The following is a 51,740-nucleotide window of genomic DNA, read 5'->3' on the forward strand; positions in this document are numbered from 1 at the left end:
TGACGACTATGCAGCTTGGGTAAAAACTTTAGACTATGTAGACGTCACTGATGCAGAATTAGATAATGCCATGTATTTAGCTGCCGAAAAGCAATATTTAGACAACAATACAGATGGAGCTATTCGCCAGTTTAATAAGTATTTAAATGAATTTCCAAACGGAATTCACGCTTTAAAATCACATTTCTATATTGCTGAATTGTATTCTAAAAACGAGTTGTCAGAAAATGCTCGTCCGCATTATGACTATGTTGTCAATAAACCTAAAAGTGAGTTTACAGAGCAAGCCATAGTGAAATTATCTGAAACACATCTCAATGCCTCAAACTGGGATTTAGCAATTCCACTTTTGAAACGATTAGAAGTAGAAGCAGATTATCCTCAAAACATAACTTATGCACATTCTAATTTAATGAATGCCTATTACCAAACTGAAGCTTATAATGAGGCTGTAATTTATGCTGAAAAAACACTGTTAAATTCTAAGTTAGATAACAAAGTAAAAAGTGATGCTCAAATTATTATAGCACGTTCTGCAATAAAAACTGGTGATGAAGATAAAGCTAAAACTGCTTATGCAAAAGTTGAAACAATTGCCAATGGTATTATAGCTGCTGAAGCGCTATACTACAATGCCTATTTTAAAAATAAAGAAGGTAAACACGAAGCTTCAAATACAGTGGTACAAAAATTAGCACAAGATTATAGTAGTTATAAATATTACAGTGCAAAAGGTTTGGTGTTAATGGCAAAAAACTTTTATGCCTTAGGAGACGCATTTCAGGCGACTTATATTTTGGAAAGTGTGATTACTAATTTTTCAGAATTTGACGATGTTGTCACTGAAGCACAAACCGAATTAAATACAATAAAAACTGAAGAAGCTAAAACGAATGCTTCAGTAGAAACGGAACAAAACTAAAAGTATGACTTTCAGATTTAAACATATAATTTTATTCATTCTTAGCTTAAATGTTGTTGTGTCTATGGCTCAAGAACAGGAAAATGATTCCATTGACGCAGGAACTGTAAATGTTGTAAAACCATATACACCTAAAATTTCTGATGCTTTTAAAATTAAAGAAACACCAAGTTTAAACGATTCTACAACAGCAAAGAAAAAGGAGATTAAATACAATATTTTTTCTATTCCTGTAGCGTCAACGTTTACACCAGCAAAAGGAAAAGCAGCTACTGTTGATAAGGAAAAGCCTGTAAGGTTATACGATAATTATGCGTCTTTAGGTGTTGGTACTTATACAACAATATTAGGAGAAGTTTATCTTAATCATGAACTAAGCAATAGCGAACGTGTTGGTGGTTATTTTAGTCATCATTCTTCGGCTGGTGATATTGATGGTGTTGAGTTTGATAATCACTTTTCTGAAACAGGTTTAAATGTACATTATAGTCAAAAGCAAAGTGATTATTCGTGGAAAGTAAATGGAGGTTTTCAACTGCAAACCTTTAACTGGTATGGATTACCAGATCAGGATATCGATAAATTTGACGTAGATCATTCGTTCTATTCAGCTAACATTGGAGGTCATATTAATTTTGAAGATGCTATTATTAATAAAGGAAGTGTTTTGTACAGAAGATTTGGCGATAATCAAGATTCTGGCGAAAACCGATTTGTTTTAGCATCAGAGTTTGATGTTCTTGTTAGTGACGAGCTTATTAGTACCGAAGTTACTATAGATTATATTGGTGGTGCTTTTGATAGGAGTTACTTTGTTGATGAAGAACTAAAATACGGTAACTTTAATATTGGTATTGCACCAAGTTACCAAATGATACAAGACGATTTAACCGTGAATTTAGGAGCGAAATTGGTATATCTTAATGATACTGAAGCTAGTGAAAATAAGTTGTTTGTATATCCAAATATAACTGCAAGTTATAGACTAGTTGATGAACTAATGATTGCTTATGGAGGAATTGAAGGTGGTTTGATTCAAAATTCATACTACGACTTTGCACAAGCAAATCCCTTTGTGTCACCAACATTATTTATTGTACCAACAGATCAAACTTATAATGCATCAATCGGACTTAAAGGAAAATTGTCAAATACTTTAAGTTATAACATTAGTGGACATTATTTAGCGGATAATAACAGAGCTTTGTTTAAAACAAATCCAGGTCTAGGTATCGCTGAAGAAAAGTATCAACTTGGAAATTCTTTAGAAGTTGTTTACGATGATGTGAGTACGTTTTCAATTGCTGGAGAATTAAATGTAGATGTCAATCGAAACTTTACACTAGGAATGAAAGCTGAGTATTTTGCGTATAACACAGATGATGAAGCCGAAGCTTGGAACTTGCCAGACATTGAAGCTTCTCTGTTTTTAGATTATCAAATTAGTAAGCATTGGTTTGCAGGAGCGAACTTGTTTTTTGTAGGCGAACGTAAAGATTTGTTTGCAATTGAACAAAGTTTCTTACCAGTAGATCCACCTAAGACGATTACTTTAGATAGTTTCTTCGACCTCAATGCTCATGTTGGTTATAAAATCAATAATCAACTATCAGCTTTTGCAAAAGTAAATAATATAGCAAATCAAGATTACCAACGTTGGATGAATTATCCTGTTCAAGGCATTCAATTTTTAGCTGGAGCAACATATCAGTTTGATTTTTAAATAAGAATTTGTGTCATCCTGAACTTGATTCAGGACCTCATCAATATTTTAAAGATTTATAAAAGCATTCGTTCTGTTTTAGGTGGAATGCTTTTTGTATTTTTATAAGCCTAATATATAACCATGAAAAAACTAGCCATCCTTTTCCTTTTAACCATTTGCCTTTCATGTTCTAATGAGAAACAATCTGTTGATACAATAGTCGTTAACGCGAATGTTTATACAGTAGATAATCAGTTTAGTAAAGCGGAAGCCTTTGCGATTAAAGATGGAAATTTTGTTGAGGTTGGAACAACTTCAGACATTCAATCTAAATATACTTCAGAAGATATTAAAGACCTAAAAGGTAAAACCATTGTGCCTGGACTTATTGATGCGCATTGCCATTTTTTAGGATTGGGTTTTAATCAACAAGCCGTTAATTTGGTTGGTACTAAAAGTTTTGAAGAGGTCATGAAACGCGTTTTAGATTTTCAAAATGAGCGTCACCAAAACTATATTTTAGGTCGTGGTTGGGATCAAAACGATTGGGAAGATAAAACGTTTCCGAATAAAAATTTACTCGATAAGTTATTTCCCAACACACCAATTGCTTTAACTCGAATCGATGGTCACGCAATGTTATGCAATCAAGCAGCTCTAGATTTAGGACAGGTTACTGCGAATACAAAAATTGAAGGCGGAGAAGTTGTGGTTAAAAACGGAAAACTGACAGGTGTTTTAATTGATAATGCCGAATCTTTAGTTATGAAGCATTGGCCAAAACCGACTCGAAACGATAAAGTAAATGCTTTGTTAGAAGCTCAAAAGCTGTGTTTTGATTTAGGTTTAACAACTGTAGATGATGCTGGATTAAATCAAGAAGATATTGAAATAATTGATAGTCTTCATATATCTGGTGATTTAAAAATGAGAGTCTATGCTATGGTGTCTTATTCTGAAGATAATGTGGATTATTACTTAAACAAAGGCATTATTAAAACCGATAGATTACATGTACGCTCGTTTAAGTTTTACGCAGATGGCGCTTTAGGATCTCGAGGAGCTATGCTACGTGAACCTTATAGTGACAAGCCTAATCATTTGGGATTGTTAGTGACCGATTTAGAAACGTTTAATAAAAATGCCGAACGCATTGCAAATTCAGACTATCAAATGAACACGCATGCTATTGGTGATTCGGCTAATCATGTGGTTTTGCAAACTTATAATAAAGTGTTATCTGGTAAAACTGATAGACGTTGGCGAGTTGAGCATGCACAAGTGGTTTCTCAAGAGGATTTTAAGTTATATAAAAATGTAATGCCATCTATTCAGCCAACGCATGCTACTAGTGATATGTATTGGGCAAAAGATCGCTTAGGAACTGAACGCATTAAAGGTGCTTATGCCTACAAGCAATTGTTAAATGCCTACGGAAAAGTGGCTTTAGGAACCGATTTTCCAGTAGAACATGTCAGTCCGTTTTTAACCTTTTATGCTTCAGTAGCTCGCCAAGACTTAGAGCAATATCCAGAAGATGGATTTCAAAAAGAAAACGGATTAACTAGAGAGGAAACCTTAAAAGGAATGACCATTTGGGCTGCTTATTCTAATTTTGAAGAACATGAAAAAGGGAGTATTGAAGCTGGTAAATTTGCAGATTTTATAGTGTTAGATAGAGATATCATGACCATTAATCAAAACGACATTCCAAATATAAAAGTAGAGCAAACTTATGTTAATGGTGAGGTTCAGTAATTTTTGCCAAATAATCAAAGTGCTCACCTTCCATTACTTTTTCGCAATGCAATCCAACAGATGTACAAGCGAGTTGTAGACGTTCAAAATCAAGATAGAGCCATTTCATTGGAGCTTCATTTTCGCCTTTATAACTTAAAAAATAATCGAGTTCACCATAATAATTGGCATTGGTGTCAATCCAAAGTCCACCATCGTCATCTTCGTACATGTATTGAATATCTGAAGAATCAATAAGTATTTGTCCGTTTGGTTTTAAAAGTGATTTTAAATGCTTCAGATATATAGATGTTTGAGATAATTCTTGAAAAATTCCAGTCCCATTCATCAATAAAAGAATAGTATCAAATGCTTCAGTTTCATCTAGAAGTGCTTTCAATTCAACATGGTTTACACCTCTAGCTTTTGAGACTTCAATAGCACCTTCAGAAATGTCGATGGCTTTAACTTTAAAATTGTTTTTTTGAAGGTGTAAACTATGACTTCCAGAACCACAACCAACATCAAGAACGATTCCTTTAGCTAGGTGTAACGCTTTTTGTTCTAGTTTAGGCATTTCAGAAAACGAACGAAATAAATACGGAAGTGGTAGCACATCATCACTAGAAATGTTGGTTGACGTTACTAGGTCTTCGGTATAATTTTTATTGTAATAATCACGTAATGCGTTTCCGAATATATCTTTCATCGAGTTGTCATTCCGCACTTGATGCGGAATCTATTTAATTAATTGCATTGCCTTGAAAGGCAAGTTCAGTATTTTTGTGATATGCAAGACTTTATTAACAATCTTCCAAAGCTCGCCAAAGATAAGCATAAGGAAAACAAAACCTTCTTCACAAAGCTTAAAAAAAAGCCTCCTAAACAATTAGATTATATCATGCAGGATTTGCATGAAGCTGAATTTGAGCAAACCAATTGTTTAGAGTGTGCCAATTGCTGTAAAACAACTGGACCACTATTTACACCAAAAGACATAGAGCGTATAGCAAAGCATTTTAAAATGAAGCAGCAACAGTTTATAGATGCTTACTTGCGATTAGATGAAGACAATGATTATGTGTTGCAATCGGTTCCTTGTACATTTTTAGGAGCTGATAATTATTGTTCAATTTATGAGGTAAGACCCAAAGCATGTAGAGAGTTTCCGCATACAGATCGAAAGAAATTTCAGCAAATCTCTAACTTAACATTAAAAAATGTAGCGATTTGTCCTGCAGCTTATAACATTGTTGAAGCTATGAAAGAACGTATTAAAAAGTAAACTTTAGTTTTATACTAGTGTATATGAAAACTAAATTTTCTTTAGTAAATTTGAAGAAAGCCTATTTAATTATAAAAAATTATCTCTAAACATTTTGGAAACTATCATTAACTATTTTGAAACAATTCCTTCTCTTCATAGAAGTTTGATTTTAGTTGGTGGACTTACATTGTTTTGGCTGTTAGAAGGTGTATTCCCTCTAGTAAGCTTTAAATACAAAAAATGGCAACATGCTATTCCAAATATCTTTTTTACATTAACGACTGTTATCATTAATTTCGGAATGGCATTTTTGTTATTAGGAAGTGCAGATTGGGTAAAAGAGCATCAATTCGGAATAATTAATTGGATTCCTAATGTACCACTTTGGGCTTATGTTGTATTAGGTGTGTTGCTTTTAGATTTTATAGGTGCATATTTGGCGCATTACGTCGAACATAAAATCAAACCACTGTGGATGATACATTTGGTGCATCATACAGATCATAATGTTGATACTACAACAGCTAATAGACATCATCCACTTGAAAGCATTATCAGGTTTGTATTCACACTTATTGGTGTATTTATTGTTGGAACTCCAATAGCAATTGTGTTTTTATACCAATCCTTATCATTGATAGCAACTCAGTTTAGTCATGCTAATATTAAATTGCCTAATAAGATAGATGACCTTTTGAGTTATATTATTGTATCTCCAAATATGCATAAAGTGCACCATCATTATAGATTGCCTTATACAGATAGTAATTATGGAAATATCTTTTCAATTTGGGATAGACTTTTCGGAACCTATATGAAACTTGATCCTGAATGTATTGTATATGGTGTAGATACCTTTCCTGATGAAGAATCTAATGGAAAAATTGGAACGCTCTTAAAACAACCATTTCATAAATATCGAAGACCTACAATTACAGACGAGTTAGACTAAAATAATACATTTTAAAATCGATTAAGTGTTTATTTTTAGGGGTTTACGAATAATTGTGAAGCCTTTTGTTTTTCTGAAAAGGTGTAGTTCATCCCTTTTTTTTATCTCTTTTTTTCATTCATCGACTCTTTTTTAACATTCATCCTAAATCTTGTTTTCGAAGTTTTTCTCAACCTACATTTGAATATAATTAAGAACAATCTCTTATTTATATAAAGTGCCCATAGTTTATATAAAATCCCTCTTTGAGATTTTTATTTTAAATTTTTTAGTTAACCTTTAAATGACCCCAATCATGAACAAGATTACTATAATTGGCATGCCAATTCACGACCTCATTGGTCTCGTATTATTTGCATTATTTTTTGGCAGTAATGTTTCTGCACAAGAGACTTATACTACGATTAGAAAAAATGTGAATCCTTTAGCTTACAACCTAAATCACGATTTATCTAGTACTCAAGATTCGTTGCTTTTAGAAAACAAATTTTTGTTTAAAAGAGTTCGTTTTATTAGTGATCAAGCCGAAAAAGTATTCGATTTTAAACCTGCTGTAAAAAAGGCTAAAATCCCTTTAGATGAATTACCACTAGGGAATTATACAGTTATGTTTTACCAAGCAGATAAAATTATTGTATTTCAAATTGATAGAATTTTACCTTTCGATATAACTCACGGTTTAGAGTCTGATGCTATTGCATTAAATGATGATGAAGTCTTATCAGAAGATATTAATGCTCTTAATTCGGCAGACTTTAATAGAGTTGAGATTGACGAGGTTAAAGGGCTGAAAATGGATTATGATACAGTTAGTTTTGATGTTGCAGCTAATGATCCTGATTTAGATTTAGAGAATGATATGGATCATTACATGAAAAGTTATAACATTTCAGATATTGGTAGAGATAATGTTCAAACGAGAGCAGATTACAGACGAAATAATCTAAGACCTAACGGAAAGCCTTATAATGACTAGATTATTACTTTAATTGTAAGAATTTATCCTTACTTCGGTTTTATTTGCCGTTTGTAGATTATTTTGTGACCAAACAGCAAAAGAGTACTAGTTTTAATCTTAGGGATTATAATTAAGCTATTAGTTCATTGTTGACGTTAACAGCGTTTGTCTATGAAAACAGTTTATATTATAATCTTTTTTACTTTTTTAAGTATTCCTTTAAACCAATTGCAAGCTCAAAATGATTTTGCCATTTTAGAAAAGAATGTCAACGTTAGAGCAAAAGGATTGATTCAAAAATTAAATGCTTCAAAAGACACACTAATACTTCAAAGTGATACTTTTATTAATAAAGTATATGCTGTTAATATGAATTACAAAAGAGAAGTTGATTTAGCTGTGCGACGTAAATCAGTTGAAATTCCTTTAAAGAATCTAAGTAAAGGAAAGCATGTATTTGTAGCTGTACAATCTCCTGTTCGAATTGTATTTGTTGTTAAAATCTTAAGAGATAATTCTGTTTTGCTAGCTATGGAAGAGGATAAGTTACACTCTAATGAATAAATTAGTTATAAATTAAATATTTTGCTCTCATCGATTTAAATTCCAAAAGACCCTTAGCCCAAGATGCTCTTATGTCTTTTTCTGAAACACCATTCTCAATCTGTTCCTGTAATTTAGTAGTTCCAGCTAGTGTTGTAAAATAATCAATAAAGAACTCGTGTTTGTCTTTAGTGTTTTGATATGCTTTAATTAAATAATCCAGATGAATTCTATTCAATCTATTTTTATTTCTTAAATCTTCACCATAACATACCTTACCTTTATGTTTAGGATGTTTTGCACCTTCATTAGCTTGTGGTACAAATTCAAACGTATATTCTGTGTTATTTAAAAACGGACTACCATAAATTTGAAATTGACTATCTGTTCCTCTTCCAGCACTTACATTCGTACCTTCAAAAAAACATAAGCTAGGATATAAATTTATAGCTACATCATTAGGTAAATTAGGCGAAGGTTTTATAGGTAAACTATAAGTGTATTCACGTTTGTAATTAGACATAGGTATAACTTTTAACTCACATTGAATACCGTTTTCTAACCAACCTTCTCCATTAATCATTTGTGCATATTCGCCAATAGTCATACCATGAACTACAGGAATAGGATGCATACCAACAAACCCTTTGTGTTTCATTTCTAAAATTGGTCCATCAATATAATGTCCATTTGGGTTTGGTCTGTCTAAAACCATTACAGGAATGTTGGCTTCAGCACAAGCTTCCATAACATAATGTAAAGAAGAAATATAGGTGTAAAAACGAGCACCAACATCTTGTATGTCAAACACAACAATATCTAAATTGGCTAATTGAGTTTTAGATGGCTTTTTGTTTTTTCCGTAAATAGAAACAATAGGGACACCTGTTTTGGTGTCTACTCCATCTTTTAAAAGTTCACCAGCATCAGCTTTACCTCTAAAACCATGTTCTGGTGCAAAAACTTTTTTAACATTAACTTTTAAGCTAAGTAATGAATCAACAATATGTGTATAAAAGGTGTTGTCAGATTTGAAAACAACACTGGTTTGATTAGCAACAATACCAACACGTTTCTCTTGTAATAAAGGCAAATACGCATTCATTTGATTAGCACCAATACCAATAGGCGCATCATTAGTTTGTTGGTCATGTTGAGTTTGTTGAGGTGTCATGTTATTTTGTGCAGAATCTTCTCTTGTTTTATTTCCGCAAGAAATCAGTACTAAAACAAGTGCAATAATAATTGGGAAAACCCTATTTTTGAATATCGATAAACGCATTTTTTAATTTTGAATTACGAGTTTTTTATAGCTAAACGCATTATAGGCAGTAAAGCGTATAAAAGTAGTGTTTCGGCTCCAATAATAAAAATTGGAATCACTGCCATTGCTGTTGGTATTATAGTCATGCTTGTAGCTATTGCTACTGGTCTCGGACTTCAAAAAAAAGTGCGTGAAAAGGTAATTGCTTTTAATGGACATTTGACTATTATTAACTACGATGGTAATATCTCTAACGAATCTGTGTTGCCTGTCTCTACTCAACAAGATTTTTATCCAAATTTCAATACAGTCGAAGGTGTTAAACACATTCAGGCTGTGGCAACAAAATTTGGCGTAATACGAACCGAAACCGATTTTGAAGGTGTTGTTTTAAAAGGTGTCGGACACGAGTATGATTGGTCGTATCTCAAAGATTTTTTAGTAGAAGGTCATTTACCAAACTATTCAAATGATTTAAATAACGATGTTGTTATTTCTAGTTATTTGGCTAATCGACTACAGTTTAAAGTTGGAGATTCCTTTCAAATGGTGTTTGGAAAAGAACATATTGATGAGCTTCCATTTATCAGGCAGTTTAAAATTGTAGGTGTTTTTAGTTCTGGGTTTCAGGATATTGATAAAACCTTTATGATAGGAGATTTGAGACATGTACAACGTTTTAACCGATGGAAAGATAATCAAGTAGGTAATTTTGAAGTGTTTTTAGAAGATTATAGTCAGTTAAATGAAATGGATACCAAAATTAGAGCTGCAACACCTTCAAACTTAAACACACAAACCATAGAAGAGAAATATTATACGACGTTTGAATGGATTAAAATTTTTGACAACAATACCTATGGAATCATAGCAATCATGATCATTGTAGCTGGAATCAACATGATTACAGCACTTTTAGTTCTAATTCTTGAACGTACTCAAATGATAGGAATTCTAAAAGCACTAGGTAGTTCTAACTGGAGCATCCGAAAAATATTTCTGTACAACGCAACTTATTTGATTTGTCTAGGCTTGTTTTGGGGAAACATCATAGGTTTAATCTTACTCTTCCTTCAGCAACAATTTAGCCTTCTAAAATTTCCAGATCCAGAGCAATATTATGTCTCGATAATTCCAGTTCATATCAGTTTTGATTATATTGTTTTACTTAACATTGGTACTTTTATTGCCTGTTTTTTAATGCTAATGATTCCGTCCATAATCATCACTAAAATTTCGCCAGTTAAAGCCATTCGTTTTGAATGATTTTGGCGTTACCTTATCAGGTCGTGCTTTCGCAAGTCGCTCTTTTAACAAAGGAGCTCCAACAAATGCTCAATCGCTAACGCTATATAATTGTAACTAAAAAGTAAAATCACTTTTAACTTTCTACTTTTCATGTAAATTTGCAAGGCAAAACAAAAATTATGGATTACGCAGAAAACATATTAGGAACCATTGGTAATACACCTTTGGTCAAATTAAATAAGCTCACAGCCGAATTACCATGTTTAGTATTATCAAAATACGAAACCTTTAATCCAGGTAATTCTGTTAAAGATCGTATGGCATTAAAAATGATAGAAGATGCCGAAGCAGATGGTCGCTTAAAACCTGGAGGAACCATCATTGAAGGAACTTCTGGTAATACAGGAATGGGATTGGCTTTAGCTGCTATTGTAAAAGGTTACAAATGTATTTTTGTAATGGCAGACAAACAAAGTAAAGAAAAAGTAGATATAATGCGAGCTGTTGGAGCCGAAGTAATTGTATGTCCAACAGCCGTTGAACCAGATGATCCACGTAGTTACTATTCGGTTTCAAAACGTTTAGGAGAAGAAACACCTAATTCATGGTATGTAAATCAATATGACAATCCAAGTAATGCTAAAGCACATTACGAAAGTACTGGCCCAGAAATCTGGAAACAAACCGATGGAAAAATTACACATTTTGTTGTTGGAGTAGGAACAGGTGGAACTATTTCTGGTGTTGGAAAATATTTAAAAGAGCAAAATCCGAATATAAAAATTTGGGGAGTTGATACTTACGGAAGCGTATTCAAAAAATATCATGAAACTGGAGAATTTGATGAGAATGAAATTTATCCTTACGTTACAGAAGGTATTGGAGAAGATATACTTCCTGAAAATGTAGATTTTTCTATCATCGACGGATTTACAAAAGTAACCGATAAAGATGCCTGTGTGTATACCCAAAGACTAGCAAAAGAGGAAGGCATGTTTTTAGGAAATTCTGCTGGATCTGCTATTAAAGGTGTGTTGCAATTAAAAGAGCATTTTACAAAAGACGATGTGGTTGTGGTGTTGTTTCACGATCATGGAAGTCGTTATGTTGGTAAAATGTTTAATAACGACTGGATGAAAAAAATGGGCTATTTAGATTAATAAATATATTACAATAGCAATACGATAAAGGCCTGAATTTTGTTCAGGCTTTTTTGTGCTTTCCAATGAGAAAATGAAGTTGTTAATTTAAGATTTCTTATTTTTAATAATATACTTTTCAATCTAATAAAATTCAAAAAGTACAAAGCATCTAAAGCTATACAATCTTTAACACAATAGGCATTTAAATCTTCAAGTCAATTAAAATAGTTGTGAATTGAATGAAGCGTTTTTTATCTGCATTCAAATGTAAACTTGGTATTCTCCTCATTATTTTTACTTTTATATAATGAGAGAAAATTTTCTTCATTATTTGTGGAAGTATCAAAAGTTTGATGTTCGTCAATTAAAAACTGTACAGGATGAGTTGATTAATATAGTATCTGTTGGAAGTCATAATCACAACTCTGGTCCAGATTTTTTTAATGCAAAACTTAGAATAGGAGCACAGCTTTGGGCAGGAAACGTTGAAATTCATATCAAGTCTAGTGATTGGTATGTGCATCATCATGAGCAAGACATCGCTTATGATAATGTTATTTTACATGTGGTTTATGAACACGATGCAAATGTCTTCAGAAAAGATAATTCTACCATTCCAACGCTTGAGTTAAAGCATTATATAAATGCTAAGATATTGCATAAATACTACGATTTATTTTCAAACACATCTAAATGGATCAATTGTGAAAAGGATTTTTCAAAAACCGAAGATTTTACTTTAAACCATTGGTTAGAGCGTTTATATTTTGAACGCTTAGAGCAAAAATCAAAAGCCATTGAAGACTTGCTAAAAACATCAAAAAACAACTGGGAAGCTGTATTGTTTATTTTACTGACTAAAAATTTCGGACTAAAAGTTAATGCAGAAGCTTTTTTTAGTTTAGCTAAATCCATAGATTTTTCAGTCATTCGAAAATCTCAACCCAAATTATTAGCATTAGAAGCATTGCTATTTGGACAAGCAGGATTGTTAGAAAAAGACATAGAGGATTCCTATTATTTAAAACTAAAAAACGAGTATGCATTTTTAAAGCAAAAATTTCAGTTGTCTAATGATTATGTAACGCCTTTGCAGTTCTTTAGATTGAGACCATCAAATTTCCCAACCATTCGTTTGTCTCAATTGGCAAATTTATATCATAAAGAATCAAATTTGTTTTCTAAAATTTTAAGTAGTTCTACTCTTGAAGATTTTTATACGCTTTTTGAAGTAGCTGCTTCAGCATATTGGAAAACACATTATACATTTAATAATACTTCTAAAACCAGAGACAAAGTGTTAACCAAATCGTTTGCTGATTTGTTGTTAATTAACACCATCATACCTGTTAAATTTTGTTATGCCAAACAAAAAGGAGAAAATGATAATCAGCAAATAATAGATATCATAAGAGCTATAAAGCCTGAAAAGAATACAATTGTTAATGGGTTTAATAATCTTAAAAATGTGACTAATTCAGCCTTAGAGTCTCAAGCGTTTGTACAATTAAAAACCGAATATTGTAATAAACATCAATGTTTAAAATGTGCCATTGGAAATTCACTTTTAAACAAATAAACTTTTAATGTTTTAAACTAAAGCCTAAATTGCAACTATAATAGTTTTAGTTAGATGAATTTTTTCTACAAAATGTTGTATTATTTTCAAAAGCGTGGCTACTACGTTTGTCAGCGTATCGCAGACCGTTTGGGAATTCGAGCAAAAGTTGTGCGTACATCGTTTATGTATTTAACCTTTGTAACCTTAGGCTTTGGCTTTGCTTTATATTTATTTTTTGCATTTTGGATTAAAATAAAAGACATCGTATATACCAAACGATCTTCCGTATTTGATTTATAATTTATGAATCCATTAATAAAGTTTTTTAGAACTAAGATTTACACAGCAGTGTTTTTACTGTTATTGCTTTTGGCAATTGGTGTTATTGGGTTTAAAGTCATGTCTGATTATTCTTGGGTTGATGCACTCTATATGACAGTTATAACCATTACTACTGTTGGCTTTGGAGAGGTTCAGCCCTTAGATGATAACACAAAAATATTTACCATTTTTTTAATTTTGGCTAGTGTCATTATTTTAGGATATGCAATTACAGTAATTACAGAATATATTTTGAGTAAAAATGATTTGGAAGAATTAAAACAAAAAGAAATGCAAAAGAAAATAGACAGTTTTAAAAACCATATCATTATATGTGGTTATGGTAGAAATGGAAAACAGGCAGCAAGAAAGCTAAATGCATACAACAAGCCCTTTGTAATTATTGAAAAAAATAAAGAGATTATTGAAAAATATCAAGAAGAGAATTTACCATTTGTTTTTGGAAATGCTAATGAAGACGAAACTTTAATTGAAGCTGGAGTAGAACGTGCAAGTACACTTATTTCAGCATTACCAAATGATGCCGATAATTTGTTTGTGGTGCTTTCAGCAAGACAAATCAATCGTAAAATGAATATTATAAGTAGAGCGTCTCAAGAAACATCATATGAAAAGTTAAAATTGGCTGGTGCAAACAATGTCATTTTACCAGATAGAATTGGTGGAGATCATATGGCTTCTTTAGTAGTAGTTCCAGATTTAGTTGAGTTTATAGATAATTTAGGAATTGTTGGTGAACGTAATATCAATATAGAAGAAGTAATGGTTGATAAGCTTTACAATACAACTCAAGTTAAAACAATAAAAGATTTAGACCTTAGAAGAAAAACGGGCTGTACAGTTATTGGTTTTAAAAATGGAAAAGGAGAGTATTTGGTTAATCCTGAAGCAGATACAAAATTAATATCAGGTTCTAAGATTATTGTTTTAGGACGTCCTGAGCAAATTGAAAAACTAAATTCTCTTTACGATATCAAGTAGTAAGGCTTTCATTTTAACAAGGGATGCTTTATAAAATCATTTTTTTTTAGCATCTTGTAACCTTTATTATAACTAACTAATTTAAATAATTCTCAATATGAAGAAATTTCTTCTTTCCACTTTTGCAATAATGTTACCGTTTTTAACTTTTGCTCAAGAAACGACTTCTGAAAAAATCGATCGTGTTTTTAAAGATTATACAGGATGGTTTGTTGATGGTGTTTTTTACGAAATTCCATTTTCTGAAGAGTATAAAATTCCTTGGGTTCTTATTGTACTAGTTGGAGGTGCATTATTCTTTACTTTTTATTTTAAATTCATTAATGTCACAGGATTTAGAACTGCTATAAAAGTAGTTAGAGGTCAGTACGAGGATATTGAGAAACATGGGGCAGATACACTTTATGGAGATCAAACTCCAAATGAAACTGAAGATATTATTGAAACTATTAGAGATGAAGGTGCTGATGGTGAGGTGTCTCACTTTCAGGCACTTACTGCGGCATTGTCTGCAACCGTTGGATTAGGTAATATTGCAGGAGTTGCAGTGGCATTATCAATTGGTGGACCTGGAGCAACTTTCTGGATGATTTTTGCTGGACTATTAGGTATGGCATCGAAGTTTGCCGAATGTACACTTGGTGTGAAATATAGAGATGTTGGCGAAGATGGTACAGTTTATGGCGGACCAATGTATTACCTTACAAAAGGTCTTAAATCTAAAGGTATGGGAGGCTTCGGAAAAGTGTTGGCAGTGTTATTTGCCATTTTTGTAATTGGTGGATCTTTTGGTGGAGGAAATATGTTTCAAGCTAATCAAGCTGCAGCTCAATTCGTCAAATTATTTGAATTAGAAGGCGGAAATGCTGGTTTGTATTTTGGAATTGTAATGGCTATTCTCGTAGCAATCGTAATTATTGGAGGTATTAAGCGTATTGCGAAAGTTACTGAAAAAGTAGTGCCTTTTATGGCTGGAATATATGTGTTAGCTGCATTGGTAATTCTTGGAGCAAATTTCACTCTTATCGATGATGCATTTGCGTTAATTTATGAAGGTGCATTTTCTGGTTTGGGAATAGCTGGTGGTTTAGTCGGAGTTATGATTCAAGGTATTCGTCGTGGTGCATTTTCTAATGAAGCGGGAGTTGGTTCTGCTGCTATTGCGCACTCTGCTGTAAGAACAAAATATCCTGCAAGCGAAGGTATTGTTGCACTTTTAGAACCATTTGTAGATACCGTTGTGATTTGTACAATGACTGCATTGGTAATCGTAATTACTAATTTTGATGGTTCATTCATGGAATATGGAACTAAGATTAATGAAGGTGTTGAGATTACAGCTCAAGCATTTGATTCAGTAATTCCTCATTTTTCGATTATACTAACTATTGCTGTTATCTTATTTGCATTCTCAACAATGATTTCTTGGTCTTATTATGGCATGCAAGGTTGGGTGTTTCTCTTTGGTAGAGGAAAAACGTCAGATTTAGTGTATAAAATCTTATTTTTAATCTTCGTTGTCATAGGAGCTTCAATAAGTTTAGGTGCTGTAATTGACTTCTCTGATGCCATGATTTTTGCAATGGTTGTGCCTAACATTATTGGTGTGATTTTGTTATCTCCTGTGATTAAAAAGGAATTGAATAAGTACTTTAAGGCTATTGAGGTGAAAAATGAAGCTATAGATGAAGGTGCTGAAGACTTGAATCAACATTTATAAGACAATACTAACTATGAAACATATAAAATCTCACTTCACGTTTACTAAACAGCAACGAAGTGGGATTTTTGTGTTATTACTACTCATACTTATTCTTCAAAGTATATACTTTTTTGTCGATTTTTCTTCGGAAGAATTTCAAGTCAATCCAAATGAACTGGCACAGTTTCAAGCTGAAGTCGATTCGTTAAAACATATAGAAATTCAAAATAATAAACCGAAAATTTATCCGTTCAATCCAAATTTTATTACAGATTATAAAGGCTATACTCTCGGAATGAGTTCTCAAGAAATTGACAGGTTGTTAGCCTTCAGAAAACAAAACAAATGGATCAATTCTGTGAAAGATTTTCAAACCGTTACTAAGGTTTCAGATTCATTATTAGCAACAATGTCTCCGTATTTTAAATTTCCAGATTGGGTAACAAATCCGAAGCCTAATTTTAAATCAAAGTATAACTATTCAGAAACAAATAATAAACCCAAAACATTCAATCAAAAGTCGGATTTAAATTCTGTCACAGCCGAACAATTAAAACAAATACATGGTATAGGAGAAAAGTTATCAGAACGCATTATAGCTTACCGAACAAAAATTGGTGGTAGCTTTATTGCAGATGTTCAGCTTCAAGAGGTTTATGGGCTTTCGCCTGAAGTTATCAAACGAACTTTAAATGAGTTTACAGTTAAAAATGTCAAGCCTGTTACAAAGTTAAATCTTAATACAGCTTCAATTGATGAGTTGGTTACTATTCAGTATATAGATTATGAAATTGCTCATCATATTATTGAAGAACGTACGCTTAGAGAGGGTTTTAAATCCTTAGATGAATTAACAAAAGTTAAAGACTTTCCGGTCAAAAAAATTGAGATAATTAAATTATATTTGACACTCAATTTAGATTAAAAAAATAAATACAATGAATAGTAGGTACTTCACTGAAGAACACGAATTGTTTAGACAAAGTTTAAAAGATTTTTTACAAAAAGAAGTCGTTCCTCATATTGAAAAATGGGAAGAAACAGGTCATATAGAACGTTTTATTTGGGAGAAATTTGGCGAAATGGGTTTCTTCGGAATTGCATATCCTGAAGAATATGGTGGTATGAACTTAGATTTATTCTATACTGTAATTTTACTTGAAGAACTTCAGAAAATAAATTCTGGTGGATTTGCAGCTGCGATTTGGGCACATACCTATTTAGCAATGACGCATGTTAATAAAGAAGGCGATCATGCCATTAAGCAAAAATATTTAGCACCTAGTATTACTGGAGAAAAAATTGGATGTCTTTGTATTACAGAGCCTTTTGGCGGAAGCGATGTTGCTGGTATGAGAACAACTGCTGTAAAAAAAGGAGATACCTATGTAATTAATGGCTCTAAAACATTTATCACAAATGGTGTGTATAGTGACTATCTGGTTGTAGCAGCTAAAACTAATCCAGAGCTTGGTAATAAAGGCATTAGTATTTTTATTATGGATAGAGATACGCCTGGAATTTCTGCAACTAAATTAGATAAATTAGGTTGGAGAGCTTCAGATACTGGAGAAATTGCATTTGATAATGTTGTGATTCCTGCGTCTAATTTAATGGGAGAAGAAAATAAAGGATTTCCATACATTATGCAGCACTTTGCTTTAGAACGTTTGATAATGGGAATTAATGCACATGCTAGAGCTGAATTTGCTTTAGAATATACACTGAATTATATGAGTGAGCGTGAAGCCTTCGGAAAAAAAATTGATAGGTTTCAAGCACTTCGACACAAAATAGCAGATCGTTATACTGAAATGGAAATTTGTAAAGAATTCAATTACTCTGTAGCTCGAAGATTAGATCAAGGTGAATATGTTGTGAAGGAAGCCACCATGTCTAAACTTCAATGTACAAAAATGGCAGATGAGGTGATGTACGATTGCCTACAATTTTTAGGAGGTTATGGTTATATGGAAGAGTATCCTCTAGCGAGACTACTTCGTGATAGTCGATTAGGACCAATTGGTGGAGGAACTTCTGAAATCTTGAGAGAGATTATCGCAAAAATGGTAATTGATAAAAAGGATTATAAACCAGCAACCTAATTTGAAATTATAGAACTACAATGAAGCTTACATTAAAAAACCAATTATTACTTTACTGTTTATGTGTATTTTGTGCAGTTTCATTCTCACAAACCGAACTTAAAAATAAGGTTGTCGATTTTACTACACTAATGCCTATTGAAAGTGCTAGTGTTTATATAAAAAACACAACAATTGGAACGGTAACTAATCAAGATGGAAAATTTGTATTACAAGTTCCTAAGGAATTAGAAAACGATACACTTGTCATTTCTTCTATTGGTTATAAGAGTTTTAAAATACCTGTTAATGAATTTGATAATTCTGAAGAAGTATATCTTGATGAAGATATTGCAGCTTTAGATGAAATTGTTCTCATTGCCGAAAACCGTCCAACTACTGGAAACGAGATTATTTTAAAAGCCATTGAAAAATTACCAGAAAACCTTCCAGATTCAGCATATATTCAAAAAGGGTTTTTAAGACATAAAGAGCGCAACGCAAAAGAGTTTAAATGGCTTATTGAAAGCGCAATTACGGTTTACGATTCTGGATATTCGGCAGCTTCAAAAGAACATCTAAAAATTAATGTCGATCAGGTTCGTAAAAGTTATGACCTTCGTGATGTCGATAGTATTTTTTCATATTATTCGTATCTAAAACGCTATGAAAATTATAGAAAGCTAAAAGCTAAAAACCTAAGAAGAGATACTATTAAAACGTCGTCTTTAGTTAAAGCTATTAAATGGAATGATACTCGAGTTAACGGACTCGAAAACTTGTTTAAAGGAAAATTGAATTTAGTAAGAAACGCAAATACTGCTAAAGCTCTTTTTGGAGAGCATATTTTAGATCAGCATCAATTTAAGCTAGATACCGTTTTAGTAGATAATGATCGAAAAATTTATAAGATTCAAATTTCCGATAGTAAAGATTTTGTTGGTCTTGATACTGAAGGAATTTTTAATGAAGGCTACAAAGCTCAAGGTTGGGTTTATGTGTATTGGGATAATTATGCTATTAAAAAAATTGAATATGAACTTGTAGCAGCTTCAGATGCTCAAAAGAGTAGAAGTAAAACATTGTTCGGAACGCAAACAAATCATAAGTTAATCATGACTTATATGGAGTACAATGATAAGATGTATCCAAATTACATTTATTATGAAACACCTAAATTGGTCAATGTAGGATTAAAAACTAAAGCAAAACTAACTGAAGAAGAGAAAGCCAGATATTATAATGAAGAACGCTTTTATTACACAGTTCAGGAAATTTTATTTTCAGATATAATTGAAGACGATCAAGTAATAGCAGAAGCTTTACAGAAAAAATGGGATTCTGATATATTTTCTCCTAAACCATACGATAAAACTTTCTGGAAAAACTATAACATTTTATTAGAAAGTGAAGAAGACGAACAACTTATAAAAGACTTAAGTAAACGCGCGTCTTTATTCAAACAATAAATAAAATTATTTTTTGTTTTGATATCTTAAATTCCTTCCTATATTTGCAGCCTTAAAAATTCTAAAAGAGAGGAGGTTAAGACACTATGTTAAGAATACCAGTTAAAGAAGGAGAAAATATAGAGAGAGCGTTAAAACGTTACAAGCGTAAGTTTGTAAGAACAACGATAAAAAATCAGTTGCAAGAACGTAAGCAATTTACAAAACCTTCAGTAGCAAGAAGAGCACAAATACAAAAGGCACAATATGTTCAAAGTCTAAGAGATCAAGAGAGTATTTAGTTGTGTTTAAAACGATAATAAATCCCATTAGAAATAATGGGATTTTTTTGTTTCTTACTAAAATGTAATTTAATCTTTGTATTTTAGAGCTTACACAAAAGTCTATAGATGTTATTGCAATCATTTACTGATTACTTATTGCTTGAAAAAAACTATTCTCAGTTAACACTCAAGGCTTATCTAAAAGATATTTCAGATTTTTCAGATTTTATATCTTCAGAATATGATTCTAAAACAATTACCAATACAAACTATCAACAAATTAGGAGTTGGATTGTGTTGTTGGTAGATAAAGGAATTTCAAATCGAAGCATTAATCGAAAAATATCTTCTCTAAATACGTATTATAAATTTCTTTTAAAAACAGAAGAGATTGAAATTAATCCACTATCAAAGCATAAAGCATTAAAAACAAGTAAAAAAATTCAAGTTCCATTTTCAGAACAAGAAATTAAAATAGTGCTTCAAGAATTAAATTTTGCAACAGATTTTGAAGGCTTACGAAACCGATTAATGATTGAGCTTTTTTATGCCACTGGAATAAGACGTATAGAATTAGTACAGCTTAAACTTAGTGATGTCGATATTGCAAATAAAACCTTAAAAGTATTAGGAAAAAGAAATAAAGAACGATTTATTCCTTTGATACCTTCTGTGGTAGATACATTTATATCTTATGTTGAAGCAAGAAATAAGCTTAATGCAATTCAAGATGAATCGTATTTGTTTTTAACAAAAAAAGGGGTTAAAATTTATGAAACACTTGTTTACAGAATTATAAATGATTACTTTAGTATTGCATCAACGAAAGTAAAGCGAAGTCCGCACATACTAAGGCACTCATTTGCAACTCATTTGCTTAATCAAGGTGCAAACCTAAATGCTGTAAAAGAACTTCTTGGTCATTCAAGTTTAGCAGCAACACAAGTCTATACTCATAATAGTATAGCTGAATTAAAAAAGGTGTATTCAAAAGCACATCCAAGAAGTAAAAAATAATATTGTCTAACCAATAAAAGATTGAACATGAAGGTAAACACACAATCCGTAAATTTTAACGCAGACAAAAAATTAATTGATTTCATTCAAAAACGAATGAATAAATTAGACCAATTTTATGATAAAGTAATAGATTCTGATGTCTATTTAAAAGTTGAAAACACTAGTGATAAAGAAAATAAAATATTCGAAGCTAGAGTAAATGTACCAGGAGATAGCTTTGTGGTAAAGAAGCAATGTAAAACATTTGAAGAAGGAACAGATGTAGCTATTTCGTCGCTTGAAAGGCAGTTAAAAAAGCGAAAAGAAAAATTAAGAGCACATATGTGATAAATTTTTTTCAAAAAATGTTTTGATTAAAAAAATAAATCTTTACATTTGCAGTCCGTTAGAAATAGCGGGCTTTTTTTATAACAAAAAAGTTGTATAAAAGCCGATGTAGCTCAGCTGGCTAGAGCAGCTGATTTGTAATCAGCAGGTCGTGGGTTCGAGTCCCTCCATCGGCTCTAAAAAATCTAAAATTACCATAGTTGATTTTAGTAAAAGTTCTTTAAAATTGGGGAGATACTCAAGCGGCCAACGAGGGCAGACTGTAAATCTGCTGACTATGTCTTCGCAGGTTCGAATCCTGCTCTCCCCACATTTTTTATTGATACCTTCAGTTGGTAAAACAATTGTAAAATTATGCGAGAGTAGCTCAGTTGGTAGAGCGTCAGCCTTCCAAGCTGAATGTCGCCGGTTCGAACCCGGTCTCTCGCTCTAAATATTTCTGCGAAGGCAGAAGTCTCGTTGTTAGGTGAGACGTCAAACACTTTACGCCGGTGTAGCTCAGGGGTAGAGCGTTTCCTTGGTAAGGAAGAGGTCACGAGTTCAAATCTCGTCATTGGCTCTTTTTTAGTTATAGAATAAATTGAACACTAATATAAATTAAGATTAAATAAATTAAACATGGCAAAGGCAACTTTCGATCGTTCAAAACCACACCTTAATATAGGTACAATTGGACACGTAGATCACGGTAAAACAACTTTAACTGCTGCTATTACTAAAGTATTAGCTGATGCAGGTTTATCTGAGGCAAGAGATTTCGATACTATCGATAATGCTCCTGAGGAGAAAGAAAGAGGGATTACAATTAATACATCACACGTAGAGTATCAAACAGGAAATCGTCATTACGCTCACGTTGACTGTCCAGGTCACGCCGATTACGTAAAAAACATGGTTACTGGTGCTGCTCAAATGGATGGTGCTATTTTAGTTGTAGCTGCTACTGATGGTCCAATGCCACAAACTCGTGAGCATATCCTTTTAGGACGTCAAGTAGGTATTCCTCGTATTGTTGTATTCATGAATAAAGTGGATATGGTTGATGATGATGAGTTATTGGAATTAGTTGAAATGGAAATTAGAGATTTATTGTCTTTCTATGAGTATGATGGGGATAATGGTCCTGTAATTGCTGGTTCTGCTTTAGGTGCTCTTAATGGAGAGCAAAAATGGGTAGATACAGTAATGGAGTTAATGGAAGCTGTTGATAACTGGATTGAAGAGCCTGTTCGTGATATGGATAAGCCATTCTTAATGCCTATTGAAGATGTATTCTCAATTACTGGTCGTGGAACTGTTGCTACAGGTCGTATTGAAACAGGTGTTGCAAATACAGGTGATCCAGTTGAAATTATCGGTATGGGTGCTGAGAAATTAACATCTACTATTACTGGTATTGAAATGTTTCGTCAAATTCTTGATAGAGGTGAAGCTGGAGATAATGCAGGTATCTTATTGAGAGGTATTGAAAAGACTCAAATCTCAAGAGGTATGGTAATTACTAAGCCAGGTTCTGTAACTCCTCACCAAAAATTCAAAGCTGAGGTTTATATCCTTAAAAAAGAAGAAGGTGGACGTCATACGCCATTCCATAATAATTACCGTCCACAGTTCTATGTGCGTACAACTGACGTAACTGGAAACATTGCGCTTCCTGATGGAGTTGAAATGGTAATGCCTGGAGATAACCTTACTATTACTGTTGATTTAATTCAACCAATTGCAATGAACGTTGGTTTACGTTTTGCAATCCGTGAAGGTGGTAGAACAGTTGGTGCAGGTCAGGTTACTGAGATATTAGACTAAAATAAATATCATATTAAATATGAGTTAAGGTGTTCGTCAAAGACGAATGCCTTGATTTATATTTACGGGTTTAGCTCAGTTGGTAGAGCACTGGTCTCCAAAACCAGGTGTCGGGAGTTCGAGTCTCTCAACCCGTGCAAATGAATGAAATGCGACTAGATTTGTTATAATTTTAATGAAGTAGTCTCTCAATAAGTTTACACTGAGCGAAGTCGAAGTGTGCAAATAGAAAATCAAATGGCAGGAATAGTAAATTATATTAAGGAATCTTTTGAAGAATTAAAAAATAATGTGACTTGGCCTTCATGGTCTGAAGCTCAAAGCTTGACTGTTTTAGTGGCTGTGTTTTCAATTATTTTTTCACTAGCTATTTGGGGAGTTGATACTGTTTTCAGTAAGGTTATCAAGGCTTATTTTGACTTGATTTAACTAAACTAACTATAAAAGAAAAGAAAGATGTCTGAGACAAGTGTAAATAAAAAATGGTATGTAGTTAGAGCTGTTAGTGGTCAAGAAAATAAAATTAAGACTTATATTGAAAATGAGATTTCTCGATTAGGACTTGAAGATTTTGTTGATCAAGTATTAGTTCCAACTGAAAAGGTTATTCAAATCCGTAACGGAAAAAAAATTAATAAAGAGCGTGTTTATTTCCCTGGTTATATAATGATTCAGGCAAATTTAAGTGGTGAGATTCCACATATTATAAAGTCTATAACAAATGTTATTGGGTTTTTAGGAGAAACTAAAGGAGGAGATCCAGTTCCATTAAGACAATCTGAAGTTAATCGTATGCTAGGTAAAGTAGATGAATTAACTGTTGATACAGATGTAAATGTAGCCATTCCTTTTACTTTAGGTGAAACTGTAAAAGTTATTGATGGTCCATTCAATGGGTTTGATGGAACTATCGAAAAGGTTAATGAAGAAAAGCGTAAACTTGAAGTAATGGTTAAAATTTTCGGAAGAAAAACACCTTTAGAATTAAGTTATATGCAAGTTGAAAAAGTATAATAATTGTTACAATATAGATAGATATGTCTTTTAGCTTCCAAATTAAAGGATGTACAAAACTAAATTTAGTAAAATGGCAAAAGAATTAGGTAAAGTAGTTAAATTACAAGTTCGGGGAGGTGCAGCGAATCCGTCGCCACCGGTTGGACCCGCTTTAGGTGCTGCTGGAGTTAATATCATGGAATTTTGTAAGCAATTCAACGCTAGAACTCAGGATAAACCTGGTAAAGTTCTTCCAGTTGTTATTTCTGTTTACAAAGACAAGTCTTTTGATTTCGTGATCAAAACACCTCCTGCAGCAGTACAATTATTAGAAGCGGCCAAAGTAAAGAAAGGATCTGGAGAACCGAACAGAAAGAAAGTTGCAAAAGTAACGTGGGATCAAGTCAAAGCAATCGCAGAAGATAAAATGCAAGATTTAAACGCATTTGAAATTGAATCTGCAATGAAAATGGTTGCTGGTACTGCAAGATCTATGGGAATCACAGTTAAAGGTGGTGAAGCACCTAACTAAAAATTTTTGAAATGGCAAGAATAACAAAAAAGAGAAAAGAGGCTATAGCTAAAGTAGAGAAGAATAAATTATATTCTCTTCAAGAAGCTTCAGCACTATTAAAAGAGATTACCTATACAAAATTTGATGCATCAGTTGATTTAGCTGTTAGACTTGGAGTTGACCCTCGTAAAGCAAATCAAATGGTGAGAGGAGTAGTATCACTTCCTCACGGTACAGGTAAAGATATGAAAGTTCTAGCATTAGTGACTCCTGATAAAGAGGAAGAAGCTAAAGCTGCTGGAGCTGATTATGTTGGGCTTGATGAATATCTAGATAAAATTAAAGGTGGTTGGACAGACGTTGACGTTATTGTTACTATGCCTGCTATCATGGGTAAATTAGGTCCTTTAGGTAGAGTATTAGGTCCAAGAGGTTTAATGCCAAACCCAAAAACAGGAACAGTAACTATGGATGTTGCAAAAGCAGTATCTGAAGTTAAAGCTGGTAAAATAGATTTTAAAGTTGATAAAACAGGAATTGTACACGCTCCTATAGGTAAGGCATCTTTTAGTGCTGATAAACTTCAGGATAACGCAATGGAGTTATTGACTACTTTAAATAAGTTAAAACCAACAGCTGCTAAAGGTGTATATATGAAGAGCATCTTCATGTCAAGTACAATGAGCCCAAGTATTGCTGTAGATCCAAAAATAGGTTAAGTAGTTAAATCTTTAGTATTATGACAAGAGAAGAAAAATCACAAGTAATTGAAGAGTTAACTGCTCAGTTAGCAGATAATGCAAACATTTATCTAGCCGATATATCTGGATTGAATGCAGGTAACACTTCAGACTTACGTCGTGCTTGTTTTAAAGCAAACGTAACATTAAATGTAGTAAAAAATACATTGTTAACTAAAGCTATGGAAGCATCTGATAAAGATTTCGGAGAACTTCCAACAGTTTTAAAAGGTAATACCTCAGTAATGTATTCTGAAACTGGTAACGCTCCAGCCAAAGTAATTAAAAACTTCCGTAAAAAATCAGAGAAACCTTTATTAAAAGGAGCCTTTATTGAGGAAGCAATTTACATTGGTGATGATCAATTAGATACACTTGTAGACATCAAGTCTAGAGAAGAATTGATTGGAGAAATTGTAACGTTATTACAATCGCCAGCTAAGAATGTTATTTCAGCACTTAAATCAGGTGGTGGAACATTAGCAGGTATCATCAAAACATTATCCGAAAAAGAAGGATAATCAAGTAAGTACGCACTTAAACAAATTATATTATTAAAATTATTAAAAACGGTAGAAATGGCAGATTTAAAAGATTTCGCAGAACAATTAGTTAATTTAACAGTAAAAGAAGTTAATGAATTAGCTACAATATTAAAAGACGAATATGGTATCGAGCCAGCAGCAGCTGCAGTAGCAGTAGCAGCAGGCGGAGCAGCAGCAGGCGGAGACGCAGCTGAAGAAAAATCAGAATTCGACGTAATCCTTAAAGCAGCAGGTGGTTCTAAATTAGCTGTTGTAAAATTAGTTAAAGAATTAACTGGTTTAGGATTAAAAGAAGCTAAAGGTTTAGTAGATGAAGCACCAAGTGCTATCAAAGAAGGTGTTGCTAAAGATGAAGCTGAAGCTCTAAAATCTCAGTTAGAGGAAGCAGGAGCAGAAGTTGAGCTTAAGTAAGCTTGACAAACCTACAAATTATGGTTTAGGTCTTCCGAACTAGTCGGAATGACCTAAACCCTTTTGTGTATTAAATAGGTACACAAAAAAACAAATATTTTTTTAATCAAAATCTCGTTCATCGATGTTAGCAAATACAGCTGAAAGATTAAATTTCTCTTCCATAGTAAATAGAACTGAATATCCAGATTTCTTGGATATTCAAATTAAATCCTTTCAGGATTTTTTCCAGTTAGAGACAAAATCAGAAGAAAGAGGCAATGAAGGGCTCTACAACACCTTCATGGAAAATTTTCCTATTACAGATACGCGTAACCAATTCGTATTAGAATTTTTAGATTATTTTATTGATCCACCACGTTATACGATTGAAGAATGTATCGAAAGAGGACTGACTTACAGTGTGCCACTAAAAGCACGTTTAAAACTGTACTGTACAGATCCAGAGCATGAAGACTTTGAAACCATTGTTCAAGATGTGTATCTTGGAACAATTCCTTATATGACACCTAGTGGAACGTTTTGTATCAATGGTGCAGAACGTGTTGTTGTATCTCAATTACACAGATCTCCAGGTGTATTCTTTAGCCAATCATTTCACGCAAATGGTACTAAGTTATATTCTGCAAGAGTGATTCCTTTTAAAGGATCTTGGATAGAATTTGCTACAGATATCAATCAGGTAATGTATGCGTATATTGATAGAAAGAAAAAATTACCTGTTACAACATTATTCAGAGCTATCGGTTTTGAACGTGATAAAGACATTTTAGAGATTTTTGACCTTGCTGAAGAGGTTAAAGTGTCAAAATCTGGACTTAAAAAAGTTGTAGGTCGTAAACTTGCTGCTCGTGTGTTAAACACTTGGCATGAAGATTTCGTAGATGAAGATACTGGAGAGGTTGTATCTATCGAACGTAACGAAATTGTTTTAGATCGTGACACAGTTATTGATAAAGACAATATTGAAGAAATCCTTGAGGCTGGTGTAAAAACTATTTTATTACACAAAGAAACGTCTCAACAAGGAGATTACGCAATTATCCATAATACATTACAAAAGGATCCAACAAACTCTGAAAAAGAAGCTGTTGAACATATCTATCGTCAATTACGTAATGCTGAGCCACCAGATGAGGAAACAGCACGTGGTATTATTGATAAATTATTCTTTTCAGACCAACGTTACTCTTTAGGAGAAGTAGGTCGTTATAGAATGAACAAAAAGTTACAGTTAGATATTGGCATGGATAAGCAAGTGCTTACCAAAGAAGATATCATTACTATTATTAAATATTTAATCGAACTTATCAATTCAAAAGCAGAGATTGATGATATTGATCACTTATCAAACCGTCGTGTACGTACAGTTGGTGAGCAGTTATCATCTCAGTTTGGTGTTGGTTTAGCTCGTATGGCTCGTACCATTCGTGAGCGTATGAATGTTCGTGATAATGAAGTGTTTACTCCAATTGATTTAATTAATGCCAAGACTTTATCGTCTGTTATTAATTCTTTCTTCGGAACAAATCAGTTATCTCAATTTATGGATCAAACCAATCCATTAGCCGAGATTACTCACAAGCGTCGTTTATCAGCTTTAGGACCTGGAGGTTTATCTAGAGAAAGAGCAGGTTTCGAGGTTCGTGATGTTCACTATACTCACTACGGAAGATTATGTCCTATTGAAACTCCTGAAGGACCAAACATTGGATTAATTTCTTCTTTATCTGTATATGCGAAAGTGAATTCTATGGGATTCATAGAAACGCCTTATAGAAAAGCCGATGCTGGTGTTGTTGATATTAAAAATACACCAACATATTTAAGTGCAGAAGAAGAGGAAGACATGTTAATCGCTCAGGCAAATATTAGAGTAGATGATGATGGTAAGATTTTAGAAGATAAAATTATTGCACGTCAAGAAGGTGATTTCCCTGTAATGGATCCAAAAGACATCCATTATACAGATGTTGCTCCTAATCAAATTGCTTCTATTTCAGCATCATTAATTCCGTTCTTAGAGCATGATGATGCAAACCGTGCCTTAATGGGTTCTAACATGATGCGTCAAGCAGTACCTTTATTGCGTCCTCAAGCTCCTATTGTAGGAACAGGACTAGAACGTCAAGTAGCTTCAGATTCTAGAGTATTAATTAATGCTGAAGGAAATGGAGTTGTAGAGTATGTTGATGCAAACGAAATCACAATCAAGTACGAACGTACTAATGAAGAAGCAATGGTAAGTTTTGATAGTGATACCAAAACATATCCATTAGTGAAGTTTAGAAAAACCAACCAAGGTACGTCTATTAACTTAAAACCAATCGTTGAGAAAGGTGATAAAGTGAAGAAAGGACAAGTACTTTGTCAAGGTTATGCTACTGAAAATGGAGAATTAGCTTTAGGTCGTAATATGAAAGTGGCATTTATGCCATGGAAAGGTTACAACTTTGAGGATGCGATTGTAATTTCAGAAAAAGTAGTTCGTGACGATATATTTACATCGATTCATATTGATGAATATTCATTAGAAGTTAGAGATACTAAATTAGGTAACGAAGAATTAACTAATGATATTCCTAACGTTTCTGAAGAGGCTACAAAAGACCTTGATGAAAACGGTATGATTAGAATTGGAGCAGAGATTAAACCTGGTGATATCCTAATCGGAAAAATTACACCAAAAGGTGAATCTGATCCAACTCCTGAAGAAAAATTATTACGTGCCATCTTTGGTGATAAGGCAGGTGATGTTAAAGATGCGTCTTTAAAGGCATCTCCTTCTTTACATGGTGTCGTTATTGAGAAAAAATTATTCTCAAGAGCGATAAAAGATAAGCGTAAAAGAGCTAAAGATAAAGAAGATATTGAAGCATTAGAGAATATCTATTACAAGAAGTTTGATGATTTACAGGCTGTTTTAGTCGAAAAATTATTCGCGCTTGTTAATGGTAAAACTGCTCAAGGTATCTACAATGACTTAGGTGAAGAAATTATTCCTAAAGGAAAGAAATATACGCTTAAAATGTTAAATGCTGTTGATGATTATACGCATTTAACATCTGGAACTTGGACAACCGATAATCACTTAAATTCATTAGTTGCAGATTTAATTCACAACTATAAGATTAAAGAAAACGATCTTCAAGGATCATTACGTCGTGAGAAGTTTACAATTTCTGTTGGTGATGAATTACCTGCTGGTATTATCAAATTAGCTAAAGTTTATGTTGCTAAAAAACGTAAACTTAAAGTTGGTGATAAAATGGCAGGTCGTCACGGAAACAAAGGTATTGTAGCACGTATTGTTCGTCAAGAAGACATGCCATTCTTAGAAGATGGAACTCCGGTTGATATCGTATTAAATCCACTTGGTGTACCATCACGTATGAACATTGGTCAGATATACGAAACGGTTCTTGGTTGGGCTGGACAAAAATTAGGTCGTAAATATGCAACACCAATTTTTGATGGTGCAACTCTAGATCAAATCAATGAGTTTACAGACGAAGCTGGTGTGCCAAGATTCGGTCATACTCATTTATATGATGGTGGAACTGGTGATCGTTTCGATCAACCAGCAACCGTTGGTGTAATTTATATGATTAAACTAGGTCATATGATTGACGATAAGATGCACGCACGTTCTATTGGTCCTTACTCATTGATTACGCAACAACCTCTTGGTGGTAAAGCACAGTTTGGTGGTCAGCGTTTTGGTGAGATGGAAGTTTGGGCACTTGAAGCTTATGGAGCATCAAGTACACTACGTGAAATCTTAACAGTAAAGTCTGATGACGTGATAGGTAGAGCTAAAACTTACGAAGCTATCGTAAAAGGAGAGCCAATGCCAGAACCAGGATTACCTGAATCTTTTAACGTACTTATGCACGAATTAAAAGGATTAGGATTAGATATTAGATTAGAAGAATAAAAAAATAGTAAGCAGTCAACAGTATACAGTTTTTACTGTGTACTGAAGACTGAAGACTGAAGACTATAAAGTTATTATGGCAAGAAGACAAGATAAGAATACAGTACAGAGATTTAACAAAATTTCTATCGGTTTAGCATCTCCAGAATCTGTTTTAGCAGCATCTCGTGGTGAAGTTTTAAAACCTGAAACTATTAATTATCGAACACATAAACCTGAACGTGATGGTTTATTCTGTGAGCGTATTTTTGGTCCTGTTAAGGATTTCGAATGTGCTTGTGGTAAATATAAAAGAATACGCTACAAAGGTATTGTTTGTGACCGTTGTGGTGTTGAAGTTACTGAAAAGAAAGTACGTCGTGATCGCGTAGGACACATCAACCTTGTGGTTCCTGTTGCTCATATTTGGTACTTCCGTTCGTTACCTAATAAAATAGGATACTTACTTGGTTTACCATCTAAGCGTTTAGATATGATTATCTATTACGAACGCTATGTAGTGATTCAACCTGGTGAAGCAATGAATGCTGAAGGAGAACCTCTACAAAAAATGGATTTCCTTACGGAAGAAGAGTACCTAAATATCATGGAAACGCTTCCTAAAGAAAATCAGTATTTAGAAGATACAGATCCTAATAAGTTTATCGCTAAAATGGGAGCAGAATGCTTAATCGACCTTTTAGCTAGAATTGATTTAGATGATTTATCTTTTGAGCTACGTCATAAAGCAAATACTGAAACCTCTAAACAACGTAAGACTGAAGCGTTAAAACGTTTACAAGTTGTTGAAGCGTTTAGAGATTCAAACTTAAATAGAGAGAATAAGCCAGAATGGATGATCATGAAGGCTATTCCAATCATTCCACCAGAATTAAGACCATTAGTACCTCTTGATGGTGGACGTTTTGCAACTTCAGATTTAAATGACCTTTACCGTCGTGTTATAATTCGTAACAATCGTTTAAAGCGTTTAGTTGAAATCAAAGCACCTGAAGTAATCTTACGTAACGAGAAACGTATGTTACAAGAATCGGTAGATTCATTATTTGATAATACGCGTAAAGCTTCAGCTGTAAAAACAGATTCTAACAGACCATTAAAATCGTTATCAGATTCTTTAAAAGGTAAGCAAGGACGTTTCCGTCAGAACTTACTTGGTAAGCGTGTTGATTATTCTGCACGTTCTGTAATTGTTGTTGGACCAGAATTAAAATTATACGAATGTGGATTGCCAAAAGATATGGCAGCAGAACTATACAAACCTTTTATCATTAGAAAATTAATTGAAAGAGGAATTGTAAAAACTGTAAAATCTGCAAAGAAAATTATAGATAGAAAAGAACCTGTAGTTTGGGATATTTTAGAAAATGTTTTAAAAGGACATCCAGTACTTTTAAATCGTGCTCCTACATTACATAGATTGGGTATTCAAGCTTTTCAACCAAAATTAATTGAAGGAAAAGCAATTCAGTTACACCCATTAGTATGTACGGCTTTTAATGCCGATTTTGATGGTGACCAGATGGCTGTGCATTTACCTTTAGGTCCAGAAGCAATTTTAGAAGCACAATTATTGATGCTTGCATCACATAATATTCTAAACCCAGCAAATGGTGCTCCAGTTACTGTACCTTCTCAGGATATGGTTCTTGGACTGTATTACATGACGAAGTTGCGTAAAACAGACAAAGATGTTACAATTAAAGGCGAAGGCTTAACATTTTATTCTCCTGAAGAAGTTACAATTGCTTACAATGAGAAAAAAGTTGACTTAAACGCTGGTATTAAAGTAAGAACTCAAGATTTTAATGAGGAAGGAGAGTTAACAACTCAAATCATTGAAACTACTGTTGGTCGTGTACTTTTTAATGAAAAAGTACCATCAGAAGCAGGTTATATTAATGAGGTATTAACAAAGAAATCTTTGAGAGATATTATTCATGGAATTCTTAAAAAGACAAGTGTACCAGTAACAGCTGCATTCTTAGACGAAATTAAAACTTTAGGTTATAAGTTTGCTTTTCAAGGTGGACTATCATTCAGTTTAGGTGATATTATTATTCCACCTGAAAAACAAGGTATGATTGACAAAGCTAATGGCTTAGTTGATGGTATCATGAATAACTATAACATGGGATTAATAACGAATAACGAACGTTATAACCAAGTTATTGATATCTGGACATCTACAAATGCAGAATTAACTGAGTTATCGATGAAGCGTATCCGTGAGGATCAACAAGGGTTCAACTCAGTATTTATGATGCTTGATTCTGGAGCTCGTGGATCTAAAGAACAGATTCGTCAGTTAACAGGTATGCGTGGATTAATGGCGAAACCTAAAAAATCGACTGCAGGTGGAGGATCGATTATTGAGAATCCAATTCTTGCTAATTTTAAGGAAGGACTTTCAATTTTAGATTACTTTATTTCAACTCACGGTGCACGTAAAGGTCTTGCCGATACTGCACTTAAAACTGCCGATGCTGGTTACTTAACACGTCGTTTGGTTGATGTATCTCAAGATGTTATCATTTATAGTGAAGATTGTGGAACATTAAGAGGTATTGAGGTTAGACCTTTAAAGAAAAACGAAGAAGTTATAGAAACTCTTGAAGCTAGAATTGTTGGTCGTACATCATTAAATGATGTTTATGATCCAGTTTCTGAAGAACTTTTAGTTGGCGCAGGAGAACATATTGATGATGCTATTGCTAAACGTATTGGTGAGTCTCCATTGGATGCTATAGAAGTGCGTTCTGCATTAACTTGTGAAGCTAAAAAAGGTGTTTGCTCTAAATGTTATGGTCGTAATTTAGCGACAGGTAAAATGGTACAACGAGGAGAAGCTGTTGGTGTCGTTGCGGCACAGTCAATTGGTGAACCAGGTACACAGCTTACTTTACGTACATTCCACGTTGGTGGTGTAGCAGGTAACATTTCTGAAGAAAATAAATTAGTAGTTAAGTTTGATGGTGTTGCTGAAATCGAAGATCTAAAAACGGTTAAAACTAAAGATAATGAAGGTAAAGAGGTAGATGTAGTTATCTCTAGAACTTCAGAATTGAAACTAGTTGATGCTAAAACAGGAATTACTTTAAGTACTAATAATATTCCTTATGGATCATACATTTATGTGAAACCAGGTAGTAAGGTTAAAAAAGGAGATGTCGTTTGCCAATGGGATCCATACAATGGTGTAATTATTTCAGAATTTGCTGGTAAAGTTAAATTTGAAAACATTGAGCAAGGTGTCACTTATCAAGTAGAAATTGATGAACAAACTGGTTATCAGGAAAAAGTAATTTCTGAATCTAGAAACAAGAAATTAATTCCTACGCTTATTATCGAAGATGCTAAAGGTGAAGCGATACGTTCATACAACTTACCAGTTGGAGCACATTTAATGATTGATGATGGTGAGAAAATTAAGGTTGGTAAAATCTTAGTTAAGATACCTCGTAAGTCAGCTAAAGCAGGTGATATTACTGGTGGTTTACCTCGTGTAACAGAATTATTCGAAGCACGTAACCCTTCAAATCCTGCTGTTGTAAGTGAGATTGATGGTGTGGTGTCTTTTGGTAAAATTAAGCGTGGTAATCGTGAAATTATTATCGAATCTAAATTAGGTGAGATTAAGAAATACTTAGTGAAATTATCTAATCAAATTCTTGTACAAGAAAACGATTATGTAAAAGCTGGTATGCCATTATCTGATGGTTCTATTACACCTAATGATATCTTAAATATAAAAGGACCTTCAGCGGTTCAGCAATATTTAGTGAACGAAGTTCAAGAAGTATATCGTTTACAAGGTGTGAAGATTAATGATAAACATTTCGAGGTTGTTGTAAGACAAATGATGCGTAAGGTTAAAATCATTGATTCTGGTGATACTATTTTCTTAGAAGATCAACTGGCTCATAAAGCAGATTTTATTGAAGAAAATGATAAGATTTTCGGAATGAAAGTTGTTGAAGACGCTGGTGATTCTGAAACACTTAAACCAGGACAAATTTTATCTGCTAGAGAGTTGAGAGATGAGAACTCAATACTACGTAGAGAGGATAAAGCATTGGCTGTTGCAAGAGATGCGAAGCCAGCAACTGCTACACCTATTTTACAAGGTATTACTAGAGCGTCATTACAGACGAAGTCATTTATCTCTGCAGCATCGTTCCAAGAAACTACTAAAGTTCTTAATGAAGCAGCAGTAAATGCTAAAGTAGATACGCTTGAAGGTTTAAAAGAAAATGTAATCGTTGGTCATAGAATTCCTGCAGGAACAGGTGTTAGAAAGTTTGATAACATTATTGTAGGTTCTAAAGAAGAATTCAATGAGATGATGAAAGCAAAAGAAGAGATGAACTACAACTAATACAGTTGTCATTCCTGCGAAGGCAGGAATTTAATAAAAATAAAAGCCTTCACACATTAATTTGTTTGAAGGCTTTTTAATAAATACGTTTAAATAAAAGCAATAAAATATTATGGCAGAAGACAATAAAAACAAAAAGCCAGGAATCAATATAGAATTAGATGAAAAGATAGCCGAAGGAACCTATTCTAATTTGGCCATTATTAATCACTCAGTTTCTGAATTTGTAATTGATTTTGTAAGTATCATGCCTGGAACACCTAAGAGTAAAGTAAAATCTAGAATTATATTAACACCACAACATGCTAAGCGACTTTTAAAAGCTCTTGGTGATAATGTTCATCGTTTTGAAAAGGCTCATGGTGAAATCAAAGATTACGAACAACCTCCAATTCCATTGAATTTTGGACCAACAGGACAAGCATAAAAAAAAGAATTGTGAATAGGTTGGTCGAACTGTAATTTAGAATAACCTCCAATTCCATTGAATTGGGCAAGCGTAATAATACAAATCCCATTACAACTAAAAGTGTAATGGGATTTTTGGTTCAGTATCGTTAAGCGACTTCTTTTTGTTTGATATGAAACTTTAATGCACCTGAAGGGCATTTTTTTACTTGTTCAATAATTTTATCTGTCGATTCGCCTTCCAAATCTATCCAAGGAATAACTGATTGTCGAAATACATTTGAAAGTTCTTTAGCACAACGCTCAGCATTAATACATTGGCAAGGATTGTAAGTAACAGTAATGCTGTCATTACTGTAAACGTGAGGTACAGTTTTCATAAGTAGGTCGATTTTGGGGTTAAATCTAATTTTAAATGTAGATACTAAAATGGACGAACATTAAAATAATCGTTTAAATGTATAAAAAACACGATTAAATGTATAATTTATTCTTAATTATCGATGAAATACATGCTTTTTCAGTTAAACTCTGAAGTGTTATCGTTTTTAAGCTAATATTTATTTTGTAATTATAAACTCACACCTTCTATTTACTGCGTGTTCATTTTCAGTGCAATTATCACCACAATTAACTAATAATTGACTTTCTCCATATCCAATGGCTACTAATCTTGATGATTCTATACCATTGGCTATTAAATATTCAAGAGATGATTGTGCTCTGTTATTAGAAAGTTTTAAGTTGTACTCAACAGAGCTTCTGTTATCTGTATGAGCGCCTAATTGTACTTCCATTCTAGGATATTTTTTCATTAAGGCTACAAGTACATCTAGAGTTCGAGCTGCTTGTGGTTTTATATTCCATTTATCTAAATCAAAATAGATATTTTCTAGTTCGATGTATACATATCCATCTTCTTTTTCTACAATGATTTCTTCAGCATCATCATATGATTCTAATTCTAATTCTATATTAAGTTCAATTCTTCCAGAATCATCTGTGTTAAAGTCTTTATTAGTTGGTATGTATAAAGGTTTAAAACCTTCAATAATATATGTAGTATTTGGTTTTGTTCTAAAACTGTAAGTTCCATCATCTGAAACTACAACAGAATCAATAGCAACTTTATGTTCATTAAAAAGTGTTATTAATGTGCCAGGCAATAATTCTTGAGAATTTTTGTCTTTAACTGTGCCTTCAACAATAAAGGTTCTTAAGTTTTTTTCACGCTCAAAAACATATAAATCATCTTTGCCATCTCTATTTGAAGACAGAAATCCAGTATTATTTTTTGAGTCAACTACAAAAGCAAAATCATCTAAATTGGTATTAATCGTTTCTCCTAAATTTAGAGGTGTATGCCAATTATTGTAATCTTTTTCAACCATAAAAATATCTAAGCCACCAAGTCCTTGATGTCCATCAGAAGAAAAATATAGAAAGCCTTTATCGCTATAATAAGGGAAATGTTCTCTATGATTTGTGTTTATTTTAGAACCTAGGTTAATTGGTTTTCCGAAGCCATCCTCTAGTATATCAACATAATAGATATCGAAAGATCCGAAACCGTTTGGCATGTCACTTGAAAAATAGAGTCTGCCATTAGCTTCATCTAAACTGGGATGTTGTGTAGAATAGTAATCACTACTAAATGGAAGTTCTTCTGCTTCAGACCAAGAATCATCTATTCGTGTGCTTTTGAAAAGTTTAACAGTTGCTACTTTTTCTCCATTAACTTCATAGCGTTTATTATTTGTTCTCGAAAAATACATAGTGTTACCATCTTTAGATATAATAGCTCCACTCTCATGAGTATTTGAGTTAATAATTTTATCTAAAGGCTCTATATTGATAAGTGATTTGTCTTCAGTCAATTGAGCTTTAAATAGATCTAGATAAGACATTTCATTCCAAGTATAATGCTTGGTGTTATTATTTCTAGATGATGAAAAAACGTAATCGTCTCCAAAATAATTCATTCCAAAATCTCCTGGAAAACTGCCATGCTTTATTTTTTCAACCGTGTATACATAAGGAACACCATTTATTAAGGAAGTGATAAAATCATTAGTGTTTATTGTTTTTGAATACAACTTACTCATTACAGAATCTGCTTTTTCTATGCTATTAGAACCGTAAAGAGCATGTGCATATCTAAAACTAACAGCCTTTGAAAATTCATATTCGGCTTCTTTTTTTGCTCTTGAATACGCTACAGTTGCTTGCTCCATTTGACCATTGTAATAATAACAATCACCAAGTTTTATTAACGATTCTTGATCTGATGCAAACTCTTCGTATAAGGATGCTGCTTTTACATAGGCATGCTCTAAATACAATCTGTTTGCCTTATTTAGCTTAGTGTTTTGACTAAAGGCGAGTTGTGTAAAACATAATATGCAAAGCAGTCTAAAATACATAGTGTTTAAGTTTAAAAGAACCTTGGAGATTTATCATATCCTTTTTCTGATTTGAAAAGATCAAATAATAACATCACTTCATGTGTACCTGAGTTAAAACGTCCTAAGTTACTTACAGTATAATCATAAGCATATCCAACTCGTATGGCTTTCGATATTTTTAAATTGAATAGTCCACTAATACCATCATTTATTCTATAAGCTAAACCAAATTCGATTTTATCATTTAATAGAACATTTGAGGTTATGTCTAATGTTAAAGGAGCTCCAATTACAGCTTTAGCCATAAATGCAGGTTTTAATTTTAACTTATCATTGATATTGAAAACATAGCCTCCAGTTGTAAAAAAATGTAAGGCTTCAGAACCTTCGGCAACAATTCCACTATCATCTTCTAAATGTTTAGATTGCAACATGTTTGGTACCGAAAACCCGAAATAAAATTTTTCAGTAAAGTAGAAAGCTCCAGCTCCTATATTTGGAAAAACTCTACTTAAATTTTCAGCAAATGCTGGATCTGGTAAAGGATCTGAATATACAAATCCGTTAAAATCTGTAGAGAAAAACGAAAGACCTGCTTTAACGCCTAAAGATAGTTTTGCAGATTCGCTAACAGGGAAAACATATGTAATATCAATAAATAAATTAGTGTCTTTAACAACATCACCAATTTGATCGTGAACTATAGAAATTCCTCCTTCTAACTTTTCGGTTATGGTAGAATGAGCAAAAAAAGATCCAGTACTTGGAGCTCCAACAGCTCCAACCCATTGTGATCTATAGATCAAGCCAAAATTAATATGGTCAGAGTTATCAGTTGCATACGCAGGATTAATAACATTCATATTATACATGTACTGTGTATATTGAGCATCTTGTTGGCCAAACAGATTTGCTGAAATCATCAAAGTGATGATTGTAAGAAGCGATATTTGATTTTTTATATGCATCATTATCTGCTTAAGTAAACTCTACCTTGTTTGTCGTTAGTTAGTCCATCATTAAATTCTAAAATGTAGAAATATACACCTACAGGTAGATTACCACCACCTAGTCGAGAAACAGTAGTCGTTCCATTCCATTTAGGAGTATTAATATTACCTTCATAGAGTTTGTTGCCATTTCTATTATAAATGGTTAACTTAAAATTTGGATAATTTTCTTCAAGGTTTTTTATTACGAACGTGTCATTAATACCATCTCCATTAGGCGAAAAACCATCAGGAATAATTATGTCTTCGTCACAAGATTCAATATTCACAATAACTTCTAATCTATTGATACTTGAACAACCATTATCTATTGTGATTGATGCAAAATAACTTACACCATCTTGAAGTAGTTCATTGTTGTCTAATAACATGCCATCAATTGCAGCATTATACCATTGTATATTTCCATTTGTGGTAATGTTATTTGATAAGTCTTGTATTGTAGCATTATCTTCAGTACAAAATAAATTTCCGTTGTCTGTGAGTTCAGGTGTGACAGCTTCTAAAATTTCAAAGCTATAAGAGGTTAAATTACTTAAATCTGCTTGACAATTTGTTACTGGATTAAAAAAGTCGATTAAACTAAACTCATAAATTCCAGGAATTAAAAAACTATTATTAGGAATTAAGAAAGACGTATTTCCATTGGTGACAGTTATCATAACATTATCACTAATATTATTACTTGGTCCAGTTATATTATAACTTAATGAATATAAACCATCTAAAAGTAAATTAAGGTCAGAAAACATTACATTAACATCTTGACCTAAGCAAGTATTAGGTATGCTTATGTTGATATTATTTATATTGGGATTTTCGTTAATTGTTACGACAACTTCTGAAGAGTCATTTAAATTACATTCAGGTTGGTTTACAGTATAAGTGTAAATACCTGGAAGATCTATTGAAGGATCAAAAATACCAGTTCCACTATTAAGTGCAGGTGACCAAGTGCCACCAAAATTAGGATTACCATCAAGACTATCAAAAAGATCAACAGAGTTCGTACTGTCCTCACAAAGATTCAATATACCATCAATACCAGCTGAAGGTGGTAAAATTAGTGAAACTATAATATCAGCTGAGACATCTTCACAAATTGTGTTATTGCTTGAAACAGTATAAGTGTAAACACCAGGAGCATCGATGTTGGGATCAAAAACACCAGTTCCACTATTAAGCGCAGGCGACCAAGTTCCACCAGAGTCAGGTGTTCCACCAAGACTATCAAAGAGGTTATAAATAGTTGTGTCATCTTCGCAAATATCAAGTGTACCATTTGTACCAGCAAAAGGCGGATTTGTTAAGTTTACGACTATTGAAGCTGAATCGTCATTGCATATAGAATTATTACTTATTACAGTATAGGTATAAACACCTTCTGGATCTATTGAAGGATCAAACACACCAGTTCCACTATTAAGCGCAGGCGACCAAGTTCCACCAACGTCAGGTGTTCCTCCAAGGCTATCAAAAAGGTCTACTATTTCATTGTCTCCTTGACAAAGATTGATTAAGTTGTCTTCTCCTGCATTAGGAGCCGAAATTATGTTTATAATAATAGCCGTAGAATCGTCAGAACACGCAGGATTTGTACTAGTTACAGTATAGGTGTAAACACCAGGAGCATCGATGTTTGGATCAAACACACCAGTTCCACTATTAAGCGCAGGCGACCAAGTTCCACCAGCATCGGGATTACCACTTAGACTATCAAAAAGGTTAATAGAATTCGATTCATTTTCACATAAATCGACAGTGCCACCAACACCAGCCATAGGAGCTGTAATAAACGTTACAGTAACATTCGCAGAATCATCAGAACACTCAGGATTCGTACTAGTTACAGTATAGGTGTAAACACCAGGAGCATCGATGTTTGGATCAAACACACCAGTTCCACTATTAAGCGCAGGCGACCAAGTTCCACCAACATCAGGTGTTCCACCAAGACTATCAAAGAGGTCAATTAAATTCGATTCATTTTCACATAAATCTACAGAGCCATCAGCACCAGCAATAGGAGTTGTAATGAACGTTACAGTAACATTTGCAGAGTCATCAGAACACGCAGGATTTGTACTAGCTACAGTATAGGTATAAACACCAGGAGCATCGATGTTGGGATCAAACACACCAGTTCCACTATTAAGCGCAGGCGACCAAGTTCCACCAGCATCAGGTGTGCCTCCAAGACTATCAAAGAGATTAATAGAATTCGATTCGTTTTCACATAAATCTATAGTGCCATCAGTGCCAGCCATAGGAGCTGTTATGAATGTTACAGTAACATTCGCAGAATCATCAGAACACTCAGGATTAGCACTAGCTACAGTATAGGTATAAACACCAGGAGCATCGATGTTGGGATCAAACACACCAGTTCCACTATTAAGCGCAGGTGACCAAGTTCCACCAGCATCAGGTGTGCCTCCAAGACTATCAAAGAGATTAATAGAATTCGATTCGTTTTCACATAAATCTATAGTGCCATCAGTACCAGCCATAGGAGCTGTAATGAATGTTACAGTAACATTTGCAGAATCATCAGAACATGCAGGATTAGCGCTAGCTACAGTATAGGTATAAACACCAGGAGCATCGATGTTAGGATCAAACACACCAGTTCCACTATTAAGCGTAGGCGACCAAGTTCCAACAGCCTCAGGATTACCACCAAGACTATCAAAGAGGTTAATGGAATTCGATTCATTTTCACATAAATCTATAGTGCCATCAGTACCAGCCATAGGAGCTGTAATGAATGTTACAGTGACATTTGCAGAATCATCCTCACAAATAGGATTCGTACTAGCTACAGTATAGGTATAAACACCAGGAGCATCGATGTTGGGATCAAACACACCAGTTCCACTATTAAGCGCAGGCGACCAAGTTCCACCAGCATCAGGTGTTCCTCCAAGACTATCAAAGAGATTAATAGAATTCGACTCGTTTTCACATAAATCTATAGTGCCATCAGTACCAGCCATAGGAGCTGTAATGAATGTTACAGTGACATTTGCAGAATCATCAGAACACGCAGGATTAGCGCTAGTTACAGTATAGGTGTAAACACCAGGAGCATCGATGTTGGGATCAAACACACCAGTTCCACTATTAAGCGCAGGCGACCAAGTTCCACCAGCCTCAGGATTACCACCAAGACTATCAAAGAGGTTAATAGAATTCGATTCATTTTCACATAAATCTATAGTACCATCAGTACCAGCCACAGGAGGTGTAATAAAAGTTACAGTAACATTTGCAGAATCATCAGAACATGCAGGATTAGCGCTAGCTACAGTATAGGTGTAAACACCAGGAGCATCGATGTTAGGATCAAACACACCAGTTCCACTATTAAGCGCAGGCGACCAAGTTCCACCAGCCTCAGGTGTTCCACCAAGACTATCAAAGAGGTTAATAGAATTCGATTCATTTTCACATAAATCTATAGTACCATCAGTACCAGCCATAGGAGCTGTAATGAATGTTACAGTAACATTTGCAGAATCATCTTCACAAATAGGATTCATACTAGCTACAGTATAGGTATAAACACCAGGAGCATCGATGTTAGGATCAAACACACCAGTTCCACTATTAAGCGCAGGTGACCAAGTTCCACCAGCATCAGGTGTTCCACCAAGACTATCAAAGAGGTTAATAGAATTCGACTCGTTTTCACATAAATCTATAGTGCCATCAGTACCAGCCATAGGAGCTGTAATGAATGTTACAGTAACATTTGCAGAATCATCAGAACATGCAGGATTAGCGCTAGTTACAGTATAGGTATAAACACCTTCTGGGTCTATTGAAGGATCAAACACACCAGTTCCACTATTAAGCGCAGGCGACCAAGTTCCATCAGCCTCAGGGTTACCACCAAGACTACCAAAGAGGTCAATTAAATTCGACTCATTTTCACATAAATCTATAGTGCCATCAGTACCAGCCATAGGAGCTGTAATGAATGTTACAGTGACATTTGCAGAATCATCCTCACAAATAGGATTAGCACTAGCTACAGTATAGGTGTAAACACCAGGAGCATCGATGTTAGGATCAAACACACCAGTTCCACTATTAAGCGCAGGCGACCAAGTTCCACCAGTATCAGGTGTTCCTCCAAGGCTATCGAATAAGTTAATAGAATTCGATTCATTTTCACATAAATCTATAGTACCATTAGTACCAGCCATAGGAGCTGTAATGAATGTTACAGTGACATTTGCAGAATCATCAGAACACGCAGGATTAGCGCTAGTTACAGTATAGGTGTAAACACCAGGAGCGTCGATGTTTGGGTCAAACACACCAGTTCCACTATTAAGCGCAGGCGACCAAGTTCCACCAGCCTCAGGATTACCACCAAGACTATCAAAGAGGTTAATAGAATTCGATTCATTTTCACATAAATCTATAGTGCCATCAGTACCAGCCATAGGAGCTGTAATGAATGTTACAGTGACATTTGCAGAATCATCCTCACAAATAGGATTCGTACTAGCTACAGTATAGGTGTAAACACCAGGAGCATCGATGTTGGGATCAAACACACCAGTTCCACTATTAAGTGCAGGCGACCAAGTTCCACCAGTATCAGGTGTTCCGCCAAGACTATCAAAGAGGTCAATTAAATTCGACTCATTTTCACATAAATCTGCAGTACCATCAGTACCAGCCATAGGAGCTGTAATGAATGTTACAGTGACATTTGCAGAATCATCAGAACATGCAGGATTAGCGCTAGCTACAGTATAGGTGTAAATACCAGGAGCATCGATGTTAGGATCAAATACACCAGTTCCACTATTAAGCGCAGGCGACCAAGTTCCACCAGCCTCAGGTGTTCCACCAAGACTATCAAAGAGGTTAATGGAATTCGATTCATTTTCGCATAAATCTATAGTGCCATCAGTACCAGCCACAGGAGGTGTAATAAAAGCTACAGTAACATTCGCAGAATCATCAGAACACGCAGGACTAGCGCTAGCTACAGTATAGGTGTAAACACCAGGAGCATCGATGTTGGGATCAAACACACCAGTTCCACTATTAAGCGCAGGCGACCAAGTTCCACCAGCATCAGGTGTTCCTCCAAGACTATCAAAGAGATTAATAGAATTCGATTCGTTTTCGCATAAATCTATAGTACCATTAATGCCTGGATTAGGTTGCTGGATTAGGTTTACTGTAACAGCTTTTCTATTATCACTTTCGCAAGGAGGATCCAATGAAGTCGCATAATAAGTTTGTCCATCAATTAGTGGTTCACTAAGTTCTAATGGTAAAGCAGATGATATTGAAAGATACCAATTATTTGTTCCGCTAACAACTAAATCTCCTATCGTTGGGTTATTATTGCCGCTAATAATACAAAATTCTTGAATACTATCACCTACAGGAACATCTACAACTCCAACATTTACAAAAACTGAAAGCCTTGAAGTTCTGCAACCTGTAAAAGGACTAGATTGATCTGCATAATAAATTGTATTGTCTGAGAGAATAGTTGTGGTGTTTAATGGTGTGCCTCCAGAAGAAGACAAATACCATTGAACATCATTCCCGAAAGCTTCTAAATTGTTTAAAGTAGCATCTGAAGCATTTTCAACACATACACCTTGAAAGTTTAATCCTATAGGTGGACCTAAGACATTTACTAAAACAGCTTGTCTGTTTCCACATGTGCCAGTTGAATTATCTACATAATAGGTTTGACCATCAATTAATGAATCAGAATCATTTAACGGAATTAAGCTAGTTGTAGTTTCAAACCATGCAACACCACCACCAGCGTCAATAGCTTGTAAGTCAGAAACAAGCAAGGAATCTAAATCACAAAACGTTTGCTCATTATTAATTACAGTTGGGCATTGCGCATAAGATTTTAAGCATGCTAAACTGCATAATAAAAATAAATATAGTATGAATTTGGGACTTTTCATTTAGGTTTCCACTAAAAAAAGCTTAAATAACAAGTGACATTGAGATGTATTAAATCATACAATAATTAAGCTGTTTTTATGTGGAGTTTAGTTGGTTTGATTAAAGGTTTAGTTTCAAAGGTATGAAATAAAATCTTACGATGAAAGGTAAAATTTTACAGATGTAATGTGTTTTGAAATTTAATTATTGTGTTTTATCTGAATAAATCAACCTTTTATCTAGTAAGTACTTATTAAATAACTATTTGAATCATCATTAAACATATAAATAGAAACTGCTTTGTTTTCGGCAGTATTCTCTTTGAAATCGTATCTAAAAACTGTTCCTAAAAATGAAGTAGGATTATTGTCTTTAAAAGCTTCAATGCCTTTGGTGTTAAGTCTATTTAGAATTTCAGAACCAACTAAATACGCAACATTATAACTGCTTGAGTGTTCTCTAAGGGAGTTAGGGTTAAAGGGCATTGGGTAAGTTAAATTTAGAATTTTAAATCGATTATATGATATTTTTGTGCTATCAGGAATATTTTTATGATTAAGCACAACTAATTGAATGTTATAAGAAGACGATTTTTTAAGTAGTAAGCTAGTTGCACTTAAAAATACACCTACTTTTGAGCTTTCTATTACTACAAAATTAAGAGCTTCCTTTTTAAGGCTTTTTTCAAGCTCTTTTGATTTAAAACTATTTTTATTATTAATCTTTATTAGTTTAGAATTAGGAAGACGTTCTTTAACTGTTTTAGAGTTTTCTATATGGTCATCATCAAATAAGCAAATCACATTTTCATCTTTATGTTTTAAATATTGGATGACTTTTCTTTGCATTTCTGCTTCAGAAGGAAGAGCTTTAATTAGAATAGTATTGTCAGAATTGTTCTTTGTTTCTGATACCACATAAGAACTTAATTGGCTAATACGATCATTTTCAAATTGTGGATTTGGTTTTATTTTAAATCGAATTGAATTATCTTCATTACTTTCAGAAATTAAATCATCTGATGAATTTGTGTTTTTAAACTCTAATGCCATATTAGGAAATTTAGATTTGGCTTTATTCATAGCATATCTAAGTCCTAAAAGATAATCGTTTTTGTTTTTGATTGTTGTAGCGTTTTTTTCGATGGAAGAATCTACCCAATATAATTCGGCGTTGAATTGATCAAACTGTTCTATTTTTTTTGAATTGTTTAAAATAGTCTGTTTACCATTTTTAGAAAGTCTAATAGTATCTCCAGCTAATACAGCGGTTTTTAATTTTGGATTTAAAGCGATTAGCTCTTCTTTAGAAATCCCAGCATTTTTTGAAATGCTATAAATGGTTTCTTTTGGTTTTATGATATGCAAATCATCTAAGCTCTCTTGTTCTTGCTCATCTTTAGAATCATTTAAAACTATGGTTTCAGCTTTTTCTATAACTGATTCTTCAAGTTTTAATAAGCTTCCTTCCTTTAAAACATTTTTTATTTGCGGATTTAAACGCTCTAATTCTGATATGCTTATTCCAAACTGTTTTGATAAACCGTATTTAGTATCTCCTTTTTTTACTAGATAAGAAGTTGAGTTTTGTTTATTGTTTGTAGGCTTAGATATTTCGAGTACTTGTCCGATTTGTAAAAATTGTCCCAATTGATTTTTATTGAGACTAATTAAATTTTCTAGAGGTATTCCGTATTTGTTAGAAATTCCCCATAGAGTTTCTCCTTTTTGAACGATATGTTGATTTGTATTGCTATTAATAGCTTCCGTTGAATTGTTTTTTTGAGGAATTTTAAGAATGTGACCAGCTTGAAGTCCATTTTTAATAAACGGATTTGCGTTCTCTAATTCAGTGATGCTTATGTTAAATGATTTTGATATGCCATATTTCGTTTCTCCTTTAGAAACTAGGTAGCCTTGAGAGTTTTTTGTTGGTTTTTGTGGTGCTTTTGAAGTTTTTTGGGGAATATATAAAATCTCTCCTGCCTTGATAAGTTCTTTAGAACCAGGATTTAAATTAAAAATTTCAGTCATAGACACATTGTAACGTAAAGAAATTCTATAAACATTTTCTCCTTTCTTTATGACATGTTTAATAGAATCGTTTTGACTATGCGCAACAGGAATAAATAGAAAAAAAAGTACAATTATTTTAAAATAATTGCTCATACTTCGCATTTTGTGAGGGTTTTAAATTTATTGTTGTAAAAGTATTACATATAATGGTTGAAGTATTTTATAGTATTTTCAAATTATTCATATGTTATTAACATTAATTAAATTCTGATGTTAAATGAAATGTAATACTTGGATATTTTTGTTGTGTCATTTGTAGTGAAAATGCCGAATCTGCTAAAAAGACGAGTTGTCCAGCTTTATCCTTTGCTAGGAAACGCTGTTTTACTCTCATAAATTCTTTAAATTCTTCACTTTTGGAATCTTTAGGATCTACCCAACAGGCTTTATGTACATTTAAATTTTCATAAGTACATTTGGCGCCATACTCATGTTCAAGTCGGTATTGAATAACTTCATATTGAAGAGCTCCAACGGTCCCAATAACTTTTCTTCCGTTAAGTTCTAAGGTGAATAGCTGAGCGACACCTTCATCCATGAGTTGATCAATACCTTTGTACAATTGTTTAGATTTTAAAGGGTCTGCATTATTGATATATCTAAAATGCTCAGGTGAAAAGCTTGGAATCCCTTTGTAATTGAGTTGTTCGCCTTCAGTGAGAGTGTCACCAATTTTAAAGTTTCCAGTATCTTGTAATCCTACAATATCTCCTGGATATGATATGTCTACGATTTCTTTCTTTTCAGCAAAAAAAGCATTCGGACTAGAAAACTTCATTTTCTTATGATGTCTTACATGTAAATAAGGCGTGTTTCGTTTAAATTCTCCAGAAACAATTTTTACAAAAGCCAATCGGTTACGATGATTAGGATCCATATTGGCATGAATTTTAAATACAAAACCTGAAAATTTGTTTTCATCTGGTTTTACAAGACGCTCTTCACTATGCTTTGGTCTTGGTTTAGGTGCAATGTCAACAAAACAATCTAATAATTCGCGAACACCAAAGTTGTTTAATGCAGATCCGAAAAAGACAGGTTGTAATTCACCATCTAAATAATCTGCTTTGTTAAATTCGGGATAAATACCTTCAACGAGTTCTATTTCATCTCTTAATGTTTGAGCTGCTTTATCTCCAACTAATTGATCTAATTCAGGAGATGATAAATCATTAACTTCTATAGTTTCTTCAATATCTTTTCTGCTATCACCACTAAAAAGGTTAATGTTTTTCTCCCAAATATTATAAATGCCTTTAAAGTCATAACCCATTCCAATAGGAAAGCTAAGAGGTGTAACTTTTAAGCCTAGTTTTTGTTCTATCTCATCAAGTAAATCGAAAGCATCTTTTCCTTCTCGATCCATTTTATTAATAAAAACAATCATCGGAATATTGCGCATTCGACAAACTTCTACAAGTTTTTCAGTTTGTTCCTCAACACCTTTAGCTACATCAATAACAACAATAACGCTATCAACTGCGGTTAGGGTTCTAAAGGTGTCTTCAGCAAAATCTTTATGACCAGGAGTATCTAGAATGTTAATTTTTATACCATCATATTCAAATGCTAAAACAGAAGTCGCAACTGAAATTCCTCTTTGGCGTTCAATCTCCATGAAGTCACTAGTAGCTCCCTTTTTTATTTTATTACTTTTTACAGCTCCAGCTTCTTGAATAGCACCTCCAAAAAGCAATAGCTTTTCAGTTAGTGTTGTTTTACCTGCATCAGGATGTGATATAATTCCAAAAGTTCGACGCCTGTTGATTTCGTTTAAAAAACTCATACTTAAATTTTGTAGCTGCAAATATAATTACAATATCTCTCTCAAGAGTGACTTTAAATTAATTTCTGTGTCAGAATTTATACTGGGCAATAAATTAGTTTTGTTGTTAAGGTTGTTAATAAAATAAGGTTGCATAAGTTAATTCGTTACTTTAAATTATTAACATTGAACTTTGGTAATTAGGAAAATTACATTAATTTTGCTTTTAATCGATAAAAGCAGGCGCTTTATCGATTAAACAAGTGTTAAAATTTATAGTATTTTTTTTACAAAATTATTACATTTGAACCAGATTAATAGCACTAAACATTGAGCCTACAAACACAAGCAGTACGCCTATTTTATACATTAATCATGTATGAAATAAGGCTTTTTTGCTTTTAAGTAGACCAATCTTAAAGTGTTATATGAAAATTTAAGAATAATAAATTTATATAAGATTTTATGAAAATCTCTACTCGATTCTCGTTAATTAATAGTTTAAGTATAGCCTTATGCTTATTAGTTTTTTCATTTCAAAACTCTTTTTCACAAACTATCACAGCAAATAATGATGATTTTAGTGGAACGCCATTCAATCCTGTTACAGGCGGAACAACTGTGAGTGTATTTGTAGATAATGGAAATGGAGTTGATGACGCAGATGGTTCTCCAGCAACCGATGCTAATATTGACAATACTACAATAGCTATAAGTAATAATGGAGGCTTAACAGGAGTAACTATTAATACAGATGGAACAATAAATATTCCTGCGGATAGCACTCCTGGTGCTTATACTGTAGAATATACGATTTGTTTAGATGTTAATAATACCATTTGTGATACAGCTAATGTGACAATTGAAGTTGGTAACTGTTTAGATTTTCCAACTAACGATTGTGATAATGATGGAGTCCCTAATGCTTCAGATATTTGTGAAGGATTTGATGATACTGCTGATGTTGATGGCGATTTAATTCCAGACGGTTGTGATTTAGATGATGATAATGACGGACTTTTGGATACAGTAGAGTGTAATGCTACTAATGCATTAGTCAATGGTAATTTTGATTCTAACCTAGTTACTGGTTGGACAGAATCTGGTAATGCAGATTGGTTTAGGTCTGGTGTTGGAGGTGGAGTTGCTAGGTTTACAGCTGATAATTCAGATTCTACTTTTGAACAAACCTTTACAGTTTACGAAGATGTTTTAACTGCATTTACATTTCAAGACGCAGCTGATGCTTCTAGCCCTATTGATGCAACTTTAGAAGTGTCAATTGACGGAACAATTGTTTATAGTAAAACAGCTGCTGAAATTCAAGCTGATAATGGAGGAGTGAATGTGTTTGCAACACAAACTTTCTTTTTTGTTTCTCCTACAGGCACAGCAAATATTAGTATTAGAGCCTTTTCGGCAGGTGTAGGTGTTTCAGATGATTTTAGATTAGATAATGTGTTTGTTGAGCTTTGTCTTGATACTGATGGTGGCGGAATACCGAATTTTTTAGATTCAGATAGTGATAATGATGGTTGTCCTGATGCTCTTGAAGGTGATGGAGGTTATACATTAGGAGATTTAGATGAAGATGATACACTTGGAGATATAGTAGATGCAAATGGTATTCCTTTGGTTGGAGGTTTATCTGGGCAACAAAATGATATTAGTCTTAATTCAACTAATCCTAATGCAATATCTGGAGAGTGTGATAATGATAGAGATGGTGTAAGTAATAATAATGACCAGTGTCCAGGTTTTGATGATACACAAAATAGTGATGGCGATTTATATGCTGATGGATGTGATGATGATGATGATAATGATGGGATACTTGATGTTATTGAAAAAGGATATACAGTAAATAGTCAGCCAATTTGTGGCGGACAAACAACCTTAGATTTTAGTAATGTTCCAACAGAGGAAGTTGGAGATGGAGATTTAAACTCTGTAATTGAAGGTGAAGTGTTTAGGTTTTCAAATGTTGCTCCAGGAGTTGATGCTTTAGTTACAATTAATGAAGTATTTAATTGTTTTGTTACTGTTATTGATGAAAACTCAACTGATCCAACATTTTTTAAACCAGAAACACGTTTAGGCAATGTGCCTTCTGGACAACATCCTTATGTAGAGTATCAGTTTGATTTTGTTCAATCTGGAACAAATACTGCTTTTGTAATTCCTGAGTTATTCATTAATTTCAATGATCTTGATGGAAATGCTGACATATTAGAACAAAACTGGACAGAACATCCAATTAGTTATACTGTTGATAGTCCTACAGAATTAGTTATAACGAATGATAGTCCATGGTTAGTTGGAATTTCTAGTAGCACTAATTCTACAGGCACTTCTAATACTAACCCTTCTGTAAATTTTTCAACGAGGTATTTGAATACTTCAAGTCAGATAATAAGACTTGGGTTAAGTGTTATTACTCCTAATAACCCTATTACTAGAAGGCATAGTGTGGAATTTAATTGTGTTGATAATTTTAATAACCCAATCACAACACTATTTGATATAGATAAAGATGGAATTCCTAACCACTTAGATGATGACAGTGATAATGATGGTTGTTATGATGTTTTTGAATCTGATGGTACAGATGATAATAATGATGGAGTATTAGATGGAACAGGTGTTGATAGTAATGGATTAGTAACTGGAGGCGTTGGAGGCTATAATGGTGTTAATGGAACTGAAATTATTAGTGATACTGTAACCAGTATTACTATTACACCTAATCCAGATCCTGCTGTTATTTGTGAATCAGAGAGTTTGGTGTTGACAGCAGCAACAACTGGAGTTCGTGTAACCGATTTTGGTTTAACTGGAAGCACAAGTGATGATACTACAATTGCTATACCTGCTACAGATTATACCTATCAATGGTATTTAGGTGCAACAGCATTAACAGATGGAGCTCAGTATTCTGGTACACAAACAGCGATATTAACAATTAATAATGTTCCTGCGAGTTTTGATGCAAATACTTATCGCATAGAAGTGACTACCGTAAACAATAGGTGTCCAGAAGAAGAAAGTATATCTATTGTTGTTAACGCATCACCAAACGCAGTGGTAGTATCAGCTACAGATTCAAGTGTGTGTTCAGGCGAAGATGGTGAGTTTGTTATTACAGGCGATGCAGGAGATATTGTGACTTATAGTCTAGATGGAGGAGCTTCAGTAACAGCAACACTACCAGTTGATGGAACATTAGAGATTTCAGTTTTAGGAATTACGACAACAACAAGCATAGATGTTAGCAATGTAGCCAACACAAACTGTGATTTAGATTTAACAGGCGTAAGTGCTAC

General features: G+C 33.5%; 37 protein-coding genes, 5 tRNA genes and 1 pseudogene (1 of these 43 only partly in view). 35 read left to right on the forward strand and 8 right to left on the reverse strand.

Annotated features, from left to right (window positions below; all coding sequences use genetic code 11):
• The 3 genes from ACP15M_RS12645 to ACP15M_RS12655 form a co-directional block, all read left to right on the forward strand.
• Positions 1-922: the end of a tetratricopeptide repeat protein gene (locus ACP15M_RS12645; protein WP_425077573.1), read on the forward strand. Its footprint begins 2,102 nt before the window's first position; the window shows 922 of its 3,024 coding nt (coding positions 2,103-3,024); its start codon lies beyond the left edge, outside the window; it ends in the stop codon at positions 920-922.
• A gap of 4 nt (positions 923-926) precedes the next feature.
• Positions 927-2,645, forward strand: coding sequence for a TonB-dependent receptor domain-containing protein (locus ACP15M_RS12650; protein ID WP_425077574.1), 1,719 nt, complete (start codon positions 927-929; stop codon positions 2,643-2,645).
• A gap of 123 nt (positions 2,646-2,768) precedes the next feature.
• The gene (locus ACP15M_RS12655; protein ID WP_425077575.1) at positions 2,769-4,385 is read left to right on the forward strand and encodes an amidohydrolase; all 1,617 of its coding nucleotides are present in this window, start codon (positions 2,769-2,771) and stop codon (positions 4,383-4,385) included.
• Here ACP15M_RS12655 and ACP15M_RS12660 read toward each other — a convergent pair.
• On the reverse strand, positions 4,366-5,073 hold the full coding sequence (locus ACP15M_RS12660; RefSeq protein WP_425077576.1) for a class I SAM-dependent methyltransferase: 708 nt from the start codon (positions 5,071-5,073) through the stop codon (positions 4,366-4,368). The genes ACP15M_RS12655 and ACP15M_RS12660 overlap by 20 nt on opposite strands.
• A gap of 81 nt (positions 5,074-5,154) precedes the next feature.
• On the opposite strand from ACP15M_RS12660, the gene ACP15M_RS12665 reads away from it, so the two are divergent.
• From ACP15M_RS12665 to ACP15M_RS12680, 4 genes are all read left to right on the forward strand, one after another.
• Positions 5,155-5,649 (forward strand): YkgJ family cysteine cluster protein, encoded by a 495-nt coding sequence (locus ACP15M_RS12665; RefSeq protein ID WP_425077577.1) that lies wholly within the window; start codon positions 5,155-5,157, stop codon positions 5,647-5,649.
• 94 nt (positions 5,650-5,743) lie between these two features.
• Positions 5,744-6,583 carry a sterol desaturase family protein gene (locus ACP15M_RS12670; protein WP_425077578.1) on the forward strand — a complete coding sequence of 280 codons (840 nt, stop codon included), beginning with the start codon at positions 5,744-5,746 and terminating at the stop codon, positions 6,581-6,583.
• Between the two features lie 295 nt (positions 6,584-6,878).
• A complete protein-coding gene (locus tag ACP15M_RS12675; protein WP_425077579.1) occupies positions 6,879-7,559 on the forward strand; it encodes a hypothetical protein in 681 nt (226 codons plus the stop codon).
• 153 nt (positions 7,560-7,712) lie between these two features.
• Positions 7,713-8,105: a hypothetical protein gene (locus ACP15M_RS12680; protein WP_425077580.1), complete on the forward strand. Its 393-nt coding sequence runs from the start codon at positions 7,713-7,715 to the stop codon at positions 8,103-8,105.
• Position 8,106: 1 nt separating this feature from the next.
• Here ACP15M_RS12680 and ACP15M_RS12685 read toward each other — a convergent pair whose 3' ends face one another.
• Positions 8,107-9,366 (reverse strand): exo-beta-N-acetylmuramidase NamZ family protein, encoded by a 1,260-nt coding sequence (locus ACP15M_RS12685; RefSeq protein WP_425077581.1) that lies wholly within the window; start codon positions 9,364-9,366, stop codon positions 8,107-8,109.
• Positions 9,367-9,375: 9 nt separating this feature from the next.
• Here ACP15M_RS12685 and ACP15M_RS12690 point away from each other — a divergent pair, with 9 nt between their 5' ends.
• From ACP15M_RS12690 to ACP15M_RS12820, 27 genes are all read left to right on the forward strand, one after another.
• Positions 9,376-10,614, forward strand: a complete 1,239-nt coding sequence (locus ACP15M_RS12690) for an ABC transporter permease (RefSeq protein WP_425077582.1) — start codon at positions 9,376-9,378, stop codon at positions 10,612-10,614.
• A 161-nt stretch (positions 10,615-10,775) separates the two neighbouring features.
• Positions 10,776-11,756: a PLP-dependent cysteine synthase family protein gene (locus ACP15M_RS12695; protein WP_425077583.1), complete on the forward strand. Its 981-nt coding sequence runs from the start codon at positions 10,776-10,778 to the stop codon at positions 11,754-11,756.
• A gap of 289 nt (positions 11,757-12,045) precedes the next feature.
• A complete protein-coding gene (locus tag ACP15M_RS12700) occupies positions 12,046-13,317 on the forward strand; it encodes a DUF2851 family protein (RefSeq protein ID WP_425077584.1) in 1,272 nt (423 codons plus the stop codon).
• A 54-nt stretch (positions 13,318-13,371) separates the two neighbouring features.
• Entirely contained in the window at positions 13,372-13,599 is a 228-nt protein-coding gene (locus tag ACP15M_RS12705) for a PspC domain-containing protein (protein ID WP_425077585.1), read from the forward strand.
• 3 nt (positions 13,600-13,602) lie between these two features.
• Complete coding sequence (locus tag ACP15M_RS12710; protein ID WP_425077586.1) at positions 13,603-14,622, forward strand: potassium channel family protein; 1,020 nt, start codon at positions 13,603-13,605, stop codon at positions 14,620-14,622.
• 97 nt (positions 14,623-14,719) lie between these two features.
• A complete protein-coding gene (locus ACP15M_RS12715) occupies positions 14,720-16,342 on the forward strand; it encodes an alanine/glycine:cation symporter family protein (protein ID WP_425077587.1) in 1,623 nt (540 codons plus the stop codon).
• A 13-nt stretch (positions 16,343-16,355) separates the two neighbouring features.
• Positions 16,356-17,249 (forward strand): ComEA family DNA-binding protein, encoded by an 894-nt coding sequence (locus ACP15M_RS12720; RefSeq protein ID WP_425077588.1) that lies wholly within the window; start codon positions 16,356-16,358, stop codon positions 17,247-17,249.
• Between the two features lie 13 nt (positions 17,250-17,262).
• Positions 17,263-18,429 (forward strand): acyl-CoA dehydrogenase family protein, encoded by a 1,167-nt coding sequence (locus tag ACP15M_RS12725; protein WP_425077589.1) that lies wholly within the window; start codon positions 17,263-17,265, stop codon positions 18,427-18,429.
• Between the two features lie 20 nt (positions 18,430-18,449).
• Complete coding sequence (locus tag ACP15M_RS12730) at positions 18,450-19,877, forward strand: carboxypeptidase-like regulatory domain-containing protein (RefSeq protein ID WP_425077590.1); 1,428 nt, start codon at positions 18,450-18,452, stop codon at positions 19,875-19,877.
• Between the two features lie 86 nt (positions 19,878-19,963).
• Complete coding sequence (gene rpsU / locus ACP15M_RS12735) at positions 19,964-20,158, forward strand: 30S ribosomal protein S21 (RefSeq protein ID WP_425077591.1); 195 nt, start codon at positions 19,964-19,966, stop codon at positions 20,156-20,158.
• 108 nt (positions 20,159-20,266) lie between these two features.
• Positions 20,267-21,157: a tyrosine-type recombinase/integrase gene (locus ACP15M_RS12740; protein ID WP_425077592.1), complete on the forward strand. Its 891-nt coding sequence runs from the start codon at positions 20,267-20,269 to the stop codon at positions 21,155-21,157.
• A gap of 27 nt (positions 21,158-21,184) precedes the next feature.
• Positions 21,185-21,487 carry a ribosome hibernation-promoting factor, HPF/YfiA family gene (hpf, locus tag ACP15M_RS12745; protein ID WP_425077593.1) on the forward strand — a complete coding sequence of 101 codons (303 nt, stop codon included), beginning with the start codon at positions 21,185-21,187 and terminating at the stop codon, positions 21,485-21,487.
• 102 nt (positions 21,488-21,589) lie between these two features.
• A tRNA-Thr gene (locus ACP15M_RS12750) sits at positions 21,590-21,663 on the forward strand.
• A gap of 52 nt (positions 21,664-21,715) precedes the next feature.
• Positions 21,716-21,797 (forward strand) — tRNA-Tyr (locus ACP15M_RS12755).
• Between the two features lie 46 nt (positions 21,798-21,843).
• Positions 21,844-21,916: transfer RNA gene (locus ACP15M_RS12760), tRNA-Gly, on the forward strand.
• A 58-nt stretch (positions 21,917-21,974) separates the two neighbouring features.
• Positions 21,975-22,046, forward strand: a tRNA-Thr gene (locus ACP15M_RS12765).
• A 59-nt stretch (positions 22,047-22,105) separates the two neighbouring features.
• Positions 22,106-23,293: an elongation factor Tu gene (tuf, locus tag ACP15M_RS12770; protein WP_425077594.1), complete on the forward strand. Its 1,188-nt coding sequence runs from the start codon at positions 22,106-22,108 to the stop codon at positions 23,291-23,293.
• A gap of 64 nt (positions 23,294-23,357) precedes the next feature.
• Positions 23,358-23,430, forward strand: a tRNA-Trp gene (locus ACP15M_RS12775).
• A gap of 100 nt (positions 23,431-23,530) precedes the next feature.
• Positions 23,531-23,722, forward strand: a complete 192-nt coding sequence (secE, locus tag ACP15M_RS12780; RefSeq protein ID WP_425077595.1) for a preprotein translocase subunit SecE — start codon at positions 23,531-23,533, stop codon at positions 23,720-23,722.
• A gap of 27 nt (positions 23,723-23,749) precedes the next feature.
• Positions 23,750-24,307 carry a transcription termination/antitermination protein NusG gene (gene nusG / locus ACP15M_RS12785; protein WP_425077596.1) on the forward strand — a complete coding sequence of 186 codons (558 nt, stop codon included), beginning with the start codon at positions 23,750-23,752 and terminating at the stop codon, positions 24,305-24,307.
• A gap of 73 nt (positions 24,308-24,380) precedes the next feature.
• On the forward strand, positions 24,381-24,821 hold the full coding sequence (gene rplK / locus ACP15M_RS12790) for a 50S ribosomal protein L11 (RefSeq protein ID WP_425077597.1): 441 nt from the start codon (positions 24,381-24,383) through the stop codon (positions 24,819-24,821).
• An 11-nt stretch (positions 24,822-24,832) separates the two neighbouring features.
• The gene (gene rplA / locus ACP15M_RS12795; RefSeq protein WP_425077598.1) at positions 24,833-25,522 is read left to right on the forward strand and encodes a 50S ribosomal protein L1; all 690 of its coding nucleotides are present in this window, start codon (positions 24,833-24,835) and stop codon (positions 25,520-25,522) included.
• 20 nt (positions 25,523-25,542) lie between these two features.
• A complete protein-coding gene (gene rplJ, locus ACP15M_RS12800) occupies positions 25,543-26,064 on the forward strand; it encodes a 50S ribosomal protein L10 (RefSeq protein ID WP_425077599.1) in 522 nt (173 codons plus the stop codon).
• Positions 26,065-26,121: 57 nt separating this feature from the next.
• A complete protein-coding gene (gene rplL / locus ACP15M_RS12805) occupies positions 26,122-26,499 on the forward strand; it encodes a 50S ribosomal protein L7/L12 (protein WP_040251401.1) in 378 nt (125 codons plus the stop codon).
• A 124-nt stretch (positions 26,500-26,623) separates the two neighbouring features.
• Complete coding sequence (gene rpoB / locus ACP15M_RS12810) at positions 26,624-30,436, forward strand: DNA-directed RNA polymerase subunit beta (protein ID WP_425077600.1); 3,813 nt, start codon at positions 26,624-26,626, stop codon at positions 30,434-30,436.
• A 76-nt stretch (positions 30,437-30,512) separates the two neighbouring features.
• Positions 30,513-34,814 carry a DNA-directed RNA polymerase subunit beta' gene (gene rpoC, locus ACP15M_RS12815; RefSeq protein ID WP_425077601.1) on the forward strand — a complete coding sequence of 1,434 codons (4,302 nt, stop codon included), beginning with the start codon at positions 30,513-30,515 and terminating at the stop codon, positions 34,812-34,814.
• Between the two features lie 112 nt (positions 34,815-34,926).
• Positions 34,927-35,241, forward strand: coding sequence for a DUF3467 domain-containing protein (locus ACP15M_RS12820; RefSeq protein ID WP_425077602.1), 315 nt, complete (start codon positions 34,927-34,929; stop codon positions 35,239-35,241).
• 130 nt (positions 35,242-35,371) lie between these two features.
• On the opposite strand, the gene ACP15M_RS12825 is transcribed toward ACP15M_RS12820, so the two are convergent.
• From ACP15M_RS12825 to ACP15M_RS12850, 6 genes are all read right to left on the reverse strand, one after another.
• The gene (locus tag ACP15M_RS12825; RefSeq protein ID WP_425077603.1) at positions 35,372-35,602 is read right to left on the reverse strand and encodes a (4Fe-4S)-binding protein; all 231 of its coding nucleotides are present in this window, start codon (positions 35,600-35,602) and stop codon (positions 35,372-35,374) included.
• A gap of 180 nt (positions 35,603-35,782) precedes the next feature.
• Positions 35,783-37,645, reverse strand: coding sequence for an OmpA family protein (locus tag ACP15M_RS12830; RefSeq protein ID WP_425077604.1), 1,863 nt, complete (start codon positions 37,643-37,645; stop codon positions 35,783-35,785).
• Positions 37,646-37,656: 11 nt separating this feature from the next.
• Positions 37,657-38,598: a PorP/SprF family type IX secretion system membrane protein gene (locus tag ACP15M_RS12835; RefSeq protein ID WP_425077605.1), complete on the reverse strand. Its 942-nt coding sequence runs from the start codon at positions 38,596-38,598 to the stop codon at positions 37,657-37,659.
• The gene (locus tag ACP15M_RS12840; RefSeq protein ID WP_425077606.1) at positions 38,598-44,597 is read right to left on the reverse strand and encodes a gliding motility-associated C-terminal domain-containing protein; all 6,000 of its coding nucleotides are present in this window, start codon (positions 44,595-44,597) and stop codon (positions 38,598-38,600) included. Before ACP15M_RS12840 ends, ACP15M_RS12835 begins: the two co-directional genes overlap by 1 nt.
• 219 nt (positions 44,598-44,816) lie before the next feature.
• Positions 44,817-46,745, reverse strand: a complete 1,929-nt coding sequence (locus ACP15M_RS12845; protein WP_425077607.1) for a LysM peptidoglycan-binding domain-containing protein — start codon at positions 46,743-46,745, stop codon at positions 44,817-44,819.
• Between the two features lie 103 nt (positions 46,746-46,848).
• A complete protein-coding gene (locus tag ACP15M_RS12850) occupies positions 46,849-48,438 on the reverse strand; it encodes a peptide chain release factor 3 (protein ID WP_425077608.1) in 1,590 nt (529 codons plus the stop codon).
• Positions 48,439-48,882: 444 nt separating this feature from the next.
• On the opposite strand from ACP15M_RS12850, the pseudogene ACP15M_RS12855 reads away from it, so the two are divergent.
• A pseudogene (locus ACP15M_RS12855) lies at positions 48,883-51,740 on the forward strand (hypothetical protein); the annotation flags it as partial.

The sequence above is a fragment of the Psychroserpens sp. S379A genome, from assembly GCF_049800755.1.
Classification (GTDB): domain Bacteria; phylum Bacteroidota; class Bacteroidia; order Flavobacteriales; family Flavobacteriaceae; genus Psychroserpens.

Bases quoted from the DNA above. Each gene is read 5' to 3' on its own strand.
- ACP15M_RS12710 (WP_425077586.1), top strand. From the start codon at position 13,603: ATGAATCCATTAATAAAGTTTTTTAGAACTAAGATTTACACAGCAGTG.
- rplJ (WP_425077599.1), top strand. From the start codon at position 25,543: ATGACAAGAGAAGAAAAATCACAAGTAATTGAAGAGTTAACTGCTCAG.
- ACP15M_RS12730 (WP_425077590.1), top strand. From the start codon at position 18,450: ATGAAGCTTACATTAAAAAACCAATTATTACTTTACTGTTTATGTGTA.
- ACP15M_RS12650 (WP_425077574.1), top strand. From the start codon at position 927: ATGACTTTCAGATTTAAACATATAATTTTATTCATTCTTAGCTTAAAT.
- rpoC (WP_425077601.1), top strand. From the start codon at position 30,513: ATGGCAAGAAGACAAGATAAGAATACAGTACAGAGATTTAACAAAATT.
- ACP15M_RS12665 (WP_425077577.1), top strand. From the start codon at position 5,155: ATGCAAGACTTTATTAACAATCTTCCAAAGCTCGCCAAAGATAAGCAT.
- tuf (WP_425077594.1), top strand. From the start codon at position 22,106: ATGGCAAAGGCAACTTTCGATCGTTCAAAACCACACCTTAATATAGGT.
- ACP15M_RS12725 (WP_425077589.1), top strand. From the start codon at position 17,263: ATGAATAGTAGGTACTTCACTGAAGAACACGAATTGTTTAGACAAAGT.
- ACP15M_RS12685 (WP_425077581.1), bottom strand. From the start codon at position 9,366: ATGCGTTTATCGATATTCAAAAATAGGGTTTTCCCAATTATTATTGCA.
- ACP15M_RS12700 (WP_425077584.1), top strand. From the start codon at position 12,046: ATGAGAGAAAATTTTCTTCATTATTTGTGGAAGTATCAAAAGTTTGAT.
- nusG (WP_425077596.1), top strand. From the start codon at position 23,750: ATGTCTGAGACAAGTGTAAATAAAAAATGGTATGTAGTTAGAGCTGTT.
- rplL (WP_040251401.1), top strand. From the start codon at position 26,122: ATGGCAGATTTAAAAGATTTCGCAGAACAATTAGTTAATTTAACAGTA.
- rplA (WP_425077598.1), top strand. From the start codon at position 24,833: ATGGCAAGAATAACAAAAAAGAGAAAAGAGGCTATAGCTAAAGTAGAG.
- ACP15M_RS12695 (WP_425077583.1), top strand. From the start codon at position 10,776: ATGGATTACGCAGAAAACATATTAGGAACCATTGGTAATACACCTTTG.
- ACP15M_RS12655 (WP_425077575.1), top strand. From the start codon at position 2,769: ATGAAAAAACTAGCCATCCTTTTCCTTTTAACCATTTGCCTTTCATGT.
- ACP15M_RS12675 (WP_425077579.1), top strand. From the start codon at position 6,879: ATGAACAAGATTACTATAATTGGCATGCCAATTCACGACCTCATTGGT.
- ACP15M_RS12720 (WP_425077588.1), top strand. From the start codon at position 16,356: ATGAAACATATAAAATCTCACTTCACGTTTACTAAACAGCAACGAAGT.
- rplK (WP_425077597.1), top strand. From the start codon at position 24,381: ATGGCAAAAGAATTAGGTAAAGTAGTTAAATTACAAGTTCGGGGAGGT.
- ACP15M_RS12850 (WP_425077608.1), bottom strand. From the start codon at position 48,438: ATGAGTTTTTTAAACGAAATCAACAGGCGTCGAACTTTTGGAATTATA.
- ACP15M_RS12830 (WP_425077604.1), bottom strand. From the start codon at position 37,645: ATGTATTTTAGACTGCTTTGCATATTATGTTTTACACAACTCGCCTTT.
- ACP15M_RS12680 (WP_425077580.1), top strand. From the start codon at position 7,713: ATGAAAACAGTTTATATTATAATCTTTTTTACTTTTTTAAGTATTCCT.
- rpsU (WP_425077591.1), top strand. From the start codon at position 19,964: ATGTTAAGAATACCAGTTAAAGAAGGAGAAAATATAGAGAGAGCGTTA.
- ACP15M_RS12825 (WP_425077603.1), bottom strand. From the start codon at position 35,602: ATGAAAACTGTACCTCACGTTTACAGTAATGACAGCATTACTGTTACT.
- ACP15M_RS12835 (WP_425077605.1), bottom strand. From the start codon at position 38,598: ATGATGCATATAAAAAATCAAATATCGCTTCTTACAATCATCACTTTG.
- rpoB (WP_425077600.1), top strand. From the start codon at position 26,624: ATGTTAGCAAATACAGCTGAAAGATTAAATTTCTCTTCCATAGTAAAT.
- ACP15M_RS12820 (WP_425077602.1), top strand. From the start codon at position 34,927: ATGGCAGAAGACAATAAAAACAAAAAGCCAGGAATCAATATAGAATTA.
- hpf (WP_425077593.1), top strand. From the start codon at position 21,185: ATGAAGGTAAACACACAATCCGTAAATTTTAACGCAGACAAAAAATTA.
- ACP15M_RS12660 (WP_425077576.1), bottom strand. From the start codon at position 5,073: ATGAAAGATATATTCGGAAACGCATTACGTGATTATTACAATAAAAAT.
- ACP15M_RS12840 (WP_425077606.1), bottom strand. From the start codon at position 44,597: ATGAAAAGTCCCAAATTCATACTATATTTATTTTTATTATGCAGTTTA.
- ACP15M_RS12705 (WP_425077585.1), top strand. From the start codon at position 13,372: ATGAATTTTTTCTACAAAATGTTGTATTATTTTCAAAAGCGTGGCTAC.
- ACP15M_RS12740 (WP_425077592.1), top strand. From the start codon at position 20,267: ATGTTATTGCAATCATTTACTGATTACTTATTGCTTGAAAAAAACTAT.
- ACP15M_RS12845 (WP_425077607.1), bottom strand. From the start codon at position 46,745: ATGAGCAATTATTTTAAAATAATTGTACTTTTTTTTCTATTTATTCCT.
- secE (WP_425077595.1), top strand. From the start codon at position 23,531: ATGGCAGGAATAGTAAATTATATTAAGGAATCTTTTGAAGAATTAAAA.
- ACP15M_RS12715 (WP_425077587.1), top strand. From the start codon at position 14,720: ATGAAGAAATTTCTTCTTTCCACTTTTGCAATAATGTTACCGTTTTTA.